Origin of the sequence: Streptomyces griseocarneus (assembly GCF_014655595.1) — a bacterium.
In the GTDB taxonomy this organism is placed as follows: domain Bacteria; phylum Actinomycetota; class Actinomycetes; order Streptomycetales; family Streptomycetaceae; genus Streptomyces; species Streptomyces griseocarneus.
This window is the reverse complement of record NZ_BNBL01000017.1, coordinates 57672-112450: the sequence shown is the minus strand read 5'-3', so window position 1 is coordinate 112450 and position 54779 is coordinate 57672. Positions and strand designations below refer to the sequence as shown.

Below are 54779 nucleotides of genomic sequence, written 5' to 3'. Positions count from 1 at the left end.
CCACCGCCCCCGTGAGCGCCGCGCCGGCACTCGCCCACCGCGTCGCCGAGCGCCTGCCGCACCGCGACGGGAACGCCTGGACGGTCGCCCCGTACGCGGCCTGGTGGACGACCCGCCCCGCCGCCCGCCTCACCCAGGCCGGGCGGCCCGGCGCGCTCATCCTCGCCGAACATCCGTGGCGCACTAAAATCGCGTGGCAGCTCGACAACCGCGAGCCGTATGAGCCGGACCTCATCCTCGACCGGATGGCGCCGGAGCCCGTGGTGCGCGAGACCCTGCGGCTCGTCCTGCCGCGTCTGGATGACGCCGCCGCCCTCGCGTATGCCAACCGGCCCGCTGAGGCCCGGCACGCCCGGCTGCGGCACCTGAACTTGATCGGCGGCGCGGTGCGCGCCCACGGCGCGGCGACGGTCAACCGCATCGGCAGCCACCCGAACAGTGACCTTGTGGAGTGGAGCAGCCAGGGCGTGCGGTACGCGGTGACCCTCATCGGCGCGAACCCGGCGTGCGACCTGTCCGTCACCGGGCCAGTCGCCATCGTCGAGCAGGTGCTGCCGCTGTTCCTGCCGGAGCCCGCCGCCGAGACGCCCCGGTTCCCGCTGCGCGATGTGCGCACCCGCCTGGGCCGCCGTGTGGCCGCGCACCTGGTGCAGTACACGCCCGTCGACCAGCTCGACGACGGCGAAGTCACCTTCGGCGCAGCGACGGGGCCATTCGGCTATGTCTGTCCGCCCGCTGACCCGGTCGCCCGCATCCGCGACACCACGCCCGTGGTCGCCGAGCTGCACGGCGTCGGCATCGACCACCTGGTTCACCTCGCCGCGCGCCTCGCCCGCTGACCCAGCAAGGTCCGCTGCCTACACCCCGTCTGCTGCCGGGCGTGACTGACCTCACGCCTGGCAGCGGCGTTCCCGGCGGACAGAAGACGCCGCTGGCCGGCAGCCTTCCGACTCCTCGTGGCCTGGTTCGGTCCGGGCCGCTCCCTCTGGGAAGGAGTCCTCTTGACCCTCCGCGCCCCTGAGCGCGCCGCCCGTCTTCGCATCCCGCCCAACCCCCGTATCGGCTCGCTGTGCAGCGGATACGGGGGCCTGGACCTCGCGGTACAGGACCTGCTCGGAGGAGAGGTCCTGTGGCACTGCCAGTACGACCCCGACGATCCCGAGCAGCACGCTGCTCGCATCCTCGCCCACCACTGGCCGCACATCCCGAACTACGGCGACATCACCTGCGTCGACTGGAGCACCGTCCCGCCCGTCGACATCCTCACAGCCGGATTCCCCTGCACGGACGTCAGCCTCGCCGGACAGCTCGCAGGTATCGCACCCGGCACCCGCTCCGGCATCTGGGCCCACGTCGCCCGCGCCATCCGCACCCTCCACCCGAAATTGGTAGTGATCGAAAATGTCCGAGGTCTCCTCTCCGCACCGGCCACTCGCAGCATGGGACGAGGAGATGGGCCAGTGGATGTCCAGCAGCGAACCGGGCCTCTTCGAGGTCTCGGTGCCGTACTCGGAGATTTGGCCAGCTTCGGGTTCGATGCGGAGTGGAAAGTGCACCGCGCGTCGGACGCCGGAGCCCCACACCGTCGCGAGCGCGTGTTCGTCCTCGCCTGGCCGTCGTCATAGGGCGGTTGGGCCGGGGGTGACCTACCGGCGTGCGGCGACGGTACGCACCGCCGGTCGACTTCCGGTCCGGCAACACGCGGCCCCGGTTGAGCTTGCCGGCGAGTGCCCCTCAGCCTCGCTGCTCAAAACCCCTACGGCGCAGCTGGCGGTGAATGGAGGGTCGCAGCATCCCGACAAGAGGCGTGAGGGCGGTCACGGGCCGACCCTCGCGGACGAGGTTGAGCACCTGGTGCCGGGCGCTGCTCACTACGGCGAGACCCTGGCGGGCTGTCCGAAGGCGGCTGGAGGCGGCCAGCTTGCCATGCCGCTCACCGCGTTCCCGGGCGGCATCCGCACGCCGGTCCCCGGTGAAGCTGTGTGGGGGCCGTACGCCGCGACCATCGCCCGATGGGAAAGACGTCTTGGTCGGGCTGCTCCTCCGGCGGTCGACGGTCGCGGCCGCCTGGCTGCCTCGTTCGTGGAATGGATGATGGGGTTGGTTCCGGGATGGGTTACCGCAGTGCCCGGCCTTCCTCGTGCGGCGCAGTTCGCGGCTTTGGGTAACGGGGTGGTCCCCGCGCAGGCGGCAGGTGCTCTGAGCCTGCTGCTTGACCGTGCCCGCGGAGACGGCAGCGCGTAGAGCCTCGATTCGGCCGCGTCCTGGCTCCGCGCGGGTCGGGATGCGGCCTTGCGGGGTCTGACAGGCGAAGGCCATATGCGGCAGTGCACGTCACAATCAAGGCGTTGACCTGGCTAAATAGATTCACTATGACGCGTGCTGTAGTATTTGCCGTGTTGGTGGAGAGCAACCGCCAGCAAGGCCCGAAGCGAAAGAGACCGCCCCCGTGAGCGAGCTGACCGCAGCCCAACAGAGCGTCGTCACCACCGCCCTCTCCTACAAGGCCACCGGCGCCCCGATCCCCGCACACGTCATGGCCGAGCTCGACGAGATCGCCGCGCCATGGCCCGGCCGCTGGCTCCTTCCCTGGGAAGAGGGCGAGCCGGAGCGCGTGGTCGAGCTGTGTGCCGGTCCGGGCGGTTGGGGGGAAGGTCTGAAGACGGTCCTCGGCGTCACCCGCTTCGATGTCGTCGGCGTCGACATGGACGAGGACGCGTGCGCGACCGCCCGCGCAGCCGGCCACGCCCGCATCTGCGCCGACATCACCAAGCTCGACCCCGAGCACCCGGCACTGCGCTGCACGCACGGCGTCATCATCAGCCCTCCATGCCCCAGCTTCTCCACATCGGGTAAGCGCGCCGGACTGCTGGGAACCAACCTCGACATCCTGTGCGAGACCATCTCCTACGTTGGCGAAGCCGCCGGGTTCATCCGCCTCGACGAGGTGTGCTGCGACGAGCTGTATCCCGACCTCGAAGACGACTGCCCGCTGTGCGCCGACCTCGGGTACCACGAGGGCTACGCCCCGCGCTCCGGTGCCACCTGGGACGAAGTCCGCGCCACGCTAGACGGCCTCACCGACCCCCGTATCGGCCTGATGGCCGAGGTAGCGATCTGGCCGCTCGGCCTCCAGGCGGCAGGCGCACCGATCGTGTGGATGGCCATGGAGCAGTCCAGCAACCTGCCTGAGCGGGTCCTGGAAGAACTCTCGATCGAGTTCGGCTGTGCCGACTGGTTCCGTACCTCTTGGGCCGTCCTGGAGGCCGCAGACCTCGGTGTCGCCTCCCGCCGGAAGCGGACGTTCATGATCGCCACCCGGCACAAGTGGGTAGACATCGCCCCGCCCGTCCAGGCCCTGCCGGTCACGACGATGGCCGAAGCGCTCGGCTGGGACGAAGGCGAGCGGATCAATACCCGAGGCAACCGGCCCGTCGACCCGTCCACCGGCCGCGCCAAGGGCGGCAACTGTTTTTCCGCCGACAAGCCGTCCTGGTGCCTCACCGGCAAGACCCGCACCTGGGTCCGCGAACGGGACGGGCTGCGCCTGACACCCGCCGAGGCCGGGACCCTCGTCTCCTTCCGCGTCACCTACCCATGGCAGGGCTCCCGCTCCAGCCAGTTCCAGCAGGCCGGAGACGTCGTCTGCCCCGCCGTCGCCGCGTACGTCCTCGCCGTACTCCACGGCATCGACTGGGAGCCACGGGTCCGCGACTACCTCACCGGCCTCTACCACTACGACGGCCTATGGGGCGATGAGTACGACCTAGCAGTCTGACCTCCGCCGCGCCGCCCGGCCTCCCCAGCGGAGGCTGGGCAGCAGTCCTCATCGTGCAGCAGGTATGGACGTCGAGATCATCCAGAGCGGCTGTCGTGGTCTTCTGCCAGTCGGGGCCAATCGCTGTTGCCCCGACGCAACCGCGTGGGTTCCGAGAGGCTGAGACCGGTCGGCGTCAGAACTGGCACGCGGGCGAAACGAGTTGGGTGCAGATCCTCTGAAGTAAAGATCCACATCCTGTGACGGTTGCTGGCAGGCGTGTCACGGGCCCGTGCGCTGGGAGTGGGCCCCTGCGCGCCGGAGACGCATGGGGCCCTGGACGGGTACGGTCCGGCATAGCTGATGAACCGGGCGTCTTCGGGGAGGGGCCATGAGGATCGCCAAGGCAGCGATCACCGGTTGTGCGGCGGCCCTGCTGGCGCTCGTCCGCACGTCGGCGGCCGGCGCCGACGTGCGCTTCACCACCGGCAAAGGCTCCATCCTTGCCACCTCGGTCGCCGTTCGGGCACGGATTGCGCGAGCTCTCACCGATGCGCGCGTTTACGTGGCGACGGGAACAACGTCACCGTCCCGGACTGCCGTTTGTCCATAGCATCGGTCGGCTGCACGGGGCGGAGAGCATCGAAAGGGCTCGGTTCCTGCTTGCTCTGGACTTCGCCAGCGAGGTGAGGGGCGTCGTCGTTTCGCAGCCGTTCAGGATGCACTTCCCCGGCGATGCCGCCGCAACTCCTGGGCGAGGAAGCGAAAGGCAGAGCCGGACACGTCGATACCGGAAGGGTCGACAAGCACGTTACGTCTCTGGTGGAGAGGGTTCTCTTGGTCAAAAACCTATCTACCAGGGGCTTCATCACGTCGTCACGCCAACTGCCACCTCTGCCCTCAAGTTGGAAAGGGCTCACTGTGAAGAAAGACGAGGACCTTCGCATGTCCGATACCCGACCCAAGGCAGATCCGCAGCCCGCTGAGCTCCTGCTTGAGATCAAGGTCCACACAAAGCGGGACGGCTCGCATGGGCTGGAGCTTCGCTCCCTACCTAGTGGGCTGCACTCTATTACCGCCACCCAGCTTCAGGAGTCTGGAGCGGAAAACGTCGACTCCGGAGGGGGTTACTACGCTCCTCAAGCGCTCCACCCTACCGGGGGTTACATCTCCGAGTGGGTCTCGGCGGTGGTTCCGGGCGGGCTGACGGGGCTGATCGCCGTCCTGACGGCCTTCCTCTACCGCAACCGGGGCAAGAGGTTCGTCATTCGCCACGAGGAGCGAGAGTTCGAGATAGAAGACGTCTCAGTCAAGCAGGCCCAGAGGCTTCTTACCGAGTTCTTCTCCGATCCCCAGCCTGGCACGGCGGGGCTCAACACCGTCCGCCACACCACAGAACCAAGCACCCCCCGGGACACCGGGGAGGCCGGTACTGCCCCCTGCTTAGGCGCGGAACCATCGCCGAACGGCAAACCGGACCTGACCAACCCCGGCCTAGCCGATGCCAAAGAGGGACAGGAGTGAGCAGCATGCACCCTCTCCACCGGTCAGCAGGCGGTGGATCGGCCCCACGCCAAGCCTCGTCCAACTGACAACTATCCCGCCCAGTCACAGCCATGGGCATCTTGGCCGACGGGGCCGCTGAATGTCAGTGCCCGCTGCGACAGTGGCCCCATGACCGCGACCCTCACGGACGGGCAGTCCCCGGACGGCCAGGACCTCGTCGCGCGCCTCCGTGGCCCGGTGCGCGACGCGCTCTCCGGGCGGGCCGACGCCCTCCGGCGCGCCCTGCCGCCCCGTCCGCACGACGCCCGCGGCCGGTACCAACGGCTGCGGGCTCTCGGCGAGGACTAGGCCCGCCGCGCCGCGCTCCTCGACCGCCTTGACGCACTGTGCGCCCACGTCGCCGGGCGGCCGGCACTCGGCTACGACCCCGGCGACCTGCTGCCTGCGGCGGCGCTCGAAGAAGCCGATGGCTTCACCAGCGAGAGCATCGCGCTCCTCATCACCCAGTACCGGGCGCAGCAGACTGCCGACGCTGCTTGAGCGACTTCGGGGCATGTGAGAGGTCTCGCGGCCCCGCCGTCGCCGCCATGACGCTCGCCCTCTTTCACGTTGTTGGGGCGAGTGAGAACTGTTGGGGCGGCGCGGCTGTGCTCACTTCGGCGGACTGGGCAGGATGCCCGCATGAACGACTTCACCTCCGCCGACACCGCCTCCTCTGCCATGACTTGGCCGAAGCGGGAAGCGTTACAACGCCGCCATAGCCCGGCACAGCAGCACGAGTTGAGCGACCCCGATGACTTCCTCACGGATGCGGAACTCGACGCGCTGTACGCGCAGCCGTGCCCGCTCTGCGCCAAGACGGGCCGGTGGGAGAGGAGCGGCCGCACCGTGAGGTTCACGACGTGCGGACATGCCTTCCCCATGCCGAGTAAGCCAGCACCTCTACCGGTCGCATCAGCGCGTCGGCCGGGTGACTGCCTGGAGTCATACGACTGCAGAACTGGCACGCTCACGTTATCCGACGGCACGCTGCCCATGACCTTGAAGTCCATGTGGACACAGACCATCGAGCAGGGCGAGGAGCACTGGCAGATCACGACGACCGTCGGCACGATGAGCGTCGAGAGGGCCGAGGTGGAAGGGGTCGTGCCCTTCGCCTTGGTCAAAGCAGTCGTCGCCGTCGCCGGCGAGGAACCGGCCCCGCCCTGTCATCACCATCAAGTGGCGGGCCAGCGATCGACACGACGCCACATTAGGGCCCGATCCAAGGAAAACCGCAGGTCCTAGGCCCGTCCGGCTGAGTTGTCGTACGACTACCTCGTGTGAGGTTGCGTCCGGCCCATCGTTTCGCACACGCGGCAGATCTTCACCCGCGCCGACGGTTACTCTTAGTGTGGAATCAGGTACTTTCGGCAAGGAGTGCCGGCTGGTCGTCCTCGACAGCGGCGTCGCCATTCTCTGCGGACTTTAGGAGATCGACGGCGAAGGCTCTGACCTCTTCGCTCAGGCCGTCATCCGGCCACGCTTGACGGCCGTCGAGGGTCTGCACCCACATGATCCGACCTTCGTCCTGGCCGCTGATGCGCTTGGACATGTGCGCCTCCTCGCGTACTCCCTTTACTGTCGCACAGTTGCACGGCTCACAGAAGCCCTCGGGCCTTCTTAAATTCCGCCCGACACTCCCTCACCCATTGTGCCAAGGTGGATACGATACGTATCGCGGCTGGTATGAGGAGTAGTGCGAGGATCAGGCACTCCGCCCAGAAGAGAACTGTGAATGCGCATTCCATATTCCCGGACGTGTTGATGCAGAACAGTGTAAGGACGGCTGCGAAGCAAATTACCGGAATGCACCACGACACGCCACGTAGGCCGACGAGCATCCTGTCCTCGAGTGCGTGGGCGCCTGAAGATGAGCGAGCCAAGACCGTTATGGAGGCAGCCCCCACGGCGAGAAATATCGATGTGAGTAGCACGACCAGGTTGATTGCCGAACTCGCCCCGGTCTTGGCGATGACGAGGTCCCCGCTCTTCATGTACCCGACTACCAGAAGTACCAGTACCGTAACTGCAGTTACCAGGGTGGCGAGCATCCAGCCAACGGCTCTTGATCGAAGCTTCAGGTCGAGTCTGTAGTCTGTGTCAGATGTGAAGCCATGCGCTGCTGCATGGAAGCAGTGGCGGCCGAGGTACCCCTCATGGTATTTGAGTAGTTCTGGCGGCCGGGGTGTCAACCCTCGTGAGCGCGGGTGGATTTCCACTCCACCCGGCACCCATACCTCGCAGTGGTAGCTGCGGGGGTCTCCTGCCGGCGGGGTTGTCATAAACTTCCATGTCTCCCAGCCGAAGAGACGAAAAACTCCGCGCCACGGCCGCTTCCTGTCTGCATCCCAGTTGTTGGCCAGGTCCGTCGTGATCTTTACCATGCACTCGGTTCCTGGTTTCTTGGGAATCAGGGCGCAGAGAATATGGCAGCCCGACAGGACCTTGACGGAGAGTCGGAAGAAATCAGCTGAACCTCGTTCGCTGAACAGGCGATTGGCCTGTTCGAGGCTGAGTCCCCATGGCTGTGACCGCATTTCCTCATAGACACGCTCGCCGTCGCGATATTCGGACGTGGTGATCTCCCGGAACGCAGAGGCCAAACCGTCGGGGTGGTCAGCAAGCCAAGGAGTACGCGGGATTTTATCGCCGATGAGAGCTTCGGTGGCAGCAATCAGGAAATGGCGCTCCAGCATCGAACACTCGCGGCTGCGCAGCCGCGGAAGCGAGTGCCCTTCGTCATCACACATGCGGAACCGGTAGGAGAGGCTCGCTTTGTCTAGCAGCATGAGGGGAACCATGCTTTGCCGCTGTGTTCCTGACATGTTCTTGAGGACAGGTGCCTCGTCGGGAACAGTGATGTGGAAAGCTATGGTCGACCGCACCGTCCGAGCATCGACGAACTCGAATGTGTCCACCCTCCGGTGCATCCAATCCGATCGCGAAAGCCATAGGCGTCCCAGCCTCATCCCGACACTCGGCTGGTCGAACTCGTCCCGGCTGGTCAGTAGGAGGGGTGTCATCGTCTCTGCGCCTCCTGTGCAGCGGCGCGCTGACTGGGCCCCCATCGGAAGGCCTGGGCACACGCGGTGCCGTTCAGCGGCCTGATTCCATCGTGGACATGTACTCGGCGCTGCCGCAAGCCGGGACTGAACGCCTCCGGACCGTGATGGACTCCGTCTTCATGCTCGAGACAGAGCTGAGCCCGCCCCTGCAGTTCGACACACTCGTCGAGGCCGCCTAACTAATAGCGGCGTCCGAACAACTTGCACCTTGGGCGCCCTCCTGACGCCCTCGCGTAGGTCGCCGCGACGGTAGCCCTGACGGCCGGAATGCTGCCCTGCACTACCCGCCCGGCACGTTCCTGTGGCCGTGCCCGGTGATGAACGGAGCACCACATGCAGCCCGCCGTCCTCTTGGCCATCGATGCCTGGGAGCAGCACTGGCACCAGACGCAGGCCGCGGCCGTCGCCGCACTGAAGGCCGCCTTCCCCCGGCTCGGCGACCGTCCGCGGTACGTCGGCTGCAACGACATCCGCCTGGAGTACGAGGAGGCCGGGCTCGGCGGCGGGAGGGTCTGCCTCGACGACGAGGGGCGCGCCAACGTCGAGTTCGGCCAGGTCCCCAACGAGGTGATCGCGCGCGCTGTTGACGAGATCCGGCTCCCGTACCTCGACTACGCCGACGGGCCGCTGCGCGAGGCGCCGCCCGGCACATACGTCTACGAGTGCGAGGGGTCGACCGCGCAATTCGAGTTCGTGCTCGGCACGCGCGGGCACGGCCAGGTGATCATCTCGTTCGCCACCATCCCGGATGCCGTGGCGATCCTCGACACCCTGCAGCGCGCTCTCGACGAACACGACACCGGCGCGACGCGACACTGACCAGGCCGTTTCGTACGGTCCGCCCCCATGAACCTTCACCGCTTCCGATGGGCGCCCGACGTCTCCGTGCTCTCCAAGATCCTGACCGACAGTGACGGCATCAAGATCCGCACCTGGAGCACGAGCAGGCTCCCGGCCAGGTTGTACGTCTCCGTCATCCGGCAGACCCGAGAGGCGTACTACGGGCCCGTCGGCAAACGACCGCCGGGCCTGTGGAAGCGCGTCCTGCACGCCCTGGTGCTGAGCAACGGGTTGAGCTACCTGCATTTCTGCCCGGACCTGCCGCCCATCGTGCTCGGGATCGAGCTGTCCGTGCCGCGGTTCACCCTCCTGCTTGGGTGCGAGACGCGCCGGCACAACCAGGCGCTCGCCGAGCACTTCGCCCAGCGCTGCCCGGCATGTGTCGCCGCCGGGTGGGGCCCGCCGGAGAACGCGACGTAAGGCGCAGCCGCCGTCCACTCTCCCGTCGCTCGCCCCGCTGCTTCCCTCTGGGACCGCGCCCGCGGTCCGGCGGCCGGGCAGGACGGAGGCCCGATCGTGGCCCGACGACGCACCGGCCCCACGGACACAGTCCGCGACCTCGTCTTCCAGCGCGATGGCGGGTGCTGCGTCCGCTGCGGCTCCCTGCATCGGCTGACGATCCACCACCGGGTCAACAGGGGCATGGGTGGCGCGCGCGAGCCGTGGATCAACCAGGCGCACAACCTGCTGCTGGCCTGCGAGGTGTGCAACGGCTGGTTCGAGGACAACCCGAAGCCCTCGTACGAGGCCGGGTGGAAGGTCAGGCGCCCGCAGCTCCCCGACAAGGTAGAGGTCCGCTATGGGGACGGGCGGGTTTTCCGGCTCACCCCGGACGGCGTGCGCACCGCGGTCGTGGGAGCGGCCCGATGAAGCGCGGGGCAGCAGGGTTCATCGACTTCGGCCGGTGGACAGCCGGCACCTGGGCCACGAAGACGCCCGGCATCTGGTTCGCGGTCGGCTATACCTACAACCGCGACGAGCGGCCGTATGGCGCCTGCGGGCCCGCCTTTACGGTCGGTCGCCGCACCTGGGCCGTGTTCCCCCTGTACTCCCGCGCCGAGTACAAGGAGCGGAAGGGCGACCCTTGGGCGAAGGAGAGCGAGGAGTTCCAGCTGCTGCCGCGGCCTCATCGCCGTCTGCGGCGGCTGCTGTGGTGGCGGTGAGGCGGCTGGCCGGGCTCGGCGTTCTGCGGCGCAGCGCCGTCCCGCGCACGGCAGTCGGCCGGATCGCCCTCACTGACGCTCCACACTCCCGCGATCCAGGTATGCACGTCGACGTCGAGGGGCCGGTGATCCTGCTCGGCCGGTTGGGGTTTGCCCTGCTCAGAAGGGGTGCGTGGCGTACACCATGACAAGCTTATGCCCTCCGCTGTACTATTTGTGGGTTCGTTCGGCATGGGGTTGCCCCAGCCTTCGCCGGCACCAGCCCGGTGCCCTACCCGACGGAGGCCAGTCATGCCCGCTGCGCACCACAAGCTCACGGTTCCCGATCACAAGACGCTGCGCGACGAGGCCACGAGCCAGGTCAAGGAGGAGCTGGGCAAGATCGCCCGTCCCGACGACCGGTTCAAGAGGGCCTGCGAGATCGTGCAGCAGGCCGACCTCGAGATCGCCGCCCACACCGAGGAGCGCAACCAGGCTGCTCTGTCGCTGTGGTTCTACGACGGCGTCCGCGGCCTGGACAAGGTTCTCGGCATCCTCCCCAACGCGTACTCCGAGATGCGCCGCTTCGCCCTGCATGGCGACAAGAAGGCGACGATCAACCCCGGGGGCGACCTCAACGCCCGCATGACCGCCGAGGAGCGCATCGCGGCCGCGCAGAAGGCCGGCGTGCCGCGCCTCGACCCCGACGAGGCCAGCGAGCGGCTGCCGGCCCTCGCTGCGACGGTGTCGGTCGCCGCGGCCCGCAGGAAGGCCGCGATGCCGTTCCTGCAGGACGCCGCGCTCGCACTCACCGAGGACCCGTACGACTGGTCCACGGACCGCATCGCCAAGCTCGGCAACACCACCCCGAAGTACGTGCGGGACGTGAAGAACAAGGCGGCAAAGCGCCGCGGCCACTGAGCCGCCGCCCCTCTGGCCCGGCCCCGAAGCACCACCGGGGCCGGGTTTTCAGTCCTCGGTGATTGACCGGGGCCTGAAAATCCGGCGCCGGAGAACCCGGCTTCCGGTGGTCCGGGTCCCGGTGGACCGGGTTCCGGCAGATCAGGCGCCTTTAGTAAGAACATCAAGCAAGACCATCAAGTAGTTACGGTGCCTTCGCTTCGCTCAGGCACCGTCGGCATCCGGCGGTCAGCAACCGGCCCCTTCGACGAGACGGGTTCCGCGCCGTACTCCAAGCGGACGGCGCCACTGTCACAGATTCGGCAGAAGCGACGTTCCCCCTGGTATGACGACCATGCCCGACCCCGTCCCTCTGGCCCGCCACTACTACGAGACCCGCCGCGAGGTCTTGGCCGCTGGCGGCGCGCAGCTCACGCCCTGGTACCAGCTTGCTCCCGAGGAGCGGGCCGTCGCCGTCACAGAAGCCGTGATCATCCAGGAAGCGGTGCGCCGCGCGAACGAGGAGCAGGCGGTGCTCATGGCCGTCCTGGCCGGGCGCCTACCCGCCGCCGACGAAGTGACGACTCCTGGGTAACCGCCGGTCGCAGCCACCCGGAAAGCCTGATTCATCCTCTAGGGCTCGTCCGAGTTACGCACTAGGGTCCCATCATGATGGTGACGATCAAGGCAGAGTGGCAGCACGACGGCCGGGGCGTGCAGTGCGAGCTGGTCCTGAAGGACCCGCAGCGGGGCACGGTCACGCTCCCGGCCACCCTGATCATCGACGAGGATGACGTCGAGACCCCGCAGATGCTCGTGAAGGGCCCTTTGAAGATCACCGCCGAGGCTCCCGGTTTAGCTGGAATCACGCTGTCCAGCGAACCTGCGTAGGACCAGCCCCGACGGCGCGCCGTCGAATCGCAGCAGAGGGTCGTTGAGCCGGGTGTAACAGGATCGACCCTCCCGACGTACTACTGAGTGCTGAGGCCCGCGCGGCTCCCCTCACCCCCGGCTGCGCGGGCCTCGAGCCGGACCCCGGCGCGCGATTCAGTCTCGTCACACATCGCGCCGGAACGGCGGGCTGGCCGGGCGTCAGGGCATGGGCGCCCGGCCAGCCCGCGACACAAACCCGGCACGGGCGGCACCTTCCAGGCCATGTCCCGCCCGCAGCCTGAGCAGCCGACACGCACCCGCGTGGTCCCCCCGGCATCGAAGCTGCAGCACGCCCGCCCCGGCGTCGTCTCCCGCGACGCGGCCAACGTCGCCGACATCCTGCTGCGACTGCCGCCCACGGAACGCCGCAACGCCTTCAAGAGCCGTCTGACCGCCCGCGAGCGGCCCCACGTCATGCGGGAAGTCGAGCGCGCCACCGGCTCCTTCTACGGCCTGTGGCGGGATACGCCCTCCGGCTTCGTCGAAGACGTTCTCGGCGAATCGCTGTGGAGTAAGCAGCGCCAAGTCCTCGACGCCATCGTCGACCACAAGAGAGTCGCGGTCCCCGCTGGCTTCGGCGTCGGCAAGACCCACCTCGCCGCCCGCGCCGCCGTCTGGTTCACCAACGTCTACCCCGTCGGTACCGCGCTGTGCATCACCACCGCGACCCGCTTCCGGCAGGTGCAACGGCAGCTGTGGCCGCACATCCGCAAGGTCGTCCCCCGTGCCGGCCTGCCCGGTGCCTGCGACACCGTTCAGTACAAGATGCCCGACCCGTACGGCAACGACTTCGTGGCCGCGTACGGCTTCTCCGCTCCGGCAAATGACGAGGCGGCGATGCAGGGGATCCATATGCCTCACCTGCTGCTCATCGTCGACGAGGCGGGCGGTATCGCCCCGATGATTGGCCACGGCACCAACAACTTGCTGACTGGCGGGCACGCGGCGATGCTCGCCATCGGCAACCCCGCGATGGACGATCCGGCCTCGTGGTTCGAGGAGTTGTGCATTGAGGGCGACGACCCGAGCGAGCCGACCACCGTCACCATCCCGATCTCCTCGCTCGACTCCCCGGCGATCACCGGCGAGCTCGCCCCTTACTGCACCGACTGCCCCGAAGGCGGCGATCGGCACTCCCTCTCCGACCACATGCCCGACCAGGACTGGGTGGACCGCACCGTCCGGTCGTACGGCGAAGACCACCCGTACGTCATCGCCAAGGTCTACGCCCGCTTCCCCAAGGGCGGCGGCGGCATCGTCATCCCACCAAGCTGGGTCGAAGCCGCCATATCGTACGAGGACCCCACCGGAGACGGCTGGCACCGGCTGTGCGACCTCGGCCTGGAAGGCGAGACCGCACAGCACACCGTCCGCGAAGGCGCCTGGGTCCGCCTCGGCGTCGACGTAGCCGCCGACGGTGGCGACGAATTCACCGTGTACCGCGCCGTCGGTGACGCGTTGGAGTTCCGGCACGCCTCCGCTGGCGCCGCGAACGACAACCAAGTGTCCGTCGCCGAGGTGGTCCTCGAGGAGATCCATGCCGCGCAGCGCCTTGCCGACGCCCTGAACTCACCCCACCCCGTACGCGTCAAAGTCGACCAGAACGGCATCGGCCACGGAGTGGTCAGTATGTTGGAGCGATGGGCGGAGACCGGCCGACATGGCGCGCAGATCGTCGGCGTCATGGTGTCGGAGTCCCCGAGCCAGGACGACCCCGGAGCCGTCATGCGACCATGGCGTAAACGGGACGAGATGTGGTTGGCGACCAGGAGCCTCCTCCAGCCGGACCCGTCCTCCGGCCGCGGACGGTTGCGTCTCCACGTCGACAAGAAGGCCGCCGCGCAGCTCTCCACCCCGAAGCTGCTGTCAACGACCAGCGGGTACACCCAGATCGAGTCGAAGAAGGCCATGAAGTCGCGCGGCATGAAGTCGCCGGACCGAGCCGAAGCCGTTCTCTTGTCCCTGTACGAGCCGGAGCCCCTTCACAGGCCGCGCCGCCGCGGCCTCCTTAACTGAGCGGCGCGCTGGAAGCGCATAGGAAATTCTATTGGTGCTGCCTGAAGGGTGGCAGTGCCTGTTGGGCCGCCTGCAGCGTCGCCCACATACGCAACCGCACCCTCCAGGCCCGACCGCCGGCATCACACGTCACGCCTAGCGCGTGATCACTCCCGCAACCAAGTGAAGGTGAGTCGCTTGCCGAGATTTTCCGTGACGTCCAGGGTGCGTGCCGTAACCCATGCCCCGAGCCCCAGGAAGCCGCTCTTCCAGAAGTCAAGTTGGAGCGTGCCGCCGAGTTCGTCCAACGTCCGGTTGATGGTGCTGATGCGGAATTTCGAGTTGACGCCTAGCTCACCTACGGAGACCCAGGTGCCGCCGATATGGGTCTTCACAGGCATGGTCTTCCAGTACGAGCACTCGTCACCGAGCACGAGGCGGAGCGTAAGCTGATCCCTTGGCCCCAACGTCTCGACGCTCAGCCTCACTCGATTGCTGGTGTCGTCGATGATGTTGCCGTCAACGAGCCCAGCGGCGCCAGCCCGCACAAATTGCAGTCCAGGCCATTCACCTATCTCCTTGATGCCTTCTGTGCCATCCGTTCGCGCATGGTCAGACATGCGATCTCCGATTCGACGGTCTCACGCTTCGCTCACGTGTCCGTTTTTTGGATTGATGAACCTCTTCGCCAGATTGAAGTTAGACGATGCCGACCGGCTCGGCAATACGAAAAGATGTTCACCAGCAGGAAACAGTTGTGGCTGGTGAGCGACTTCCGGAAAGCCCTTAAAAAGCGTAACGATTTGAGCCAGGTAACATATCAAGTGGTTGTAGAGGTTTCTCTATCAGCAAGTTACCTACGAGGCATGCCGTTTGCGGCCTTCAGAGGCGCAACAGATATGTGCCGACGTTCCAGCGCCTGTTGATGAATCCTGACGGCTGCGTAACAGTAATCCGATAGGCGGGGATGGGCGAGTTGTGCATGCGAGGCAAAGGTGCTGGCAGCGGCAAGGACAACGATAAGCGCTTCACGCGCGTACAGGGGGCGCGGAACTGACTCGGCGGTCGGCAAGCACAGATAGCTGTGACGGATACCGGAGGCGTTAGATCAACGGATCCAACCACTAAGGCGAGGGTATAGCCGCGGCCGGAGATGCGAACTCCATGCCGAGCCCCCCGAATCACTCACACTGCGTTCAACAACCCGGAAGAACTATCACTTCTGATCAAATAGGACGTGGCCTCCTTGAACAGGAGGGCTTCGGCGACTCGAGCCGGTTGTGGTACTCAATCCTGTGTAGTAAGCGGAAGTTCCTGGTCCACCCGTAGGGCGAGGTGGTCCAGAAACGTGGCATGGAGAAAGCGGTAACTGTTCCCGACACGGTTCAGCAGGGCGCGCTCATCCCCGAAGGCGAGGAAGTAGCGCAAGCTGCGTACACCGATGAACAACGCCAACGCCCAACGTATGAGTGCCGGGACTATGACAGCGCGAAGCTCTAGCCATCCGCTGTACAGCAGCCACGTGCCAGGCAGGATCCACAAGGCATGCCACGGACTGAATAGGGACACCAGGGGAGGTGCCGCCAAGGTAGGTAACATCAGTAGCGTCCGGATGAAACCCCAGCGGATCACTATTGCGCGCTCGTCACGGCCGCGGGAACCGATTGGCCACGGCTGAGTATCGTATTTGAGTCGCATTCCGGACCAGGCCCCTCCAGCCAGGGCGGCACCGATCGCGACGCCCCATGCAAGTGGGTTCCCATTGGACCAGAGCAGGCAACTGGCGGAGCCGATAACTAGGCCGAATGCGGTGAATGCGGTAGCGCGAGCGCACGTCCATGCTCTGTCGTGGATGAACAGCGGCCGCTGCTTAATGGCCCGGTCGATCAATGGAGCTACTTTTATTCCATACATCGACACGGTGATGAAAGGGATAGGAAGGCTGATGAACTGCATGGCAGTGGGCAGGGGGTCATTCGGCATGAACTCGTCCGTACACAGTCGTTTAAGGATGACCGCGAATCGCGTGAGTGCTCGCCAGGATTTGTCCGCCCCGTAACCCGGCGAACTCTGACCACGTAGGCCCCGGTCCCGTGTCAGCATCCGGACTGTGTACACGTCGAAGATGCGGGCCCGTCGATCACGTTCGTTGCCAAGAGTGAGGGCGGGATCTGTGGAGCTGTCCCGGTAGGCGAGGACAGCCACCGAAAGCATGAGGGGTGAAGTCAGCAGGTGCGTGAGGATGCGATCAGATACCGCTGCCTCGTACAGGTTCTCCATACCTGAGGTCTCTCTCAGCGCACGGTGCACTTGCTCAGGGTTCAACGGTTCAATGACTACGGCGCCGCCTAGGCCGAGACGCTGGCGAAGGTCGGCGTAGTCGGCGCTGCGGCAGGAGACAACGACGCCGATCAGCGGGTATCCGGATCCAGTTGCTGTAGTAAAGGAGTTGATGGCCTTAACGCACTGGCCTCTTTTTGGTGAGGGGACCTCGTCCAAGCCATCCAGGATCAGGGTGATGTCACCGTGCTCCAGGAACTGACGTGCGACGGCGCGGTCGATGCGATATAGGCTCTCGAGTTCTCGAAGTACCCATGCTTCTAGGGAGGTACCAGGCCAACGGGATAGCAAAAGCGGTACGGGAACCGGCGTGCCGGGATCGGAGGCTGCTGTGAGTAGATCCCGAGTGAGTTCTAGCATTTGCGTTGTTTTGCCAGCGCCTGGCGCGCCGAGCACGAGAAGCCGCTGATCGTATTCCTCTCGGTACAGCTGGACCAGCGGTGTGCCAAGTGGGAAGCGCCGGTTTCCCTCCGCTGAGCGCAGCCTGATAGGGGTCCAGGGATCGGTCACGGAGTCAGGTCGGTCGGAAAGATCGAGTTCTACGCGTACGGTGTACTCCAGTGACCGGTCGAGAACGGGCAACCATTGACGGCCGATTTCAGCGATCAGTCGAGCGCGCGTGGTGGCCACTCGTCGCTCTGTCGGTGTATCAAGGAATCGCTGTGGCCGCAGGCGAAGGGCGGCGAAGAGCGCTGCGGCCACAAGTAGGGACCCCGCTCCGGCGAACAGCGGCCAGCCCGTACCACCGACGGCCTCCTTGTACAGGTCGGGCAGGAGCCCGGAGGCCGTCTCAGTGATGAGCCATGTACACGCCCCCAGTGCGAGCGTCCCCCAAGCTCCTTGCCGCCACCAGCCGTTACCACCCACTCCGCCCCCGAAGCTCGCCGGTGGGGGCATTTTAGGGCTCTCCACAGCGCTGAGGTGCTTGCCCGTCGGAATTGGTAGTCGGTGGCCCTCACCTGCATCCTGGTCGGCCTGCCTCGATTGCCGGCGGATGCGTATGGGGCTGTCGAGGCGCCGCGGTCGCTCACGGAGTGCACGGGTCCAAGAACGCGGCTACCGCGGAAGCCGCATCGTCGTCCGCCGGCACCTCGCCGCCCTCCGGGAAGGCACCGCTGAGCCGATCCGGGCGGACTGCTCCAGCCCCCACAAGATCACCTCATGGTTCATGCGGCCCCGCGAAACCCTGACCGAAAGCCAGGAAGAACGACTTCTTCAAGTCCGGCTCGCCTGCCCGGACATCGCCCGGACTTGCGACCTCGCCCGAACCTTCACCGACCTCGTCCGCCACCAGCGCGGGTACCTTCTGCTGAAGTGGATCCGCCAGGCCGAACAGGACGCCCCGAAACCCATGAGCGGCTTCGCCGGCTTCCTCCGCCGCGACCTCAACGCCGTCACCGCCGGGCTCACCCTGCCCTGGAGCTCAGGTGTCGTCGAAGGCCACGTGAACCGGGTGAAAGCGCTCAAGAGAGCAATGTATGGCCGGGCCTCCTTCGAGCTCCTCCGAACCCGGATCCTCACCTGACCATGGCCTTCACGGAACCGGTCACTATCAAGCAAGCTGTGAGCTATGGACGGAACTGCTGGTGGGACGGTTCTCGCCTTGATCGGTGTCCTTCTCGGAACGGTTGGCACGCTCGTTGGCCAGCACCTGGCGAGGCGTGTCGAGGCACAGCGTGACCAGCAGCATCGCGCTGCGGCCAAGTACGCAGAGCGCAAGGAAGCCATCCTCGGATTCCTGGCTGCCGCTCAGCGGGTTGAGTTAGTCCTGGACCGCAGGAACCGCGGCCTGCCCACAGTTGATGGCCCCGAAGACGAAAAGCTGCACGCACTGTGGTTGGCGAAAAAGCCGGTCGAGCTGACCTGCTCACACGAGGCAGCACAAGCAGCACATGACTACGCCAAAGCACTGCACGAGCAGATGCGCGGTGCTGTCGCAAACGGGCGCACCGCGAAGCGTGAACGCCTCCATTCCTTCATGGAGATAGCGCGAGGCGAGCTCGGCAGCGACCACCCTCCACTCCAACGATGATCCACCGCGACGCCTTGCTTGACTCACGGAATCGCGGTCAGAACCAGATTCACCGAGCCCCATCAACAGCAACTTCTGCGGGTGCGATTTGGTGGACCAGCAGGGCCTGGATGAAGGCGAGCATCGGTTTTCCACGGAGCCGCCGTCCCCCCGGGATGGCGCCGCTCGTCGAGTGACCTTGACGAGCGGCCCTTCCGACAGGTCAGGACGAGAGGCACGCGGAGAGCAGGAGTTCCGACTGGGGCGAGAGCGTAACGACGCGAACCTGGTCGCCGTCACGGTAGGTCAGGCTCCCCGGAACGTCGTCGACCGCCGGGTGATAGTCCCCGCGCGACAACACGGAGAGCACCCTGCTGGACAGACCCTCGCGAAGCGCAAGTGAGGGCCCGAGGGGCACAGCAAGGTCGAGCTCATCGTCCGCGAGCGCGGCGTTCACCAGCTCGCGGGCCTGCTCCACCGTCATGACCTCCGGCTGTTCCGTCATGACGCCAGTATGGGGGCGGCTCGACCCGTCGGACAGCGGTATCTAGCAAGGCCAAGCTACCCTCCGTACCCATGACGGATCCGTTCCTCACAGCCCTCGAGCACGCCACTCGAACCGTCGTCGCGCGCGCCCGCGGCGAAGCCCCGGCTGCGGCCCCCACCACGGCTATGCCGACCAGCGACATGATCAGCCACACCTACTGCTGTGACCCGGACCGAGCGCTGTGCGGACTCGACCTGAGCGGTATGCCGCCGGCCGGGGAAGGCGATCAGGGGTGCGTCGTCTGCGTGGACCTCGACGAGTGCAAGGCAGCCTGCCCACTGTGCGCCACGGACCAGAGCGCGGCCTGAACCCGCCCGTGGCCCGGCACACGCCTGGAGAACGCAGAAGGGCCGCCGGGAGACGAGGTCCGTCGCGTGCTCACCGCGAGAGCGTGACGGAGCCGGAGCGTGGTTCAGCGCCATGCTCAGCGCGCCGACGGCCCGCCTCGTAGCCGCGATCCCACGCGTCCTTCAGCTCTTGGCGAGGGGCGGCGGCGAGCCATGGGACCAGAACCTCCGCGAGGTACCGGTAAGACTCAGCCCGGTCGGAACGCTCCAGCTCCTCAACGCTGGCGCCCTGCTCCAGGGTGCGGCTGATGTAGTCGGCAAGGGCTTCCACCCGTTGATCGACGCTGCCCTGTTCCTCGGGCGGTGGCACCGACAACAGGACCTGCGAGAGGGCTGGGTGCCGATCGGAGGGGCCGACCCCATCGAGGTGGCAGTGCAGCTCGAGGTTGATCCAGCCCTCCAGCGGCAGCAGCTCCCCCATGAAGCGGGTCCGCCCTGACTGCGGCCCGATCTCCCCGCTCAGGCGGCGCACGACGTCTCGGCGAGGATCATCTCTGCCTTGGCCTGGCAGGCTCGGCAGGCGCCCTTGTTGTCGCCGCATATCGCAGCTGCGAGGGCGTCCGTGGGGCCCGTGCGAGCGATGTTCAGCAGGGCCGGAGCCTGGCTCTCACATGACGGGCATGATCGGATCTTGCCCTCCCGGCGGCCGCACGCGATCAGCGCTACCTCCCCCAGCAGCTTCGCGGACGGCTCGGTGGTGGCGCTCACGTGCGGCCTCCCTTCGGCGATTCGGGCTTGAAGTGGGCGATCGGCTTCAAATCGGCTGCTCCGGTCTGCTGGTAGACACGCGTCTCCTGGCAGGACGAACAGCGGTAGGCGACGAACCAGCGTAGCGGGTCGTCCTTCGCCAACGGGTTGCCCTGACGGCCGCCCGCCATCACGCACGGCCCGGGGTCCCCGCACCAGTCGCATGCATGAGACAGCTTCGGTGCTTCGCCCCACTCGGACCACCGGATCGGCCGCCCGCCGTGCTCGGCCGGCAGGCTTCGCTCGGCGTACGCAGGGAGATCCGGCATTGTCATCAGGCGACGTGCTCTCCGACCCGAGTCCGGTTCCGGCACGACCGGGACCGTGCTGGCAGGCACCAGCCGGGCCAGTTCCGGCTCAGGTTCTCCTCGCAGTACTCGCAGGCACGGCGTGCACAGCCGTCCCTCGTCGACCGGTCCGGTCCAGGGCCGTACGCCCGGCGCGGACTCGGCGTCCGGGCGGCACTCCACGGGCACGGTGAACATCGCGGCGGGGGGGCACCTGGGCGCCCTCGACGGCCACGTGCAGCGCCATTCGGCCTGCCGCCCGCACGATGGCGCGTCCGGTCCACAGTGGGGAGGGGTTTTCCACGGCCAGCGCGGTCATGTTTCGTCCTCCTTCCACAGCGGCGGCGCCATGACGAACACGTGTCGCCGCTGGCACCTCGCCCCGGCGATGAGCGCGCGATGCTCCATGCGCCAGAATCGCGACACCCGGCCGTCGCCGCAGGCCGGGCACGGTACCTCGCTACGGACCTTCACGGAGGTGTTGGGCAGCGGGGGAGGGAAGATCGGAAACCCGGCGGCGAGCGCCATCGCTTCGGCCGCCGTGGGCTGGAGGCGTATGTACACCGGTTTCCAGTGCACGGCTGAGGTGTCCAAACCGTCGACAAAGGTAGTGCTCATGGGAGGGGCATCTCCTATGTCGAGGGCTACTTCGGGCTTGGTACGGGGGCGTCAGGGCGGACAACCAGCCGAGTCAACGGCCGGTCCTCACGCACGGCGTTCCAGGCGGACACCAGGTAGGACAGGTGGCGCTCCCACGCGATCCGGCCTTCCTTGGCGCGTTCGGACGTGACCCGGGAACGAAGCGCGAGTATCGGATGCCCACTGGACAGTTCGACACCGTCACCCAAACGCTGGAAGAACCAGGTGCACTCATCAGGGTCGATGGCGTTAAAGAGGAAATGGGCAGTGCCCAATGCCGACTGGGGAATGTGCGGGAACGCCGCGCGAGTGCGCATGGCGATTTCGGCGGAGCGCCGGATCTCGGGGTGCTTCTCTAGGAGGTCCCGGGACTCCGTGGTGGTGGGGCTGATACGGCGGGTGAACTTACGGTCGCCCTGCTGCCACGTCCAGACCTTGCGGAGAATGGCAGCGACCGTGATGGCATTGGTTTCGTCCGTAAGAGACAGGGCGTCTGCCGTGGTGCGCCGCAGACCGGAGTCCATCGTCGTCTGCGCCTCTGGGGGCAGTCCTCCGACGATGAAGGTGGTGACCGACTCGTCCGCCTTAACGATGGCGTGCAGGCGGTGCTGGCCGTCGAGGACATTGCCCTGCACATCGAGCTTGATGGCTCCCCGTTGAGCGGCCACGTGCCCGCCTGGATGTCGCGCACGTAGTCCTCGACCACCGCAGTCCGCAGGTTGCGGTTCTTGGTGTTGCGGCGAAGAAGCCGGGCGGCCAGTTGAGGGGGCAGGACGATGATGTGGGCGCTCGGGCCGCCGGAATTCGACAGCAAGCGGTCCAGCTCCCGAAGCGTCTGAGGGGCGGGGTAGCTGGGAGCCTTGACGGCAGTGGCAGCGCTCATCGGAGGGGCATCTCCTGTATAGGAATTTGGACGGCACGGGGACTCCCAAGCAGAGCCCCGCGTCTACTAGGTACGCGCTGGTCGCGAATTTGTTACACCCCTCGCATCACCCCGGGTCAGGTACTTACCGACTTCAGCACCAGGACCAGCTCAGCCTCCGAGTGCTCAGGCCACCGGGGCCCCTCCACCGATGGCCCGGGCCCTCGGGAGCGCTTCCCGCGGCGCCGGAGACTAGCCCTCCTATCTCATCGTGCGTTCGACGACGGCTGCGCGCAGCCGCTCGGCGCAGGCCGACAGGTGGCGGATCAGGTCTCTCTCCCAGAACCGGAGCACCGTCCACCCGGCCGCGGTGAGCTTGCGGTCTTGGCGACCGTCGTTGGCCATGTTCCCGAGGACCCGCGGGTCTTTGCGATCCTCCGGGTGGAGGCCGTGCCAGTAGTCGCCGTCGGCCTGCAGCACCAGGTGCAGCGCGGGGATCGCGGCGTCCACGGTCCACCGGTCCAGCAGGCGCAGTTGTCGCTCCCATCCGATGTCCGGCGCGAGCTCGGCCATCAGCTCGTCGATGAGTCCGTACAGGATGCGCTCGGGCCGGGTCGGGGCCCTATTGGTGAGCATCTCGTGGCGGGCGCGGGCAAGAATCGCCGACCGCCTCGGATCGGTGCCCATCATCTTCGACCAGCAGGAACGCGAGCACGCGCGGCGGCTGTCCTTGAGGGACGCCGGGACGCTGAACTCGACACCGCACTGGGGACACGTCTTGGGGACCTGGTTCAGCTTGCCTTGGTCTCGACAGGGGTTCGAACAGTACAAGCCCGCTCCTTTGTCGGAGACTGACTGCTTCACCGAGAATTCGGACCCGCAAACCTGGCAGGCGCGGGTGACGCGTCGCGAGGTACAGGGCTGCGAGCAGAAGCTGCCCCAGCCCTGAGCGATGACGCTCAGGACTGCCCGGAACCTCTTCCCGCACCCTTGGCAGGTGCGCTCTTCCGTGCCGTCGGACCGGTGCATGCACGCCTTGCTGCAGTACCAGCCTCTTCCCTTCTCGACGCGGGACGGCTTGATCTCGAACTCGGTGCGGCACTCGATGCACGTGCGGGTCACGCGGGTGCGCTGGGCGAGCCCGGAGCAGGTCTTCGAGCAGAACTGCCCACGCAAGGTGCCGGCGGGGTTGTTGGTGTTCTTGGGGTAGAACTCGGTCCCGCACTGCCCGCACGTACGCGCCTGGCGGGCGGTCGCGGCATGGTGGCAGGGCCGCGAGCAGTACGAACGGCCGGCCTTGTGCTCCTTGCCGGTCACGCGGAAGGCGTTGCCGCAGTGCAGGCAGTTGTGGGTCGTCCACGCGGTCTGTTCGGCCTGCTCACTGCGAAAGCAGACGCGGGAGCAGTACTTCCTGTTGGCGAGGGAGGGCGGCATAGTGAAGTTCTGGCCGCAGCGGGCGCAGGTGAGCGTCACGGGCATGCGCGGAGTGTGGCAGCGGTCACTGACAATCAGACCACCGTCGAACGTGCGAACGGGGTCCGGTCTCCGCCGACTGCGACCGGATCATTCGCCCTTCACCGTCACGTCTTCTGTGTCGGCACCTTCACCCGGGTTGTCGGCCGCCGTGTCGTACTGGGAGGCTCGCAGGCTGTACAGATTCCGGTAGTGGCCGTCCGTGTCAGGCAGGGGCTCCTGGCGGGTGCCAGCCTCCAGCAGCCGGCCCTCGTGGAGGGCATAGGTTTCGTCCGCAGAGGTGGTCGCGGCGAGCCGGGGCGTGAACTTCTGGGCGATCTACACCATCACGGGGTGAGCGGGCTTCCCGACGTGTCAGTCCCGAAAGCCGGCCGACTGGGTTTCGACGCTCGTGCTGCCGCGCTTCGCCAGGACGGTGGCGGCCAGGGGCGCCCGGCAGTGGTTGCCCTTGGGGGCCGTCAGTAATCGCCGCGGGCTCATGGCGCCACCTTTTCGACCTCGATCGCCAGCACGCCGAGGGCCTCCTTCTCCGGCGTGAAGATCTCGCGGATTGCTTTGAGCTGCTCCTCGCGGGTGGCCTTCGGGTTGATGGCCTCAACCGCCTCGTGATCAAACATCTCATCGAAGGACCTATACCGGCCAACGCGCTTGACTTGGGTGAGGGTCTCGTCCCCCCGGCAGGTGAACCTGATCCTGTCGCCTTCCTTGATCTTCTGCATCGACGTGTACGCGACGCGAACCTCGATCGTCTTCGTACCGTCGGCGATCAGGTCGTAGTACTGCCTATAGATCGCCATGTCGCGGACATGAGAGGTCTTGCCGATCTGTGGAGGGCGCGAGGCCATGAGTCGTCCTAACTCTTGCTCACTGATCGAGGGAAGTGCCCCGCAGCAGGAGACAGATCACCTCGCCGGCCACCGTGACGGGCGGCACCTTCTGTTGTCCGCTCACCTCGTGCTCAGTGCGGGTTCCCAGCCGAACCGGGACCGTACGGTGCCTGCGGCGATGCTGGCCAGCGCCGCTGCGTGGTAGGGGACGGTGTTGTTCGGGATCTCGTCGAAGCCGAACCAGCCAATGCCGCCGCACTTCGCGGGCTCGGCGTTGTACGGCTCGCCTTCCCAGGAGCGGGCGCGGTAGAAGACCCCGAGTCGGGGTTCCTCGCCAGGCGCGCGGTGGTCGATGAAGTGCGCGAACTCCAGCTGGCCGTCCGGGACACGGACGCCGATCTCTTCCATGCCCTCGCGGGCGGTCCCGTCGTCCGTGGGTTCCTGTGCTTCGAGGTGGCCGCTGGGGACTTGCCAGAGGCCGGAGGCGTAGCCGCCCTTGCGCAGGCTGAGGAGGACCTTGTCGTCGCGGATGAGGAGCAGGTGGACGTCGCAGATACGGCGATGGCGCTGTGCGGTCACGGTGGCAGGCGGTCTCTCGTGGGGCGGAATGAGGCCACCGATTATGGCCCTGCGGTACGGCCGCAGGGGCCTATTTGGGTCAATTGGTGCCGGACGGTTAGCAGGGCTCGGTCCGCAGGAACGCTTCGGCCTGATCAAGTTGCTGGCGGACCAGCCGCATCACGCCGCGCGGCAGCCTGGTGAACAGAGCGAACCGCACGGCCCGGGTGCGTTTGTCCCATTCCCACGTTCCGGTGATCCGGCCGGCAACGGTGATGGCGGCGCGGACCTCACCGATCGGGTTGAAGGCCCGGGTCGTGTGGTCCGGGTCGTGGTAGCGGGTGCGGGTGGTGAAGTAGCCCTTGAAGGTGGGGTCCTCGAAGGCGAGGAGTTTCACGTGATCGGCGGGTAGCGGTTCGGCCGTCCGGACCTGATCGAGGTCCTCGTGGTGGATGAGAAGGTCCTCGGGCAGCCCCTCGACGCGCACCCAGGCGACTTCGGAGCGGAGGGCAACGAGGGCCGGGGTGATCTCGGCGCGGGTGAGTCCGGACCACCACAGCAGGTCGCCTTCGGCGGCGGGACCGTAGGCTCGCAGATAGCGGCGGACCAGGGCGACGGCCGCCGCGCGGGGGTCGCGCCCGTCCAGGCAGAGACTGGGGTGCGCGTGATCGATAACCGCGAAGTGACGCTGCTCGCGGTGGAGGGAGGAGGCGAGGTTGAGGCAGGCGATACGCCCGGATTCCCAGGCCCACTTGATGCCCAGCCGGACGGCCTCCGTGCTGGCCGTATGGCGCTCCTTGGCCAGGCGAGCTTGCAGGTCCCGGTAGGACAGGGGTCCGACCTTCAGCGCGGTGACGGCGTGGTCAGCCCAGCGCTCGAGGTCGCGGTCATCGAGGCCGTGGCGGCGGCCGGTGGCACTGGTCGCGCCGAGCCGCAGCCGCAAGGTGGCAGCGTGGGCGTCGGCGGCCTGGTCGAGCGGCCAGAGGTGGAGCGTGCGGCGCATGCACCGGATCTTCACCAGAGCGCCCGTCGGCGCGAGCGAGTCCCGCAGCTGCGGGGCGGCGAAGCCTGGAAGCCGGGTGTGGGCGGTGACGTAGGGGGTGAGGAGCCGGGCTGCGTGCAGCCCGGCCTGCACAGCCGCGAGGCTGCTGATGCTCTGTGGTCCGGCCGCGACGCCCCAGCCGTGCCGTGTGGCCACTGCCGCCCGTTCGACGGCCGCCGGCAACGTCGCGGTCAGACTCATCGTGTGCTCCTCACGCTCGGGGCGGCTGGAGGCCAGCGGGACAACAGCGGCACCCGAGCGTAGTGGTAGCGGTCAGGCGGCGGGAGCCGACGGGGTCAACTGGTGCCGGTCGGGCCATAGCTCCTCGACCAGAGCTGAAAGCGCCTCATACCCGGCCTGGACCTCGTCGAACTGCTCCTCGGTTCCCCACCAGTGCTTGTCGTTGTGGTGGATGTGGTACTGGCCCCAGTCCCCGCTCCAGCCCGCCTGGTGGCTCGTTCCGTGCAGGTCGAACTCTTCGGGGTGGTCGTAGACGTAGGTGCCCGGCAGGGGCACGAAGCGGAACAGCGAGGCGCGCTCGACATCCGGTCCGAGCTCGGCCAGCAGTTCCATGGTCTCCTCGGTGGTCTGCCGGTCCTCGCCCGGGAAGCCGTGGATGAGGAACAGCTTCACGTTGATCCCGGCCGCGCGGGTCCACCGCACCGCGCGGCGGATGTGATCGGCGGTGATGTTTTTCTTCATAGCCTTGAGGACCTTCGGGCTGCCGGATTCCATGCCGTACTTCACCTCCAGACAGCCGGCCCTGGCCATGTCTACGAGCAAGGCTTCGTCCACGGTGTCCACCCGGGAGAGCGCCGACCACTTCAGCGACAGATCGCTGATGCTGGTACAGATATCGCGCACCTTGTTCTTGTTGACGATGAAGTTGTCGTCCACGATCGCGAAGCCCTCGATGCCGTACCGCTCGATCATGCCCACGAGCTCACGGCGGGCGCTGGCGCCGGATCGGTACTGGATGCGGGTCTGGGCCGCCGCGCAGAACCGGCATGGGAACGGGCATCCCCTGCTGAACATGACGTGCGCCATGGACAGGTCCGTGTTCGACAGCCGGTCGGCCATCACCAGGTCCTCAGCGGGCAGCAGGTGTCGGGCCGGCAAGGGCAGCGTGTCGATGCTCTTGAGGAGCGGCCGGGACGGAGTACGCACGGTCTGGCCGCCGTGCCGGTAGCAGACGCCGCCGACGTCGCCGAAGCGGCGGGTACGGGCCTGGGCGATGAGCTGGAGGAAGGTCTCCTCGCCCTCGCCGACGCCTACGACATCAGGCTCGATGTCGAGCAGCGTCTGCTCGGGGTAGAAGTTTGGGTGGACCCCACCGGCTAAGACCAGAGGGTCGCCGTCGTATTGGCTGTCGCGGCGGCAGTCCCTGATGATGCCGTACGTGGCTGAGGAGGGGATGGTGAAGGCCACGACGTCCAGTCCGCTGAAGTCGCGTACGTGGTCGCCGTTGCTGACCTTGATCACCTTCACCTCGTGGCCAGCCTGTTCGGCGACGGCCGCGAGGTAGAGCACTCCGAAGGGCGGGAACTCCTTCCTGTTCTCCTTGAACCGTGCCAGGTCGAGCACTTCCGGATACACGAGAGCAACGCGCATCGAGCATCTCCTTCCGTGTTCGGCGGACTCGCGCGAGCCCGCGGCAGGACGCAGAACACCTGGTCGGCGCAGGTGATCGTGGCCACCTGCGCTGCCTGGGTGTCACGGCGTGCTGTGCACCACGTACTCAGTGCGGGCCGTCGTCCGGGCGCGCTGCACGGCGTCGAGGAGCTTCACGCGGTACGAGTCGGCCTCGGTCGCCCACGCCCGGGATGGTGCGCCCCGTCTAGAGCAGGTGCACTCGCATGGTGACTACTCCAGCGCTTGGAGGTCCTCAAGGTAGGCGCAGGTCCCATTGGCCACAGCCTGGATCACGGCCATGAAGAGTGCCTCATTCGTCGGGTCCATGAGCTTCACTCCGTCGTCGGGGGTGAACCAGTCCCAGCCCAGCAGTTCCCCGTCCGGCACCCGGATGCCGGCGTGCTGGTCGGGGTCCGTGTGGAGGGCGAAGACGAACAGCTCGTATGGGTCGGCGATGTACTTGTTGCCCCAGTGGCGGTCCGCGGTGAGGTGCTGGACGGCCAGCAGCCGACCGGGCCGGCCGTCGAGCCCGGTCTCTTCGCGGGCTTCGCGTACCGCGCACTGCCGGGGTGTCTCGCCCGGCTCAGCTTTGCCGCCGGGGATCACCCAACGTCCGGTCTTGGCGTGGTGGACGAGCAGGACGCGCCCGTCGTCGTGCTGGATGAGCACGCCGGCGCCCATGAGGAAGTGGTCACCAGAGGGCATCGGACCGCATCTCCAGGTACGCCGTCGCACCGGATTGCTGCGCGCGGTGGACGGCCGCGAGACGTTCCCACCATCGCGTGTCCATCGCCTTCGCCCATTCGTCCACCGACCGGACCGCGAACTCGTCGTGCTCGTCCGGATCAAGAACGATGCGGTCCAGCTCGTCTGCCGTGAGCTGCCCACCGTCGAATGCCAGCCCGAGCTTCGCCACCGGCCAGTGCCCCACGGACTGCCAGAACACCGCGAGGACCTTCGGCTGGCCGGTGAAGATGATGCCGGTCTCCTCCCTGCACTCCCGCACGGCGGTCTCGAACGGGGCCTCGTTCTCGTTGTCGGTGTTGCCGCCCGGCCACTGCCAGACCTGCGTGTGCTGCTTGACGCACGAGCGCAGCTGCAACACCCGGCCCTCGGTGTCGGTGAAGAACATGCAGCTGAAGGCCGCGTGCATCGGCAACCTCTTCACGTATTCCTCGGGCGGAACCCACTGGTTCGCCATGATCATTCCCTCCCTAGTTGACGACTGCGTGAAGCAGCTCGGCGGCCTCGGTGACCGTACGGATGGTGTGCTGGGGGCGGGGGCCCGTACGGGGCAGCGAACGGCCATCCGAGACCCACACGGTCGTCAGCCCTGTGATGCGGGCGCCCGCCACGTCGTGCTCGAGGCTGTCCCCGACCATCACCACGCGCGGCCCGGCGACGGCGTCGAGCTGGGTGAGAGCGTGACGGAAGATCCGCGCATCCGGCTTCCACACACCTACCGCTTCGGAGATGACGACCGTGTCCACCAGGTCATACAGCCCGGCCTGGTGGAGCTTGTTCGTCTGGGTGCCCACCATGCCGTTGGTGACTACCCCCAGTCGCCAGCCTGCTTCCCGCAGGCCGACGAGCATCGCGCACACCTGTGGGTCCGGCTCGACCAGCTCAGGCATCCGCCGCCGGTATTGGGCATGCAGTTCTTCCACCGGTGGCCGCACACCGAATGTGGTCTTCGCCAGCTCGAAGAATTCCGCCCGGCGCGACGAGTACTCGGGGTCGGCTTTCAGCAGCCATTCCAGTGGCACGCCGTGTTCGGCGGAGAACTCCGCCGCCCATTTCGCGAAAATCTTCTGGCGCGGGATCAGGGTGTCGTCGAGGTCGAACAAGGCGACCAGTTCACGCATCTGCGGGCTCCTCTTCCCTCGGGGCAGGCACCTTCGCAGTCGCGTACTGGGCTGCTTCGATTTCGAGCAGTTCGCTGTGCGAGGGTGCGGTGGTGTAGGTGAAGGGTTCGCTGACGTCCGTGCTGTGGTGGCTGGCGGCGGCCAGGGCGACGGTCAAGCGTTCGCGTGGTGCCAGGTTCGTGGATGTTGTGGCGTGGAGGGCTCCGAGGGCGAATTCGTTGCCGCAGCCCACGGCCGCGTATCCGTCGGCGGGCTCGGCCACCTGGTAGTCGCCGTAGACGATGAACAGGCGGCCGTAGATGCCGACGAGGAACGTCCCGCCCTGCTCCTGCTCGGATTCCTTACGCGCCCAGCCGGCCTCCTTCAGGCACGTGCGGAGTTTGTTGACGAACTTCGTGGTCATGAAGCGGTCGAGGTCGCCTTTGGGCTTGGGCGCTTTGAAGGCGTGGTGGAGCAGCTGGCCCATGCGGAAACTTCCGCAAAACCCCATGGCGTAGGGACCGTTGCGGAACACCTTGGGGTCCTTACGGATGGTGAGCCTGCTTCCGCCGACACCGGCGGAGTCTCCGCCGAGGTGCACCTGGTCTTCGTGGACCAGGCCGACGATCACGGTCATGGCTTCCCCCTACGCTCGTGCCTCGTGGATGATGTGACGGTGCAGGTGCACCGGGTTCCAGCGCGCTGTCATCGGGTGACCGGCCCGTAGGCCGCGGCCGGCGAGCCTGTGACGAGCGCCCAGTAGCGGTCATGGTGTGACCAGTGCCACCACTCGCTCGGGTAGTTCACGAACCCCGCGCTGGACATGGCGGTCGCGAGAACCTGGCGGCGCGCTCGATACAGGGAGCTGACGTTCGCGGCGCTCATGTAGCAGGCGCCCTCGCTCTCCTCCGGCGTGGCGTTCATTCGCGTCCCCAGGTCCAGCTCCGCCCCGCTGGAGTCGGCGAGGGTGACGTCGACGGCTGCGCCGGCGGGATGCGGGGCGACCTCGGGCGGCGAGACGTAGCGGCTGGCCGCCGAGTGAACCTGCTCGGCCGTCCATCGCGGGTTCTCCGCACGCAGCTGCTCGGCGTACTCGGCGAAGTACTCCTCCTGAAGCCGCGGCGGCCGATAGCCCTCGACCAGCAGCAGCCGCAGCCCATCAGGAAGCGCGGCCTGCGCGGACAGGAGCCGCTCGAGGACGTTCTTACGGACATGCGCGAAGTGCCCGGCCGCGTCCTGCCGGCTTTCGTCGATCAGCAGTCCGCTGCCGCGCGCGTCGACCAGTCGCTCGCCGCACTCGCGCACGGGTATGGCCGCGACCTTCGGGTCGCACATCAGGATGATCTCGGGCATCGGGTCAGTCACACGATCTCCTTACGGGGGTGGGGAACGGGCGCGGTGTTGTACTGGGCGGCCTGGAGTTCGTACAGCTCCCGGTAGTGCCCGCCGGTGATGGCCGTCAGCTCAGCGTGCGAGCCGGACTCGAGGAGGCGTCCCTCGTGGAGGACGTAGATCACGTCCGCGGTGGCGGTGGCGGCGAGCCGGTGGGTGATGAGCAGCACGGTGGTGACGCCGTTGTCGGTGAAGGAGCGCAGCGACTCGAACATGTCGATCTCGGCCTTCGGGTCGAGGGCGGCTGTCGGCTCGTCGACGATCAGCAGGTCGCGTTCGCGGTAGACGGCGCGCGAGACGCCGATGCGCTGCCATTGGCCTCCTGAGAGCCGTACGCCGCGTTCGAAGTCCTTGGCTGCGATGGAGTCCCGCCCGTGGGGCAGTTCTTCGACCACGGTGCGGATGTCGGCCCGTTCGGCTGCGGCTTCGATCTTCTCCTGGTCCAGTGGCCGGGCGGCGTCGCCGATGTGGATGTTGGCCCGGACGGTCATCGGCCAGCAGTCGACGTCCTGCGGGAGCAGGGCGACCCGGTCGAAGACGGCTTCGCGGTTGGCTTCGCGGATGTCGACGCCGTTGTAGGAGACCGTCCCTGTGGTGGGCAGGTAGAGGCCGGCGATGAGGCTGGCGAGGGTGGTCTTGCCCGACCCGTTCTCACCGACCAGGGCCACCACCTTGCCCTTCGGGAGGGTGAGCGACACGCCTTGGAGCGCGTCACGGTCGGCTCCGGGGTAGCGGAACGTGACGTCCTGGAGGATGACATCGACGCCCTCGCCCTCGACGCCGGCGCCGTGATCGGGGATGGCGTGCTGGGCGCCGAGCTGGATGGCGTTGTTCATGTCCGTCAGGTACAGCGACTCCTCGCACATGTGATTGAGCTGGGTGACAATCTGGTGGAGGTAGCCGGTGGCGTTACGGATCGCCAGCACAGCGGTCCCGGCTGCGGCCAGGGGCATCCCGCCGGCGACCAGCAGCCACCACAGCAGCCCGTAGGCGACGATGCGGGCCGTTCCGGACAACGCGGCCGTGACGATCTCTGTCTTCGCTTCGGCGCGTGCCAGGCGGGCCTTCTCCGCTGCTGCGGTGCGGCCCATGTCCTCCTGCGCGTGGATCAGGAGCCGACCGGCGCCGTGGACGCGGAGTTCCGGGGTCGCGCTAGCCCGGGTGATCGGCCAGAGCAGGACGTCGGTTGCCCGGCGGTGGTCGATCCAGGCGTGCTGAGAGGCATAGGCGCGGCGCATGACGACGACCGCACCCCACCAGCGCGGTGCCGCAATGAGCAGAAGTGCGGCGAGCAGCAGGGGGTGCAGTGCAGCCAAGACGACGGCGGCGGCACCCAGGCTCATCAGACCGCTGACGATCCATACCGAGCTGGAGAGCATGCGCCGTACGGAGTCGGTGCCGTACTGGCCGAGGGCGAGCTGGCGGTGGATGTCCTTGTCTTCCATCGCGGACATCTCGACCCGCGTCATCATGCCGTAGTACGCCGTCCGGCACGACAGTTCGATCTTCGGATACAGGCGCCCCTCGATCTGGACGATCAGACACCCCAGGAGCACCGACCCGGCTGAGGAAGCACCGCCGAGGAGGAGTGCGGGCAGAGCCTCGCGCAGCTTGTCCGGGGTGGGCCCGTTGTCGAAAAGATGCACCAATACTTCGTTCGTCGCCAGGAGCAGGAATGCGGACATGGCGCCGGAGGCCAGCTGCGCGGCCACCAGAACCACCAGGGCGCGGGGGTCTTCACGCCACGCAATCCGGCCGATCATCGCGAGCATGCTGGGGAACTGCCGAGCCATGGCCCAAAAGCTCATGCGCAGCAACGGGTCGGAGTACTTCGCCCATGCCTTGTCGTGCCGCAGCGCGCCGGAGAACAGCAGCTTCTCGCTCTCCGACAACGGCGCCCGCTTCTTGTTCGTCACCGGCGCTGTCCCCCTCGGTTCGGAGTGCGTTTGTCCAGTCCCGTCCTCAGCATCGACTCGACCACAGCGACGTCCATCGCCGTCGTCAGCTGCTCGACCGACCACGACACTGGCCCGTAGCCGACCACCGGTTCCAGCATCGGCGGCCGACCCGGCATTCGGGCCGGTTTGTCTCCCTGTCCACCTTCCATGAAGCGTCTCCCCTCCCCTTTGGGTAAAAGCCCCTGGTCAAAGACACCTGGCGCCTAACGAAGGCACTCAGTAGCGGGTCACGATCCGAGCGAGACCGCCCCATAGATCTGCGGACGCCGTCGGCCATTCATTGATGCGACTCCTCCCTCGCACGGATGATCAGCCTGGAGGCCAACTCGTAAACAATGCCTACAAACTGTCGCAAAGGGCCCCCTTGAGGGGCAGGCGCTCCGCTAGCCTTGCCGCCCATCCTTGAAGGACCGGGAAGAAGAGGATCATGTCTGTTCTTATCGCCGGGGGAGCCGGTTACATCGGAAGCACCGTGGCGTCGGCCTGCCTGGATCAGGGGATGGCCCCGGTGATCCTCGACAGTCTTGTCCGAGGCCGCAGGGAGTTCACCGACGGTCGGATCTTCTACGAGGGCGATATCTCCGACGGGGCGCTGGTCGACCGGATCTTCTCCGAGCACCCGGACATCTCCGCGGTGGTGCACTGCGCGGCGTTGATCGTGGTCCCGGAGTCCGTCGAGGACCCAATCGGCTACTACGAGGCGAACGTCGCCAAGAGCCTGCGCTTCGTCGGCCATCTCCGCCGGAACGGCTGTGACCGCCTTATCTTCAGTTCCTCGGCCTCCATCTACCAGGCCGATGACGGCTCCCCGGTGAACGAAGACTCCCCGCTCGCACCGCAGAGCCCCTACGCGCGCACCAAAGCCGTGTGCGAGGGGATGTTCGCGGACATCGCCGCGGCCCGCCAGATGCGTGTGCTGTCGCTGCGCTACTTCAACCCCGTCGGGGCCGACCCCAAGATGAGGACCGGGCTTCAGCTCAAGCGGCCCAGCCACGCCCTGGGCATGATGATCCAGGCGCACCGGGAGGGCACAGCCTTCCCCGTCACCGGGACCAACTACCCGACGCGCGATGGGACGGGGATCCGGGACTACGTGCACGTCTGGGACCTGGCTGCGGCTCATGTGGTGGCGATCGGCCGCTTCGACTCCCTGCTCTCGGAGTCGGAGCCGTCGATGGCAATCAACCTGGGCACGGGCTCGGGTACCACCGTGCGGGAACTGTGCGCAGCCTTCAACCAGGTCGTCGATACGCCGCTCGCCACGGTCGATACGGAGTCGCGGCCCGGTGACGTCGCCGGCGGCTACACCAAGAGTGACCGGGCCCAGAGGCTTCTGGGGTGGACGCCGCAGCTTTCCCTGGAGGAGGGAATCCGGTCGTCCTTGGACTGGATCCCGGTGCGCGACGTGATGCTGAAGGACTGACCGCTTATCCGTCATCGCCCCAGGTCTCCTTCCGGCCCGGGAAGCAGGCGGCCTTCCAAGTCGAGGAGGTACCGCATGGCAGGAGCCAGCCATGCAGCACTCCACCGGTGGTCAGCAGGCGCATCCCGGTAGGCAAGATGCGGGATGCCGGCCTCTTCGAGTAGCTGGTGGCCGGCGGTCCAGTCGGCCTCCAGGGTGCCGACTCCCCCCAGGGCGATCCGGCAGGCGCTGCGCAGGACGTATGCGTACTTGCGTAGGTTGCGGCGCACGTCGTACTCGTCCAGGCGCGCGTCGCTGCCGGCGACGTTCACGAGTTGCGGGTGCGGGGGCCGGTCGCTGAGGAGCGACGCGTCCCAGACGCTGGCGACGGCGAAGAGGCCGGGGTGCCGGGCCATCAGGTTGAGGGCTGCGAAGCCGCCCTTGCTGAACCCCAGCAGGTGTACCGGCGGCCGGGCCCGCCCGCCGAGGGCCGCGAGGACGGTCGGCACGACCACGCGGACGAGGTGGTCCTCCTGCTGGCAGTCGGCCCGGGTGGCGTGGTTGACGAGCCAGGGTGACTCGCTGAAGGTCGGCGCAGCGAAGGCGGTTCCGTCGCGAAGGTCTGCGGGAAGCCGTGCGATCTCGTCGAGGCTGTGGCCGTACTTGCGCCCGTCGTCCTTCTCGACCGGCAAGGCGAGCACGATCCTGCGCACGGGCTGCTCGGGCCAGATCACGGTGACCTGGGTGCCGGGCCTCTGGAACGGGCTCTCCAGGGAAATCCGAGTGCCCGGGAGGGCGGAGGCGGTGCGTTCAGGCCCGGAGGACGGCGACGGCATCGTGGTAGGTCTCCCAGTTGTCGCAGTTGAACCGGAGCTCGGCCTGCAGGAGGGGCACGGCCCGGAGTTCGTTGCCTGCGCAGATCCAGCGCCGCACCGCGTCGATGAGGTAGAGCTCGCCGTTGGGGCGCGGCGGGCATGCGCGCAGGGCCTCGAAGACGAAAGTCCCCAGGACCCAGCGGGCAGCGCAGGCGTGCACCCACCGGGCGCCGGTGTGGTCCAGGGGCTCTCTGCCGAAGGTGACGTCGCACGGACCGGGGTCCGTCCTGGGTGGGGCCGCCGGGCCCAGGATTGTCTCGTGCGGGGGGACGCTGCCCGCGGGGAACAGCCGGGTCAGGACTGAGCAGTTCGCCGTGCCGCCGTGTACGAGCCGCTGGAGGGGTGTCTCCCCTTCGGTGCCGCCGCGGATCAGGTTGTCGCCGAATGCGAGGACGAACGGCTGTTCCTGGGTCCATGTCTCGGCGTCGAGGACGGGCGCGCCGGGGCCGGTGCCGTCGTCCTGGATCCGGTAGGAGAAGTTCATGCCGTACGCCGCGCCGCTGCCGAAGTAGGCCGGGATCTGGCCCTTGCGTGAGGAGATGACGAAGAGGACGTCGGTGATGTCCGCCGCGCGCAGTTCGTGGACGAGGTGTTCCAGGATCGGCGTCCGTGCGACGGGCAGCATCTCCTTGGGGATGATGCGGGTGATCGGGGCCATCTTGGTCCCGGCCCCACCGGCGGCCACGACCGCCCTGGTGATCGTGCGTGTCATGGGTTCTCCCTCCCACCAGGCGCCCGACCGGACGGCTTGGCCAGCCAGTGGAGCCAGGTGCCGTAGACGTCGCAGTGGGCCACGACGTCGGAGCGGCTCATGCCACCGTTGTGGCTGGCCATGATCATGCGGGGGGTGTTGTGGCCGAAGTGGCCGATGGAGATTTCGTGGAGCGGGCGGTGCTGGCTCAGGCCGGCGAGGGTGTCGACGAGGCGTTCCCGGCCGCCGGGCGAGCCGAAGATCTGGTAGATCGACCATGAGAAGACGAAGACCAGGTGCCGGTCGGGCGGGGTCTCGGTGACGACGTCGGCGAGGTGGTCCTCGGCCCGGCCGGCCAGGATCGTCGGCGGGGTGCGGGCGGCCAGCGTCAGAGCCCTGTTCAGTGTGTGCATCCGCGTGGTTTGCTCGGGCCAGGTGAGGCTGACCAGCCACTCGGTGGCCTCGTGGTCGGTGATGTCCACTGGGTGGAGCTCGATCCCGACCGGCCGGACGAACCGCGCGACGTCCAGGGACAACGGCGGCGTCCCACCCTTGATCTCGCAGAACAGCTCCGTGTCCGGGTCGCTGGCGGGCAGGCTGAGCCGGTGGCCGCCGTAGTCGTAGGTGTAGCGGTCCCAGAGCAGGTTCAGGCCGGCGCTGGCGCCCACGTCCACGATCCTGATCGGGTGGCTGTCGTCGAGCTGCTGCTGGAGCGCGGCGAAGGCGGGGAGCAGGACGGCGCACCTGCCCACCTCGTTGGTCTGGACGGAGCGGGTTGAGATGGTCTGCCGGATCCGTTCGGCGTGGCGTCGGCAAAAGTCGGTGAGCAGGGCACCAGCGCGGGCCTCGGGCAGTTCCTCGAGGCCGGTGAAGTAGGTGGCCAGCGGGTGCTGGGAGCCGCGGCGGATGATGTGGTGGATGGCCCCGAGCAGCATGTTGGGTGCGGGCTGTCCCGGCTGCGTGTCGGCCGCGAGGTCGAGGAGTTCGGGGGTACGGGCGACCGTGCGGGACAGGGTCTCGTACAGCGGGGACTTGCCCGCCGCCTGCTGGATGGCGAACCGTTCGAAGACGTCCGCGAGCTTGGCGTGCTCGGTCACGGGGTCTCCTCAGATGATCGTGTAGCCGGAGTCGGCGAGTTGCTGAACGGCGCCGAGGCTCTGGCCACGGCGGCGCCACCACTTCTCGGCCTCGGCGCTCATGGCGGCCTGGGTCTTGGCAATCACGGCCGCGACCTGATCACGAGGGACGATCACGGTGCCGTCCTCGTCGCCGACCACGACATCCCCGGGGGCGATGCGGACGCCGTCGATGTCCACGGGGACGTTGACCGCGCCCTCCTCCCGGCCAGCCGGGTAGTCGTAGTTGAGCGGGGTGGTGCCGCGGGCGACTGTCGGGAACGCGATGTGGCGCAGCTCGGCGACGTCGCGGATCATGCCGTCGACCAGGACGCCGGTGATGCCCCGGCTCTGCATGTGCGAGGCGGTCACGCCCCCGAAGCAGGACCGTTCCTTGCTGCCGCCGGCCGCGACCACGACGATGTCGCCGGGCTGCGCGAGGTCGATCGCTGCGCGGCGCACGGTCACGTCTGGGCCGAGGGCCGTGACGGCGCTGCCGCACAGGACCAGGCCGGGGGTCTGGAGCTTCAGGCAGTACGAGAGGGTGCCGGTCTTGCCGAGGGCGTCGACGATCGCCGCGACCGGAAGACGGGACAGGGCACTGATCTGGCTGCGCGTCGGGCGGCTGATCTCGGTGTGGATCTCGCGAACGGACACGTTACGGCCTTCCTTCCAGGGCAATTGCGGGGGTGGGGGCGGACAGTTCTCGACGTGGCGCGAGGTCCTGCGCCATGAGGTCAAGCGGCGACGGCCCGGCCCCTGCGGCCGACGCGGGGCCATCTGCCAGCGCGGCTCGGGTAGTCCGGCACACCATGTGGGCGATCGACTGCACCAGGCAGGGCAGGCCGAAGTCGTCCACGGGCGGCAACCTCTGGCTGCGCTGGCCGGCCACGAGCGGGTCAGGACCGTCCCGGTGCAGGAGAAAGACGTGCGCGCCCGCCTGCAAGGCGGCGTCGACGGCCTGCCGGTTCGTCCTGCCGTTCGAGTCGTAGGCAAGGAGGAAGACGACGTCCCCGACGGAGGCGGAGTGCAGTTGGTAGCGGACTCCGTGCGCCGGGTCGGGGTGGTCGTTGTAGATCGCGCTCATGTCGGCGAGCGACGGGTCGGACATGACGACCGGCGGCCGGATCCCCTCGACACCGAGAGGGGCGTCCCAGTGCAGGTTGTGAGCGAAGTGTTCCCCGGCCAGAGCGAGGGGGCCGCCGTCTGGGCACAGCACGTAGATCGCGCTCCGGCGGCGGATGGCGTCCGTGACGGCCCGTGTGGCTGCCCCAATCCACTGGCCCAGGCGCCGGGTGTCCAGAGAAGCGAGGGCGTGCAGGTACTCCTCCAGGCGGTGCGACAGCGGTAAATGCTCTGGCTCCGTGCTCGCCGCGGCGGTCAGCGTCAGCGCGGTCAGCATGGCGTCCTCGCTGACCTGCTGGTCGGTGGCTCCCGTGGGCCAGACCATGCCGTCCACCGGTCCCAGCTGATCCCCGCGCCCGCCCACGGTCGCCAGCACCGGCACTCCGTGCCTGCGGCAGAGTCCGACCGCCTCGACGATGTTCTCCGACCGGCCGCTCACGCTGGCGACGAGGACCAGGCCCACGCTGTCGATCTCGTCGGCCAGCACCCCGCTGAACACCGTCCGGTAGCCCTCCCGCTGAGCCGTGTACGCCAGGGCGGCCAGGCTCACCATCGCCTCGTTCACGTCCAGCCCGGCGTGGCCGGCACGAAGCTGCGCGAGAACGGAGCGCACGATGGCCGAGCTGCCGCCGTTGCCGAATCCGCGGACAGAACTGCCCTCGGCGACCGTCTTCCTCATCAGTGCTGCCGCGGCGGCGCCTTCGCTCTCCAGCATCCTGGCGACCACGGCGCTCACCTGCGTCACGTACGCGTGGGCGAAGGCCCCGTACACAGAAGACGACACGGCAGATCACACCCTTCCATCATGTCGATCAAGGTCAAGCAGTACGCACCCACGGGGCGACCACCTGCGGAAACTCGTCAGTGAACGTGCGGCAGTGGTCCATGGGCCATCCGAGAGCCGCACGGAGGTCCATGCAGTCGAGACGGCAGTCGGCAGGCCGATCGCCGGATGCCGCGCCGGCCTTGACGTGGTCGGGGGCGATGCCGAAGTGCTGGGCGATCATCAGCCCCATCCGGTACTTCGTGAACCCGTGCTCGGCGCTCCAGTGGACGACGGAGGCGAGGTACTGGCCCTTGGACTGGGCCGCGAGCCAGCGGCAGACCTCCGCCGCCTCGTCCACATGGGTCGGGTAGCGCACGCAGATGTCGTCCAGCTCGACCGGCTCACCGGAGCCGACCTGGCAGGCGATCTGGGTCAGGTTCGTCTCGGCCGCGTACTCGGCGGGCCCGTACAGCACGGGAAGCCGCAGGATCACGGCCTCGGGGCAGGCCCTGCGCACTGCATCCTCGGCGAGGAGTTTCCACTGGCCGTAGGCGTTCACCGGGTTCCGCCGGGCATCGACCCGGTAGGGAGGATAGGCCCCGTCGAAAACGTAGTCGCTGGAGATGTGGAGCAAGCGCGCGCCGTGATGGCGGGTAGCCTCCGCGATCAGCCGGGCCGCCTCGACATTCAGCTCGTGGGCCCGCGCCGGCGCGTTCGTCCAAGCCTCGGGCCGCCGCTCGCCGACGCAATTGACGACGACGTCCGGCTCGAAGCGGCTCAGTGCGTTCAGGACGTCGTCGGTCGATGTCGCGTCGACCGTGACCAGCCCCTGGCCCTTCCTGCGGAAGCTAGTGCCCGTCACCTTCCAGTGCTCGAAGGCCCGCATCATCGAACGCCCGAGGAGCCCGGATGCACCGAAGATCACTGCTCGCACAATTCACCCCCAAGGAGTCCTGGTGGTTGGCTTCTCGTCGGATGGTCCCTGCCGTAGGTTCAGCCGCCTGGTCACGTCGCGAAAGCGGATCTGGTCGAGGTCTCAACTCTGTTGAGGAACCCGCAAGTTCGTTGCATGCGCCCTGCCGCGGGCTGCGTGGCGCGGCTACCGTTGACGCGCCGTTCCCGCGAGGAGGCACCGTGAGCGTCCATGCCATGACCGCTCCGCCCGGCCTCGATCTCGGCGCGCTCATGCGCAGCCGCCGGGGCGCCCGACGGCCGAAGATGACCCAGGAGGCTCTGGCGGGCGTCCTGGGCTACTCGAAATCGTGGGTCTGCCGTGTCGAAGGCGGACAGATCGTCCCCCAGATTGAAACGCTGTTGCACATCGCGGCCGTGCTCGACATCCCACCCGATGACCTGATCACCGCCGCTCACCCGCCGGGGCGAGACCCGGCACGGGATCCTCAAAGCCACGGATCCGGCGTCACGACGGCAGCTACGGTGAGCGCAGGGGACCACGAGAAGGAGGACGCGGTGCGGCGCAGGGGATTTCTCACCGGGGCTGCCGGACTGGGAGCCGTCATGGTCACCGGCAGCCCTGCCACTCCGGCAGGCCGAGCCCCAGCCGACCCCGCGGCCGCCTTGGAGGAGGGACTGTTCCGCCCGCCCACCGTCGGCCCCGTCTCGCTCAGCCAGCTCGACCGGGCACTCCACCGCGCCCGCGCAGACTTCCGCCATACCCGCTACCAGGATCTCGGCGCTGAACTGCCACTGCTGCTCGCCGCGGCCGACGCGACCCGTGACCACCTCACCGGCCACGCCAAGGAACGAGCCTGCGCGCTGACCGCGTACGCCTACAGCCTCGCCGGCGAGTTGGCCAGCAAAATGCACTCCGAGGCCGTCTGGGTCGCCGCCGACCGGGCCCTCGCCGCCGGCCGCGCCTCCGGCCAAGCCGCTCCACTCGGCGAGGCCGCTCGCATGCTGTCGGTCGCCATGCGCCGAGCCGGCCGCCACCACCAGGCAGCGGACCTCCTCGTCCACACCGACCGCCAGCTGGCCGATGACTCCACCGAGCCGGCCCTGGCCATCCGCGCCGCGATGCTCCTGACGTGCGGATACACGGTGGCTCACTACGGCGACCGCACGGCCGCACTCGACATGGTTGACGAAGCCGAGTCCATCGGGCAGCGCCTGCGCTACGGGCCTGGCCTGGAGAAGGTCACCATCCAGGCCACCCGCGCGCAGTGCGCGAGCTTTCGCCTGAGTATCTACAACAAGCTCGGCGCCCCGGACGACGCCGTGCCGGTCGTGGCCCGGATCAACCCGAGCGCCTTCCCGACCGCCGAGCGCCGCGCACGACTTCACACAGACGTGGCCCGCATGTGGCATCAGCTCGGAGATGATGCCCGCACCCTTGCCGCTCTTCGCGCTGTCGAGCACGAAGCACCCGAGGAAGCCCGTCGCCCTTCGGTGAAGGCCCTCACCGCGGACCTGCTGTACTCCTCGACGAGCCTTCCTGGGCTCAAGGAGTTCGCGGCGCGTACGGGAGTCCACAGCTGATCACTCCTCGGGGAGCGGCTGGTCGGGGAGGGCGATGGGAGCCGGCCGGGCCTGTAAGGACGGTGCGTCGTGTCCGGCGAGGACGATGGCGGCGGGCGGGATGAGTGCCCCGATGAGCAGGGCCACCGTGGCGCGGAACGGATGCGTGATGTCGATCTTGCTGTCCTGGTCTTCACGGGCGTGTAATCCGGTCACCGCCCCGCCACCCCCGCGTTCCTGCTCCGGGGCTTCGCGTGGGCGGTCGCCAGGCCGAGCAACTGGTCGGCCGACCGCGCGGACTCCTCCGCCCACCGCCGCGCGCACACCGGGTACCGGGCTGCGTCGGGCGGGTCGTACTCCAGTCGGCGCCCGACCGATGCCACCAGTGCCGGGTGTCTGCCGGCCGCGATAGGCATCAGCACTCCGAGGTGTGCCGTCAGGTCCGCGATGGTGGTCTTGATGTCGTCCGCGTCGAGAACCGCGCGGTGCGCGGGCTTGAGGATCTTGTGCACCGTCGCTCGGACTGCCTCAACATCGAGCGGGGCGAGCGCGGTTGTGCGGTCGACGGGCACACGCCGGGCCCGGGTGGCGGTCGTCATCGCTCCTCACCGGCCGACGTCTCGTCGACCTCGCTCTCGTTGCGCGACTCGTTGGGGGCCACGAGCGAGTACCGCCGCTGGAGCTTCTGCTGAAGCGTCGGCCGCTCGCGCTCGGGCAGCGGGGGCAGGTTCGGCACGGCAGTGCCCGCAAAGTTCGGCATGATCAGCTCCGGCACAGGTAGTTCGAGGTGATGGCAGCCAGCTGCTGCTCGGCTCCCGGCTCGACGAGCGCGAGAGCGAGGAGATCGCGACAGACGCAGGCCATCTCCTGGGCGTACACGCAGCGCACGACTGCCGGCCCGGACATCGGCTCCCCACTCAGCCGGTCCCGCACGAACCCGGTCACAAGGCGGATCTGGGCGTCGTCCTGGCCGTGCCTCGCCCAGTTCTTGGACTCGATCTCGGGCAGGAGCAGCTGGATGTGGCCGCGCAGCTGCAGCAGCAGGTGGTCGACGGTGGCGGCCAGCGGCAGCCGGTCGAGGGTGGCGCGGATCGTGCTCATGATGTCGTCGACGTCGATCGGGTACTTGTCGGGCCTGGCCCAGACAGCGCGCCAGCCGGTGCCGTGCCGCTGGGGGCGGGTGATCTCGGGGGTTCTCATGACACGACCACCGGGCTGGCCGCGGTCGCGTTTCTGGACGCGGGGGCGAATCCGCTGAGGAGAGCGACGTGGGGCTCGCCCAGGGCGCGCCAGCACAGGCGGTTGCCGGTGAAGGCTTCGCGGGCGTGGAGCCAGCGTTCGTTGTCGAGCAGGTATGCCTGGCCGGCGTCGAGCGGGAGGCGGATCTGGTAGGTGGTGAGCGCGTTGCGCAGGTAGGGCAGGTAGGGCTGCACGGTGGGGCTGAACCGGGCGAGGCCGTCGAGCCGGAGCCGGATGGAGATCCGGTCATCGGGGTGCCCGGTGAACACCTGTGTGGGGTGACCGTCACCGCCGCCGAAGTAGGCCGTGCGAGGCCGGCTGAGTGCGATGACAGCTTCGCGGCGGCGGGCCGCGATGTCCGCGTACACGGCGCGGCCGTCAGTCAGCAGGCAGGCGCCCCCATGGTGGGCGGGGGTGCCGCAGACCAGCAGCATGAGCCGGGGCGGGGCCGGGGTACCGGAACGCTCGGTGTGCGGGGCCAGCTCGCCACTGCCGAAACCCCCGTATCCGGCAAGGTGCGTGTGGCGGCGGGTGTCGCGGATGGTGGTGAGCCCGTCGGGGTCGCTGTCGCGATGCGGGGTGATGTCCATGATCCGGCTGGCGAAGTCGCGGACGACGGTGCGGGAGGTGAAGCCTGTGAGGGTGATCAGCCCGGTATCGCGTAACTGTTCGTGGGCCTGCTCCTCGGCCTGCGGCGACTGGATGTCGATGTAGTGGGCCGTGAAGGGCTGGGCCTCGCGCATCGGCGCGCTCCTCTCGTCAGGAATGGTGCGGCCAGGGTCCGGGGCACGGGGCGGCGGGGTACAGCGACAGATTGTCGACTCGGACAATTCGGCCAATCGGATGGCGAGTTGGAGGCCGCATGCTATGTTCCGCACGCCCCTTGGACCGGCGATGAACCGCGAAGGACAGCGATGATCTACACGCCCCCGACCTGGCCCGTCTCCGTCAAAGCCGTCGCCCTCGACATCCACCAGCGCGTCCTGCTGCTGAAGAACGAGAGACAGGAGTGGGAGCTGCCAGGGGGCCGCCTCGAGCACGACGACGACAGTCCGGAGACGACGGTCGAGCGGGAGCTGCTGGAGGAGACCGGCTGGGAGGTGAAGACCGGACCGCTCATCGACGGTGGCGTGTGGATCTACGAACCGATCCCCAGCCGGCGCGTCCTCATCATCACCTACGGCTGCACTGTGCTCACCCCGGACCGGACGCCAGTCGTCAGCCACGAGCACAAGGAGATCGCCCTGTTCACGGCCGACGAGGTGCCGGACCTGCACATGCCCGACGGGTACAAGCGCGCGATTGCCGCCTGGTACGGACAGCGACACCGCTGACCGGCCGGCAACACGATGCTTCCGGCGTCCCGTCCTGCCGCCCGCCATGTGGTGTGGCACTGGGCGACCCCGCAGGCCGAGGCCGTCCTCGCCACCCGCGACCTCGGCGTCATCCTGCGGTTTCACCGGGCCGTGCACCGGATCAACCAGACCGAACTCGGCGAGATCCTGGGCTACGACAAGACGTACGTCTCGGCCCTGGAGCTGGGCAAACGCTCGTTGGACGATGTCGGGTCCCGACGCCGCGTCGCGGAATGCCTCGGCCTCCCGCCGCACGTCCTCGGGGTGACGGACGTCGCGGACACCGACCACCGGGCGATGTTGCAGTTCGGCGAGTCCACCGTCCGGCTCGCCGAGATCGCCCGCCAGTCCGGCCACGCCTCCGAAGCCGTCGCCGAACTGTGGCCCCTCGTCGCGCGCCTCGAAGCCCGGGTCGAGGACGGCCACAGTGAACGCGACGTCGTACGGCTCCTCGCCCACGCCCGCGTCGGCCTCGGCGTCGCCCTCGGTAACGTGCTCCCCGAAGAGCGCCTGGCCACCGCAGCCCGATGGACCGCCCGCAGTCTCGAAGCGGCCCGCCACCTTGGCCACGACCCCGGACTGCTCTCCGGCATCCTGCGCATGCACGGCAACGAGCTGCGCAAGGCCCGTCTGACCGGAGCAGCTGTCGAGCGCCTGCGCCATGCCGCCGCCATCGCGCCCACGCTCGACGACCGGGCCGCCGTCCTGCCGCTCCTGGCCCGCGCAGCGGGTGCCCTCGGTGACCAGGAGCTGTTCGACACGGTGATGCGCGAGACCGGCCGGCTTCTCGACACCGCGGCGCACACCTCGCTGTTCAACCCGTACGCCCTGCACGAGATCCGCCTGCGCGGCCTCCTCGCGACGGGCCGCGCGCCGGCGGCAATAAGGCTCGCGGAGGACCGGCCGGCACGCTCGTCGACCGTAGCGCCGCAGTGGAGGGTGATCGAGCTGATCACCGTCGCCCAAGTCCGTCTGCTCGGCGGCGACGGCACGGGGGCGGCCGAGGCCCTGGACGTGGCGGTGGGTGAAGCGGTGGTGCAGCGGCTGCCGCACCAGTTGCAGCGCATCATGCGCGCCACCGGCCAGCGGCTGCCGGACATCCGGGACGCGGCAGGCGAGGCGCTGGACCGGATGCGACAGGAGATGGCCGCGTAGCAGCGGGGCTGCAGGCGCGGTCATCGGGTCTGCCCGGGGCCGAGGTCGGGGACGGGCACCACGCGGGCGAGGTCCCAGTAGACCTCGAAGTCGTCAGCAGGCCAGTCCGCCGTGTCCCCGTGAGCCTGCCGGTAGCGGGCGCCAATGGGGGACTCGGCGGGGCTCTCGTACTTCTGGGCGGGTCCAGACATGGCGGTACCAGGAAACACGGGCATGGGGAGGCTCCTGGACGAGCGGTGAAGGTAGTCGCTGGCAGCGGCGGCCCGCCGCTTCATCCTCGGGGGACGACGAGCCGCCGCGCACTGATCACCGGATGAGCGCGAACCGTGATGCGCATCACCTTGGCTCAGGCAGGATGCCCCTTCGGTGACGGGGTTTGCAACCTCGCCAACCCTAATTGGCACATGCCGTACCCACGTTCTATCGACGTGCACAACCCAGCGAGTGCACAATGCAACCTGGAGGGCCCAATAGGACACCCCAGCAAGGCAGTTCACCACCCGTGGAGGACGAAAAGTCCATACCGAACCAACCAGCCCGGCCGACCCTCAGAAGGCGGCGCCTCGGCGAAGCGCTCCGAAAGTTCCGCAACCAGACCGGCATGAGCCTGGAACAGGCAGCCGAGACCATCGGATGGGACCGCACCAGGCTCTCCAAGGTCGAGCTCGCCAAGGGGCACATCAGCGCCGCCGGGGCAGCCAAGCTCCTCAGCACCTACGGCGTGGACGCACCCGACGTCCTCGCGGCCATCGAGGCACTGGCCAGAGACGCGGGTAAACGGGGCTGGTGGAAGAACTACGGAGACGTCGTTGACGAGCTCACCAAGGACTACCTCTCGCTCGAGACGGACGCCGAGAGCACGCGCATCTGCTCCCCCAACCTGATCCCTGGCCTGTTCCAGACCGGAGCCTACGCGCGCGAGATCATTGCCGCCGGATCGTTCTGGCGACCGATCGATGAAGTCAACGCCTTTGCCGAGGTCCGCAAGGCTCGACAGGCCGTACTGACCGCGAAACGCGATGGCGGCCGACCGCCCTTGAGCTTCTGGGCGGTCATCCACGAAGCCGTACTGCACCAGCGTTTCCCGTCCCAGCCGACCCTGATGCGAGAACAGCTCCGTCACCTGCTCGATATGTCGGACCTGCCGAACATCACCATCCAGGTCATGCCAATGGCCATGGTGCCAAACCCGGCAATGATGGGTCTTTTCGAAGTTGTTCGCTTCCCCGCTCCGTGGCCGACCGTCGTCCTCGTCGAGAACCTGGTCGGCGGGCAATTCGTCGAGGGTACCGAGCACGTGGACATCTACGAGCAGGCATTCGAGCGCGTCGTTGCCACCGCACTTCCCGTGGCGGACTCACGGGAAATCATTAAGAGAATCATGGAGAAGGACTAGGCAATGAATCGCAACGAAGCCCTGCATACAGCAGACCTGACAGGCGCCGTCTGGCGCAAGTCACACGAAAGCAACGGCAACCAGGCATGCGTCGAGGTCACAGAGGTCCACAACCTCGGCACGCTCCTCGGTATGGCTGTCCGCGACTCCAAGGCCCCCCACCGCGCACAGCTGCGCTGCCCCACCGAAAGCTGGAATGCCTTCTGCGCCTTCGTCGCCACCGACAAGCTGTAGATGCGCAGTTGAGTGCCAACATCATGTGAACGCGCCCCTCCCCAGGGCATATGGGGAGGGGCGTGCCCTTGTCCGGACCTCGGCAGTGTAGGCATCCGGCCTCCCGCAAGGGCAGTACGTCGCTACGATCCCGCGCATGCCGATCGTCCGCCGCGCGATACCCGACGACGCTCCTGAACTCGTCCGGCTCCGCCGCGTCATGCTCGACGCCAACCACGACGAGCCCACCCCGGACGGAGACTGGCTGAAGCAGTGTGAGAACGCGCTGATCTCCATGCTGGAGACTCCCCGCTTCGCCATGTTCGTCCTCGACGCCCCCGACACACCCGGCAGGCTCGCCTCGTGTGCGGGCGCCGGCCTCTCCCCACGGCTTCCTGGCCATGCCTCGCTCGCCCTGTGGCACGGGGAGATCCACCAGGTCGCCACCGACCCCATGTACCGCCGTCGCGGCTACGCCCGCCGTGTCACCCGGGCCGCCCGCGACTGGCTCGCCGCCCAGGGCTGTTCCTCGGCCGCTCTCACCGCCACCGAGTCCGGCATCGGCTTATACGAGGAGCTGGGGTTCCGGCCGATCCCCTACCAGCGCATGGTCTGGCGACCAGCACGATGAGCCCGCCTGACCGTCGAGCCCTGTCACCCCGACCGGTACATCCTCCGAGAACACCGGACGACGGCGCACGCAGTGCGACTACCGTACGGGCGATGACGACCCAGCAGCCCGCCGACGGCTTCTATCTCCGCAACGCTGCCTCCGCCCTCGTCGTCCGCGACGGCCAGGTGCTGATGGTCCGCGGCACCTGGCCCGACCCGAACTCCGAGAACTACTGGCTCCCCGGCGGCGGACAGCAGCCCGGCGAGACCCTCGCCGCCTGCGCCGAGCGCGAAGTCCTCGAAGAAACCGGCGTCCGCGTCACAGCCGGCCAGATGCTCCTGCTGCGCGAGCACATCGCCGGAAACCACCCGGACAGCAACATCCCGGCGGAGACCGGCCATCACCGCGTCGAGGCCATCTTCTGGTGCGAGATCCTGCACGAACCCGACACCCTCGGTGGCACCCAGCACGACGCCCCCCAGACCGGCATCGAATGGGTCCCGCTCGAAAAGGTCGCCAGCCTGTCGATGATCCCCCCGTTCCTCCAGGCCCTGCTCCCCGGGCTCGCCGCCCAGGCCGCCGCTGGCACTGCGCACGCGTTCTACGCCGGAGACGTCGAGTGACGCCCCAGCTGTCCGGCCAGCCCCAGCCGGCGCCATTCGGAACCGAGGACACCCGGCTCATCATCCTCCGTGGGAACTCCGGCTCGGGGAAAACCTCGGTCGCCACCGAGCTGCGCGAGCGCTACGGCCGGGGCATCGCCCTGGTCGGCCAGGACAACCTCCGCCGCGTGATCTTGCGCGAGCGAGACACCCCCGACGGCGCGAACATCGGCCTCATCAACGTGACGGCGCGCTACGCCCTCGACCACGGCTTCCACGTCGTCCTCGAAGGCATCCTGTACGCCGCCCACTACGGCCCGATGATTGAAGCGCTGGTCCGCGACCACCGGGGCCACACCCACCTGTATTACTTCGACATCCCGTTCGAAGAGACCCTGCGCCGTCACTCATCCAAGCCGCAGGCCAGCGAATATGGCGAGAAGGAGATGCGGGACTGGTACCGGCCCGGAGACCTGCTGCCGGGCGGCCTTGAGACCGTGGTCCCCTCGTCCAGCTCGCTGACCGAGACGGCGAACCGGGTGATGCTTGAGTCCGGGCTAACCGCGGACAGCACCCGCCGGGAAGCCGCCGCGCTCCTCGACGAGTACGACTCCGGCACCTGGAACCCCGCCAACGTCGAGCGGGCCTTCGCCGAGGACCTGGCGCGCGGTGGCCTCTCGGGGCCCCAGCTGCGGGCCAGCCTGCGTGAGGCGCCTGCCGGCCGCCTGACCGACCTGATCACCCGGGCTACCCCTGTGTTCGAACAGACCCGGACGGACAACACGGCCGAGAAGCTGCGCCTGGCCTTGCGACCGCTCCTCGACGAACTCGCCCCGCCGCCGTGACCGCCCGGTCGGCCGCCTACCACGTGCCGGTCGGTCAACGGCGGCGGACGCTGAAGCGGTGGCTGCTCCGTTCTCCGTCCACCGGATCGACGCGCGCGGCGGGCGTCGCGTAACCGCTCGCCAAGGCGGCGTCGAACAACCGCTCGGTCGCGCCTTCCGCGATGCCGACCTGGTGGAGTTCATGCGGAGGGTCGGCGTGCAAGATCCCGAGCTGTTGCTGGACGACCCCGAGGCGGTGGAATGGCTCACCGACCCGGCACACCAGTGGACGCTGTCCGCATTGGGGTAAGAGCGGACTCGGCCAGCGGCCGGTGTAACAGATCACGGTCGCTTGACGTTCCGCGCTGTGAAAGGGGTCGGCTCTTGTGTCAACCCCGCCAGCGAAACGGCGCGGAGGAATGGGTGACGACTGCTACTGCTCCCCTCTCACGGGCAGCGGGCCGGGCTTTCTGGCAGGAACCGCTGTTCCCGTCAAAGCCCGCCCCGGCTTCACAGGCTCCGGTGCTGAAGGCGGCGACGAAGGCAGCGCCGCCCGCCCCTCCAATCCCACCGGCCGAACCGCCCCAGGACCTCTCTCACACCTGGGTCGTCGCCGCTGAGATCCAGGTGGAACCGCGCATCGCGAGCATCGCCGACTTCCGAGGCTCCTTCAAAGCGACCGCCGGCCAGCGCGTCGACGCCCTGGAGGTGTACTGCAAGGGCTGTCGTCGCCCGTACGACGAGGTCAAGGGTGAGGACTGCGCAGAAAAGGTGGACAACAGGCACCTGATCGGCGGGGACCAGTCGACGCGCAAGAAGCGCAAGGTCCCGCCGCCCCCGATGGGCACCAAGATCATCCCTGGTGAGAAAATCCAGCGGCGCGGCATCAGCGCCTACATGGCCGGAGTCAGCCGGCCCCGCTGACTGCGCACGTCCTCTCCCAGCCGACCCTGGACACCTCCAAAACCAGCGCGCGACACTAACGCCACGCTGACCCCATCGTGCGCGCCGTGAGTACACCGCCTGAGACACCCTCGCCGCGAAGCCTCGCCCGCGAAGCCGCCGGACTGCTCCTCGTCGCTGCCGGCGTCCTCGTCGTGCTCGTTGCCCTGGGCGCCATGCACCCGGTACTGAGCAGCAGCGTGGCGGCCGCGGGCACCTTCGCGGCCCTCCGCTTCCTGGCACCGCCGAGGACCAAGGTCTCCCGCGCCGTCACCTGCACTATCAGCACCATCGTGGTCGCGGCCGCCGTCGGTTGCGCCTTCGCGTACTTTCCACTGCTGGGCTGGGTCGAAGTCGGCACGGCCCTCGCCGCGGCAGGCGTGTGGCTGGCCAGTGAGGGGGCCTGATGCCCCAGCGCCAGTTCCTGCCCGGCCTCCGCCGCCTCCTCGTCCCGCGCTCGCATCTGCCGCAGGAAGAGAAGTCAGCCGGGCCGATCGGCAACTCGTACGTCTCCATGACCTACGCGGGCACCACGACCGTGTGGGGCACCGAGAACCGCGCCGCGGGCTGGGACCTCGACCGCGTCATCCAGGAGGGATACGAGCGGAGTATCTGGACCTTCAAGTCCGTCGAGGCGATCTCCAAACACCCCAGTGCGCTCACCGTCGAGATTGGACGTGGTGGTGACGAGCGGCAGTTCGCGGAAACGCTCACCGACCACCCGCTCCTGCACGTCCTGAACGTCCAGGCTAACCCGCTGGAGCGGGCCACCGTCTTCAAGAAGCGGCTCTCTGCGCAGCTCCTGTTGTCGAAGAAGGGTGCGTTCGTCGAGATCACCCGCAGCCGCGGAGGCACAATCACCCGCCTCGACCTATTGCCGCCCAACCGGGTCGAACCGGTACCCGACCCCCACCACGGCGACTACATCTCCCACTACGAGTTCACGACGTACGACGGGCGGGTCCGGGAGCTGGACCCCAGCCGCGTCATCTGGCTGAGAGACCCGCATCCAACCGATCCCTTCTGCGGCGTCACGCCGCTGGAGGCGGCGGGCCTGTCCGTCGACCTGGACGTGAAGGCCCGAACGTACAACATCACCTTCATCGACAACGACGCGCGCCCGTCAGGGATCGTTGGCATCGACGTTGATGGTCTGGATCAGCGCGAGATCGACCGAATTCAGCAGCGGCTCGCCCCGGGCGCCCAGCACGCCGGCGAAACCGTCGTCGTCGGCAGCGGACCGGGCGGTCTCAACTACGTGGACACCAGCACCCGGCCGCGCGACATGAACTACGAGACGCTGGCCAAGACCGCGAAGGACGAGATCCTGAGCGCGTTCGGCGTCCCGGAGAGCATCGTCGGCAATGCGAGCGAACGCACGTACGCGAACGCTGACCGGGAAGAGTGGAACTTCTGGCAGCACACCGAGCTCCCCCATCTCGCACTGCTTGCGTCCGCCTTCGACCTGGACCTCGACGACGGATGGTCGCTCCGCTTCAACACGTCCACCGTTGAAGCGCTCGAGTACCCCCGCCGCCAGCGGAGGGAAGAGGCGAGGCAGGAGTGGAACGCCGGGCTGATCACGGTCGACGAGTACCGCCAGATCGCCGGTCGCCGCCCCTTCAACGTCCCCCACACCCGAGCACTGTGGATCAGCCCGCAGAAGGCACCCGTCCCAGCCAACGAGCAGGATGCAGCCGCGCTCGGCGTCGCCCAGGACCCGGCTGCGGGAGGCATGCCCGACCTACCCGGAGCCGGCGACCCGCCACCCGCCATAGCTCCCTCCGGCCCTGCGGGCAGCTCAGCGGCCGACGCGGTCGCCGAGGCGCGCGGCCAGGCCCCGCGGGCAACCGCCGCCACAGATGTCGCAGCCGCCCGTGGCCCCGCCAGCGATCCGGCGGCCGAGGGCACCGCCGCAGCCGCCCTCGACCAAGCCCGCAGCAACGTTCCTCTCACCTTGCCCGGTGACGCCGCAGACGACGTCGCGGTCGCGCGCACCACGCTCGAGCAACCAACAGTTCACGGGGATGCCGCAACCGACGTCGACGCCGCGCGCAGCCGCATCGAGCACAAGGAGCTGCCCCGAGACGATGACGGATTCGAAGTCACCGACAGCAACTTCGACACGGCCTCCGCCGCCATCACGGCGGCACTCACCGCATTGCTTGCCCGGCAAGAGGGCGTCATCACCGCTCGTCTGCACGCACCCAAGTTCCGTAGGCACACCCGGTACTGGGAGCCGGACGGCGACACCGACCTACGCCAGGGTGACAGTCCGATCGACGGGGCGCGCATTGTCGGCGCGGCACGGTGGGAGGAGGAGACGGTCAGCACTCTGGCCCCAATCCTCCAGCAGACCGCAGTGACCATCGCGGCGACCCTCAGCAGGAGCATGACGGGCGAGGCCACCGTGCCGCCGAGCGCGGCCGCCGCTGGGCTCGCCGCCTCGACCATGGCCGGGCGCGCCCTCACCACGCTGCTCTCTGACTTGGCCGACGCCCTCGACACAGCACAAAGCGAGCCCGTCGCCCTCCGCGACCTCACCGACACGGTGGCCGCGTTCTATCGCGCGCGCTCCGCAAAGTTCATTGCCCTGCTCGCCGAGTCCTGCGCCGTCGCGACCGTCAACGGTGCGGCCGATGCCACCGCCGAGGGCGTGGGTCCTTCCGTGCTGCGCACCTGGGTCACCCGCGGAGACACCCGAGTCCGGCCCGCCCACATGGAGCTGAACGGCACCACCCTGCCCGTCGGTATCCCTTACACCGTCCACGGCTCCACCCTGCGTTACCCCGGGGACCCGTTCGCGCCCGCTGGTCTCACTCTCAACTGCCGCTGCCGCCTCCGATACCGCACTGGCCCCAGCTCCCGGGAGACCTCCTGACCTAGCCAGCCATCTGGTCTCCCTGAGCCGCCGTCCATCAGCACGCGACGCTAACCGAGTGCGATGTGCATGGTCCGCGCCATGGTGAATCGCACTTCCCCGGCAGACCTGAGTCGCACCCTTGAGGCCAAGTCCGTACGTCGGCCGTGGAACGCTGCCCTGCACCCCAGGGACTCGAAGGGCAGGTTCATCGAGACCGGCGGTGTCGCGAGGTTGTGGTCAGGCAAGCTCGCCCGCGTCGTTCGTGCCCTCCCGCATGACCGCGTGCTCGTCCAGGACCGCGCGGCCGACGGGACCTACACCGGGCGACGCCACAGCACCAGCGCCCGCTGGATCACGATGGTTGCGCGCCCCGACGGCAGCGCCCCCACCTCGAACCAGAAGAAGGTCGAGGCAGAGGATGCTCGCCGCGATCAGGATGAGCGGCGTGGCCTGGGTCTCTCCCGCGACGACCACGGAGACCCGGACACCCCCGATGAACCGCACGACGCCGACGACGAGGGCAACCCCATCGGAGGCGATGACGGCGACAGCCCCGCAGGCGACGATCAGGACGAGCCCGAGGACGGGCACCACGACGTCGACACCGCCGCGCTGCCCAACCGCAAGGCCCGCGCCGGAGCCCGGTTCGAGGACACCGCCGCCGTACGCCGCCACTTCCTCGACCTGGCCCAGCAGCCCGGCGCCAACGCGTCGGCGCTGCGCCGCTTGGCTGGTGACGAGGACCTACAGGTCACCCCGTCTGGCGGCCTAGTCACCACCCGCGACGACGCCACCGGCCGCTGGTACCTCACCTCCACCGGCACCGGCGGCTACCTCGACGTCGGCGACTTCGCCACCCGCGAGGAAGCCGAAGCGGCGGCCGATTACCTCAACGAGCACGTACGCAACGGGCACATCATGCCGGGCGAGTTCAACGAGCCGATCGACTTCTCCGACCCCAAGATCACCGACTGGCTCCTGACGTGGCGCTCCACGAAGGGTGAGGACGCAGAGCAGGCCATCCGCCGGGCCGTACGGGACTTCCACGCCTCCCGCGAGAACGACAACGCCCCGAAGGCCCCGGTTGCCAGCCAGCAGCGTGCCCAGGCTCGTGGACGGTTCACCACGCTCCAGCAGGTCCGCGCCAACTGGTCCCAGCGGGCTGATGCCCTGCGCGCCTCCGGCAGCGAGCAGGACCGGCGCGCGGCCCAGGACCTCGATGCCCTGGTGAAGGAGCAGCGCCTCAAGCTCGTGGGCGGCGGACAGTTCGTCGCTCGCCGGATTGAAGGCGACTGGTACCTGCACGCCACTGGTACGGGGCAGCAGATGCCATGGTGGTTCGACCGGCAGGGCGACGCCAAGGGCTTCGCCGAGCACATCGTCGGCGCGCTCAAGGACAAGGACGGGGCGCCGCTCGACTTCTCCGACCCCAAGTTCGCCGAGTACCGGCAGACCTGGCGCTCCGCGAGGGGCCGCGACTACCAGCAGGAGTGGACGGCTGCCCGCGCCCTGTGGGACCAGGACCACCCGCCGAAGCACAGCATCGCCACCGACCGGCTCGCCGAGACGCTGCGCCGCCGCCCCTTCGGTGACGACGACGGCCAGGCGCCGAAGGCGGACGCGCCCGCGCAGTCGACAACAATGCCCGAGGTCACCGACAAGCCCGAGATCCCGGAGCACGTGCGGGCGGGCTCCCAGGAGAGCGAGCAGGAGCGGAGCACGTCGGCCGAGGAGCCGGCGTCGGTTTTCGAGCCTGCCGCAGCCCAGCAGCGGGAGGAGGGCTCGGAGCCCGAGACCGACGGTCGGCCGGTAGGCGTACCCAAGGAGGCCGAGCCGGTCGAAGGCGTGCCCGGGTACTGGGCGACTTCCTGGAACCCCGGGCCGGTCACCGTGTACGGCCCGGACGGGGCCCGTATCGCCTCCGTCGTCGGCAGTTACAGCGACCGTCACGCCACGGTCGATGGCGTCTACGTGCCCATCGGCAGCAACGCGGACATCGCCGACCAGATCATCGCCCGCCACCACGTCGCCACCACCAACCCGGACCAGGCCGACCACGTGCACCTGGCGTGGACCACCCACAAGGGCAAGCGGGTCCTGGCCGTGCGCGGCACCATCAAGAACGACGCTCGTGATGACCGGGCAGTCGGTGCAGCCGGAAAGCTGGCCTGGTCCCCGGTCCAGAAGGCCCGCATCACGGGCACCCAGTGGAAGCCGGAGACCCGCGACCGCAAGGCCGCCGACATCCTCGCCGCTTTCGTCCGGCAGGGCCGCAACGTCCGCGTCACCGACGAGGACCGCTACAACGCCGGCGCTCCGGATACCGCGCAGCTGGACGAGGACGCTAAGAAGCTCCGGGCGATGCCCGAGGCGGACCTGCGCCAGCACCGCGACAACCTCAAGATCCACGCCGAGGTCGCGACCACCCCGGCCCGCAAGCAG

General features: G+C 68.0%; 65 protein-coding genes and 1 pseudogene (2 of these 66 cut by a window edge). 33 read left to right on the top strand and 33 right to left on the bottom strand.

Annotated elements, in window-relative coordinates; translation table 11 throughout:
- The 7 genes from IE295_RS30525 to IE295_RS30495 form a co-directional block, all read left to right on the top strand.
- Nucleotides 1-839, top strand: the 3' portion of a protein-coding gene (locus IE295_RS30525; protein ID WP_190067026.1) for a hypothetical protein. 10 nt of this gene lie to the left of the window's left edge; 839 of the gene's 849 nt are visible here — the last part of the coding sequence; its start codon lies beyond the left edge, outside the window; the stop codon is at nucleotides 837-839.
- 162 nt (nucleotides 840-1001) lie between these two features.
- Entirely contained in the window at nucleotides 1002-1625 is a 624-nt protein-coding gene (locus IE295_RS30520; RefSeq protein WP_224323484.1) for a DNA cytosine methyltransferase, read from the top strand.
- A gap of 824 nt (nucleotides 1626-2449) precedes the next feature.
- Complete coding sequence (locus IE295_RS30515; RefSeq protein ID WP_190067025.1) at nucleotides 2450-3778, top strand: DNA cytosine methyltransferase; 1329 nt, start codon at nucleotides 2450-2452, stop codon at nucleotides 3776-3778.
- Between the two features lie 370 nt (nucleotides 3779-4148).
- Entirely contained in the window at nucleotides 4149-4370 is a 222-nt protein-coding gene (locus IE295_RS30510; RefSeq protein ID WP_190067024.1) for a hypothetical protein, read from the top strand.
- Between the two features lie 122 nt (nucleotides 4371-4492).
- Complete coding sequence (locus tag IE295_RS30505; RefSeq protein ID WP_190067023.1) at nucleotides 4493-5281, top strand: hypothetical protein; 789 nt, start codon at nucleotides 4493-4495, stop codon at nucleotides 5279-5281.
- A gap of 150 nt (nucleotides 5282-5431) precedes the next feature.
- Entirely contained in the window at nucleotides 5432-5611 is a 180-nt protein-coding gene (locus IE295_RS33965) for a hypothetical protein (RefSeq protein ID WP_224323483.1), read from the top strand.
- Between the two features lie 333 nt (nucleotides 5612-5944).
- Complete coding sequence (locus IE295_RS30495; protein WP_190067022.1) at nucleotides 5945-6550, top strand: hypothetical protein; 606 nt, start codon at nucleotides 5945-5947, stop codon at nucleotides 6548-6550.
- Between the two features lie 112 nt (nucleotides 6551-6662).
- On the opposite strand, the gene IE295_RS30490 is transcribed toward IE295_RS30495, so the two are convergent.
- Nucleotides 6663-6857 carry a hypothetical protein gene (locus IE295_RS30490; protein ID WP_190067021.1) on the bottom strand — a complete coding sequence of 65 codons (195 nt, stop codon included), beginning with the start codon at nucleotides 6855-6857 and terminating at the stop codon, nucleotides 6663-6665.
- A gap of 46 nt (nucleotides 6858-6903) precedes the next feature.
- Nucleotides 6904-8223 carry a hypothetical protein gene (locus IE295_RS30485; protein WP_190067020.1) on the bottom strand — a complete coding sequence of 440 codons (1320 nt, stop codon included), beginning with the start codon at nucleotides 8221-8223 and terminating at the stop codon, nucleotides 6904-6906.
- 197 nt (nucleotides 8224-8420) lie between these two features.
- Between IE295_RS30485 and IE295_RS34220 the strand changes: the two genes are divergently transcribed.
- From IE295_RS34220 to IE295_RS30445, 9 genes are all read left to right on the top strand, one after another.
- On the top strand, nucleotides 8421-8549 hold the full coding sequence (locus tag IE295_RS34220) for a hypothetical protein (protein ID WP_263453992.1): 129 nt from the start codon (nucleotides 8421-8423) through the stop codon (nucleotides 8547-8549).
- Nucleotides 8550-8703: 154 nt separating this feature from the next.
- Complete coding sequence (locus IE295_RS30480; RefSeq protein ID WP_190067019.1) at nucleotides 8704-9189, top strand: hypothetical protein; 486 nt, start codon at nucleotides 8704-8706, stop codon at nucleotides 9187-9189.
- Nucleotides 9190-9216: 27 nt separating this feature from the next.
- The gene (locus tag IE295_RS30475; RefSeq protein WP_190067018.1) at nucleotides 9217-9630 is read left to right on the top strand and encodes a hypothetical protein; all 414 of its coding nucleotides are present in this window, start codon (nucleotides 9217-9219) and stop codon (nucleotides 9628-9630) included.
- Nucleotides 9631-9726: 96 nt separating this feature from the next.
- Nucleotides 9727-10080 carry an HNH endonuclease gene (locus IE295_RS30470; RefSeq protein ID WP_190067017.1) on the top strand — a complete coding sequence of 118 codons (354 nt, stop codon included), beginning with the start codon at nucleotides 9727-9729 and terminating at the stop codon, nucleotides 10078-10080.
- A complete protein-coding gene (locus IE295_RS30465) occupies nucleotides 10077-10373 on the top strand; it encodes a hypothetical protein (RefSeq protein ID WP_190067016.1) in 297 nt (98 codons plus the stop codon). Before IE295_RS30470 ends, IE295_RS30465 begins: the two co-directional genes overlap by 4 nt.
- Before the next feature lie 291 nt (nucleotides 10374-10664).
- Complete coding sequence (locus IE295_RS30460) at nucleotides 10665-11273, top strand: hypothetical protein (RefSeq protein ID WP_190067015.1); 609 nt, start codon at nucleotides 10665-10667, stop codon at nucleotides 11271-11273.
- 334 nt (nucleotides 11274-11607) lie between these two features.
- Nucleotides 11608-11847 carry a hypothetical protein gene (locus IE295_RS30455; RefSeq protein ID WP_190067014.1) on the top strand — a complete coding sequence of 80 codons (240 nt, stop codon included), beginning with the start codon at nucleotides 11608-11610 and terminating at the stop codon, nucleotides 11845-11847.
- Nucleotides 11848-11921: 74 nt separating this feature from the next.
- Nucleotides 11922-12143, top strand: coding sequence for a hypothetical protein (locus tag IE295_RS30450; protein WP_190067013.1), 222 nt, complete (start codon nucleotides 11922-11924; stop codon nucleotides 12141-12143).
- 303 nt (nucleotides 12144-12446) lie between these two features.
- Nucleotides 12447-14201 carry a hypothetical protein gene (locus IE295_RS30445; RefSeq protein ID WP_372479558.1) on the top strand — a complete coding sequence of 585 codons (1755 nt, stop codon included), beginning with the start codon at nucleotides 12447-12449 and terminating at the stop codon, nucleotides 14199-14201.
- Between the two features lie 146 nt (nucleotides 14202-14347).
- Here IE295_RS30445 and IE295_RS30440 read toward each other — a convergent pair whose 3' ends face one another.
- Entirely contained in the window at nucleotides 14348-14800 is a 453-nt protein-coding gene (locus IE295_RS30440; protein ID WP_190067011.1) for a hypothetical protein, read from the bottom strand.
- A gap of 667 nt (nucleotides 14801-15467) precedes the next feature.
- A complete protein-coding gene (locus IE295_RS30435) occupies nucleotides 15468-17150 on the bottom strand; it encodes an NACHT domain-containing protein (protein ID WP_190067010.1) in 1683 nt (560 codons plus the stop codon).
- A 166-nt stretch (nucleotides 17151-17316) separates the two neighbouring features.
- On the opposite strand from IE295_RS30435, the gene IE295_RS30430 reads away from it, so the two are divergent.
- Together IE295_RS30430 and IE295_RS30425 are read left to right on the top strand one after the other, a co-directional pair.
- Nucleotides 17317-18045 (top strand): transposase, encoded by a 729-nt coding sequence (locus tag IE295_RS30430; RefSeq protein WP_308013166.1) that lies wholly within the window; start codon nucleotides 17317-17319, stop codon nucleotides 18043-18045.
- 45 nt (nucleotides 18046-18090) lie between these two features.
- Entirely contained in the window at nucleotides 18091-18552 is a 462-nt protein-coding gene (locus tag IE295_RS30425) for a hypothetical protein (protein WP_190067008.1), read from the top strand.
- 202 nt (nucleotides 18553-18754) lie between these two features.
- Here IE295_RS30425 and IE295_RS30420 read toward each other — a convergent pair whose 3' ends face one another.
- Nucleotides 18755-19036 (bottom strand): hypothetical protein, encoded by a 282-nt coding sequence (locus IE295_RS30420; RefSeq protein WP_190067007.1) that lies wholly within the window; start codon nucleotides 19034-19036, stop codon nucleotides 18755-18757.
- Nucleotides 19037-19107: 71 nt separating this feature from the next.
- Between IE295_RS30420 and IE295_RS30415 the strand changes: the two genes are divergently transcribed.
- Nucleotides 19108-19386 (top strand): hypothetical protein, encoded by a 279-nt coding sequence (locus IE295_RS30415; RefSeq protein WP_190067006.1) that lies wholly within the window; start codon nucleotides 19108-19110, stop codon nucleotides 19384-19386.
- Between the two features lie 70 nt (nucleotides 19387-19456).
- On the opposite strand, the gene IE295_RS30410 is transcribed toward IE295_RS30415, so the two are convergent.
- The 16 genes from IE295_RS30410 to IE295_RS30340 all read right to left on the bottom strand — a co-directional run bounded on the left by IE295_RS30410 (nucleotide 19457) and on the right by IE295_RS30340 (nucleotide 32644).
- Nucleotides 19457-19846: a hypothetical protein gene (locus IE295_RS30410; RefSeq protein ID WP_190067005.1), complete on the bottom strand. Its 390-nt coding sequence runs from the start codon at nucleotides 19844-19846 to the stop codon at nucleotides 19457-19459.
- 38 nt (nucleotides 19847-19884) lie between these two features.
- Nucleotides 19885-20133: a hypothetical protein gene (locus IE295_RS30405; protein ID WP_190067004.1), complete on the bottom strand. Its 249-nt coding sequence runs from the start codon at nucleotides 20131-20133 to the stop codon at nucleotides 19885-19887.
- Nucleotides 20134-20774: 641 nt separating this feature from the next.
- Entirely contained in the window at nucleotides 20775-21077 is a 303-nt protein-coding gene (locus tag IE295_RS30400) for a hypothetical protein (RefSeq protein WP_190067003.1), read from the bottom strand.
- Nucleotides 21078-21103: 26 nt separating this feature from the next.
- A complete protein-coding gene (locus IE295_RS30395) occupies nucleotides 21104-21766 on the bottom strand; it encodes a hypothetical protein (protein WP_190067002.1) in 663 nt (220 codons plus the stop codon).
- A gap of 455 nt (nucleotides 21767-22221) precedes the next feature.
- The gene (locus tag IE295_RS30390; RefSeq protein WP_190067001.1) at nucleotides 22222-23439 is read right to left on the bottom strand and encodes an endonuclease domain-containing protein; all 1218 of its coding nucleotides are present in this window, start codon (nucleotides 23437-23439) and stop codon (nucleotides 22222-22224) included.
- A gap of 348 nt (nucleotides 23440-23787) precedes the next feature.
- Nucleotides 23788-23913 (bottom strand): hypothetical protein, encoded by a 126-nt coding sequence (locus tag IE295_RS34215; protein WP_263453991.1) that lies wholly within the window; start codon nucleotides 23911-23913, stop codon nucleotides 23788-23790.
- Nucleotides 23910-24278 carry an ASCH domain-containing protein gene (locus tag IE295_RS30385; protein ID WP_190067000.1) on the bottom strand — a complete coding sequence of 123 codons (369 nt, stop codon included), beginning with the start codon at nucleotides 24276-24278 and terminating at the stop codon, nucleotides 23910-23912. The genes IE295_RS34215 and IE295_RS30385 overlap by 4 nt, the downstream gene beginning before the upstream one ends.
- Nucleotides 24279-24380: 102 nt before the next feature.
- On the bottom strand, nucleotides 24381-24839 hold the full coding sequence (locus tag IE295_RS30380) for an NUDIX domain-containing protein (protein ID WP_190066999.1): 459 nt from the start codon (nucleotides 24837-24839) through the stop codon (nucleotides 24381-24383).
- A gap of 97 nt (nucleotides 24840-24936) precedes the next feature.
- Nucleotides 24937-26061, bottom strand: coding sequence for a DNA glycosylase AlkZ-like family protein (locus IE295_RS30375; protein WP_190066998.1), 1125 nt, complete (start codon nucleotides 26059-26061; stop codon nucleotides 24937-24939).
- A gap of 72 nt (nucleotides 26062-26133) precedes the next feature.
- Nucleotides 26134-27471 carry a B12-binding domain-containing radical SAM protein gene (locus tag IE295_RS30370; RefSeq protein WP_190066997.1) on the bottom strand — a complete coding sequence of 446 codons (1338 nt, stop codon included), beginning with the start codon at nucleotides 27469-27471 and terminating at the stop codon, nucleotides 26134-26136.
- Between the two features lie 252 nt (nucleotides 27472-27723).
- Nucleotides 27724-28197, bottom strand: coding sequence for an NUDIX domain-containing protein (locus IE295_RS30365; protein ID WP_190066996.1), 474 nt, complete (start codon nucleotides 28195-28197; stop codon nucleotides 27724-27726).
- Entirely contained in the window at nucleotides 28184-28693 is a 510-nt protein-coding gene (locus IE295_RS30360) for an NUDIX domain-containing protein (RefSeq protein WP_190066995.1), read from the bottom strand. Before IE295_RS30360 ends, IE295_RS30365 begins: the two co-directional genes overlap by 14 nt.
- Before the next feature lie 13 nt (nucleotides 28694-28706).
- On the bottom strand, nucleotides 28707-29357 hold the full coding sequence (locus IE295_RS30355; protein WP_190066994.1) for an HAD family hydrolase: 651 nt from the start codon (nucleotides 29355-29357) through the stop codon (nucleotides 28707-28709).
- The gene (locus tag IE295_RS30350; RefSeq protein ID WP_224323482.1) at nucleotides 29350-29973 is read right to left on the bottom strand and encodes a hypothetical protein; all 624 of its coding nucleotides are present in this window, start codon (nucleotides 29971-29973) and stop codon (nucleotides 29350-29352) included. The genes IE295_RS30355 and IE295_RS30350 overlap by 8 nt, the downstream gene beginning before the upstream one ends.
- A gap of 68 nt (nucleotides 29974-30041) precedes the next feature.
- Nucleotides 30042-30689, bottom strand: a complete 648-nt coding sequence (locus IE295_RS30345; protein ID WP_190067049.1) for a M15 family metallopeptidase — start codon at nucleotides 30687-30689, stop codon at nucleotides 30042-30044.
- An 8-nt stretch (nucleotides 30690-30697) separates the two neighbouring features.
- A complete protein-coding gene (locus tag IE295_RS30340; protein ID WP_224323481.1) occupies nucleotides 30698-32644 on the bottom strand; it encodes an ABC transporter ATP-binding protein in 1947 nt (648 codons plus the stop codon).
- A gap of 469 nt (nucleotides 32645-33113) precedes the next feature.
- On the opposite strand from IE295_RS30340, the gene galE reads away from it, so the two are divergent.
- Entirely contained in the window at nucleotides 33114-34109 is a 996-nt protein-coding gene (gene galE / locus IE295_RS30335; RefSeq protein WP_190066993.1) for a UDP-glucose 4-epimerase GalE, read from the top strand.
- Nucleotides 34110-34120: 11 nt separating this feature from the next.
- On the opposite strand, the gene IE295_RS30330 is transcribed toward galE, so the two are convergent.
- The 6 genes from IE295_RS30330 to IE295_RS30305 form a co-directional block, all read right to left on the bottom strand.
- Nucleotides 34121-34822, bottom strand: a complete 702-nt coding sequence (locus IE295_RS30330; RefSeq protein ID WP_190066992.1) for a hypothetical protein — start codon at nucleotides 34820-34822, stop codon at nucleotides 34121-34123.
- 76 nt (nucleotides 34823-34898) lie between these two features.
- Nucleotides 34899-35675: a sugar phosphate nucleotidyltransferase gene (locus IE295_RS30325; RefSeq protein WP_190066991.1), complete on the bottom strand. Its 777-nt coding sequence runs from the start codon at nucleotides 35673-35675 to the stop codon at nucleotides 34899-34901.
- Nucleotides 35672-36751 (bottom strand): DUF2332 domain-containing protein, encoded by a 1080-nt coding sequence (locus IE295_RS30320; RefSeq protein ID WP_190066990.1) that lies wholly within the window; start codon nucleotides 36749-36751, stop codon nucleotides 35672-35674. The genes IE295_RS30325 and IE295_RS30320 overlap by 4 nt, the downstream gene beginning before the upstream one ends.
- Nucleotides 36752-36760: 9 nt before the next feature.
- Complete coding sequence (locus IE295_RS30315; protein WP_190066989.1) at nucleotides 36761-37426, bottom strand: RraA family protein; 666 nt, start codon at nucleotides 37424-37426, stop codon at nucleotides 36761-36763.
- 1 nt (nucleotide 37427) lies between these two features.
- Entirely contained in the window at nucleotides 37428-38678 is a 1251-nt protein-coding gene (locus tag IE295_RS30310; protein ID WP_190066988.1) for an SIS domain-containing protein, read from the bottom strand.
- Nucleotides 38679-38712: 34 nt separating this feature from the next.
- Nucleotides 38713-39585, bottom strand: coding sequence for a dTDP-4-dehydrorhamnose reductase family protein (locus IE295_RS30305; protein WP_190066987.1), 873 nt, complete (start codon nucleotides 39583-39585; stop codon nucleotides 38713-38715).
- A 209-nt stretch (nucleotides 39586-39794) separates the two neighbouring features.
- Here IE295_RS30305 and IE295_RS30300 point away from each other — a divergent pair, with 209 nt between their 5' ends.
- Entirely contained in the window at nucleotides 39795-41156 is a 1362-nt protein-coding gene (locus IE295_RS30300; RefSeq protein ID WP_190066986.1) for a helix-turn-helix domain-containing protein, read from the top strand.
- Here IE295_RS30300 and IE295_RS30295 read toward each other — a convergent pair whose 3' ends face one another.
- The 5 genes from IE295_RS30295 to IE295_RS30275 are packed head-to-tail and all read right to left on the bottom strand — an operon-like array spanning nucleotide 41157 to nucleotide 43117.
- Nucleotides 41157-41351, bottom strand: a complete 195-nt coding sequence (locus tag IE295_RS30295) for a hypothetical protein (RefSeq protein WP_190066985.1) — start codon at nucleotides 41349-41351, stop codon at nucleotides 41157-41159. It lies immediately after the preceding gene.
- On the bottom strand, nucleotides 41348-41734 hold the full coding sequence (locus tag IE295_RS30290; protein WP_190066984.1) for a hypothetical protein: 387 nt from the start codon (nucleotides 41732-41734) through the stop codon (nucleotides 41348-41350). The genes IE295_RS30295 and IE295_RS30290 overlap by 4 nt, the downstream gene beginning before the upstream one ends.
- Nucleotides 41731-41895 carry a hypothetical protein gene (locus IE295_RS30285; protein WP_190066983.1) on the bottom strand — a complete coding sequence of 55 codons (165 nt, stop codon included), beginning with the start codon at nucleotides 41893-41895 and terminating at the stop codon, nucleotides 41731-41733. The genes IE295_RS30290 and IE295_RS30285 overlap by 4 nt, the downstream gene beginning before the upstream one ends.
- A gap of 2 nt (nucleotides 41896-41897) precedes the next feature.
- Nucleotides 41898-42335: a DUF6415 family natural product biosynthesis protein gene (locus IE295_RS30280; RefSeq protein ID WP_190066982.1), complete on the bottom strand. Its 438-nt coding sequence runs from the start codon at nucleotides 42333-42335 to the stop codon at nucleotides 41898-41900.
- Nucleotides 42332-43117 (bottom strand): TauD/TfdA family dioxygenase, encoded by a 786-nt coding sequence (locus IE295_RS30275; RefSeq protein ID WP_190066981.1) that lies wholly within the window; start codon nucleotides 43115-43117, stop codon nucleotides 42332-42334. Before IE295_RS30275 ends, IE295_RS30280 begins: the two co-directional genes overlap by 4 nt.
- A 171-nt stretch (nucleotides 43118-43288) precedes the next feature.
- On the opposite strand from IE295_RS30275, the gene IE295_RS30270 reads away from it, so the two are divergent.
- Nucleotides 43289-43708, top strand: coding sequence for an NUDIX hydrolase (locus tag IE295_RS30270; RefSeq protein ID WP_190066980.1), 420 nt, complete (start codon nucleotides 43289-43291; stop codon nucleotides 43706-43708).
- 15 nt (nucleotides 43709-43723) lie between these two features.
- Complete coding sequence (locus IE295_RS30265; RefSeq protein WP_190066979.1) at nucleotides 43724-44884, top strand: helix-turn-helix domain-containing protein; 1161 nt, start codon at nucleotides 43724-43726, stop codon at nucleotides 44882-44884.
- 20 nt (nucleotides 44885-44904) lie between these two features.
- Here the strand turns inward: IE295_RS30265 and IE295_RS30260 are convergent, their stop codons facing one another.
- Nucleotides 44905-45075, bottom strand: a complete 171-nt coding sequence (locus IE295_RS30260) for a hypothetical protein (RefSeq protein WP_190066978.1) — start codon at nucleotides 45073-45075, stop codon at nucleotides 44905-44907.
- A gap of 311 nt (nucleotides 45076-45386) precedes the next feature.
- Here IE295_RS30260 and IE295_RS30255 point away from each other — a divergent pair, with 311 nt between their 5' ends.
- The 10 genes and pseudogenes from IE295_RS30255 to IE295_RS30210 all read left to right on the top strand — a co-directional run.
- Entirely contained in the window at nucleotides 45387-46280 is an 894-nt protein-coding gene (locus tag IE295_RS30255; protein ID WP_224323480.1) for a helix-turn-helix domain-containing protein, read from the top strand.
- Nucleotides 46281-46283: 3 nt separating this feature from the next.
- On the top strand, nucleotides 46284-46514 hold the full coding sequence (locus IE295_RS30250) for a DUF397 domain-containing protein (RefSeq protein ID WP_190066976.1): 231 nt from the start codon (nucleotides 46284-46286) through the stop codon (nucleotides 46512-46514).
- Between the two features lie 136 nt (nucleotides 46515-46650).
- Nucleotides 46651-47124, top strand: coding sequence for a GNAT family N-acetyltransferase (locus tag IE295_RS30245; protein ID WP_190066975.1), 474 nt, complete (start codon nucleotides 46651-46653; stop codon nucleotides 47122-47124).
- Nucleotides 47125-47216: 92 nt separating this feature from the next.
- Complete coding sequence (locus IE295_RS30240; protein WP_190066974.1) at nucleotides 47217-47729, top strand: NUDIX domain-containing protein; 513 nt, start codon at nucleotides 47217-47219, stop codon at nucleotides 47727-47729.
- An 8-nt stretch (nucleotides 47730-47737) separates the two neighbouring features.
- Nucleotides 47738-48268, top strand: a pseudogene (locus IE295_RS30235) (kinase); the annotation flags it as partial.
- A 343-nt stretch (nucleotides 48269-48611) separates the two neighbouring features.
- On the top strand, nucleotides 48612-48842 hold the full coding sequence (locus IE295_RS30230; protein WP_190066973.1) for a hypothetical protein: 231 nt from the start codon (nucleotides 48612-48614) through the stop codon (nucleotides 48840-48842).
- A 317-nt stretch (nucleotides 48843-49159) separates the two neighbouring features.
- Entirely contained in the window at nucleotides 49160-49456 is a 297-nt protein-coding gene (locus tag IE295_RS30225; protein ID WP_224323479.1) for a hypothetical protein, read from the top strand.
- 86 nt (nucleotides 49457-49542) lie between these two features.
- On the top strand, nucleotides 49543-49881 hold the full coding sequence (locus IE295_RS30220) for a hypothetical protein (protein ID WP_190066971.1): 339 nt from the start codon (nucleotides 49543-49545) through the stop codon (nucleotides 49879-49881).
- On the top strand, nucleotides 49881-52355 hold the full coding sequence (locus IE295_RS30215) for a phage portal protein (RefSeq protein ID WP_190066970.1): 2475 nt from the start codon (nucleotides 49881-49883) through the stop codon (nucleotides 52353-52355). The genes IE295_RS30220 and IE295_RS30215 overlap by 1 nt, the downstream gene beginning before the upstream one ends.
- Nucleotides 52356-52619: 264 nt before the next feature.
- Nucleotides 52620-54779, top strand: partial view of a helicase-like domain-containing protein gene (locus tag IE295_RS30210; RefSeq protein WP_190066969.1) — the beginning only. It continues 14070 nt past the right edge of the window; 2160 of the gene's 16230 nt are visible here — the first part of the coding sequence; its start codon is at nucleotides 52620-52622; its stop codon lies beyond the right edge, outside the window.

What these genes read in the sequence shown, in the direction of transcription:
- IE295_RS30510 (WP_190067024.1), top strand. Translation starts at nt 4,149, where the DNA reads ATGAGGATCGCCAAGGCAGCGATCACCGGTTGTGCGGCGGCCCTGCTG.
- IE295_RS30505 (WP_190067023.1), top strand. Translation starts at nt 4,493, where the DNA reads ATGCCGCCGCAACTCCTGGGCGAGGAAGCGAAAGGCAGAGCCGGACAC.
- IE295_RS33965 (WP_224323483.1), top strand. Translation starts at nt 5,432, where the DNA reads ATGACCGCGACCCTCACGGACGGGCAGTCCCCGGACGGCCAGGACCTC.
- IE295_RS30495 (WP_190067022.1), top strand. Translation starts at nt 5,945, where the DNA reads ATGAACGACTTCACCTCCGCCGACACCGCCTCCTCTGCCATGACTTGG.
- IE295_RS30490 (WP_190067021.1), bottom strand. Translation starts at nt 6,857, where the DNA reads ATGTCCAAGCGCATCAGCGGCCAGGACGAAGGTCGGATCATGTGGGTG.
- IE295_RS30480 (WP_190067019.1), top strand. Translation starts at nt 8,704, where the DNA reads ATGCAGCCCGCCGTCCTCTTGGCCATCGATGCCTGGGAGCAGCACTGG.
- IE295_RS30475 (WP_190067018.1), top strand. Translation starts at nt 9,217, where the DNA reads ATGAACCTTCACCGCTTCCGATGGGCGCCCGACGTCTCCGTGCTCTCC.
- IE295_RS30465 (WP_190067016.1), top strand. Translation starts at nt 10,077, where the DNA reads ATGAAGCGCGGGGCAGCAGGGTTCATCGACTTCGGCCGGTGGACAGCC.
- IE295_RS30460 (WP_190067015.1), top strand. Translation starts at nt 10,665, where the DNA reads ATGCCCGCTGCGCACCACAAGCTCACGGTTCCCGATCACAAGACGCTG.
- IE295_RS30455 (WP_190067014.1), top strand. Translation starts at nt 11,608, where the DNA reads ATGCCCGACCCCGTCCCTCTGGCCCGCCACTACTACGAGACCCGCCGC.
- IE295_RS30450 (WP_190067013.1), top strand. Translation starts at nt 11,922, where the DNA reads ATGATGGTGACGATCAAGGCAGAGTGGCAGCACGACGGCCGGGGCGTG.
- IE295_RS30440 (WP_190067011.1), bottom strand. Translation starts at nt 14,800, where the DNA reads ATGTCTGACCATGCGCGAACGGATGGCACAGAAGGCATCAAGGAGATA.
- IE295_RS30430 (WP_308013166.1), top strand. Translation starts at nt 17,317, where the DNA reads ATGAGCCATGTACACGCCCCCAGTGCGAGCGTCCCCCAAGCTCCTTGC.
- IE295_RS30425 (WP_190067008.1), top strand. Translation starts at nt 18,091, where the DNA reads ATGGACGGAACTGCTGGTGGGACGGTTCTCGCCTTGATCGGTGTCCTT.
- IE295_RS30420 (WP_190067007.1), bottom strand. Translation starts at nt 19,036, where the DNA reads ATGACGGAACAGCCGGAGGTCATGACGGTGGAGCAGGCCCGCGAGCTG.
- IE295_RS30415 (WP_190067006.1), top strand. Translation starts at nt 19,108, where the DNA reads ATGACGGATCCGTTCCTCACAGCCCTCGAGCACGCCACTCGAACCGTC.
- IE295_RS30410 (WP_190067005.1), bottom strand. Translation starts at nt 19,846, where the DNA reads ATGGGGGAGCTGCTGCCGCTGGAGGGCTGGATCAACCTCGAGCTGCAC.
- IE295_RS30400 (WP_190067003.1), bottom strand. Translation starts at nt 21,077, where the DNA reads ATGAGCACTACCTTTGTCGACGGTTTGGACACCTCAGCCGTGCACTGG.
- IE295_RS30390 (WP_190067001.1), bottom strand. Translation starts at nt 23,439, where the DNA reads ATGCCCGTGACGCTCACCTGCGCCCGCTGCGGCCAGAACTTCACTATG.
- IE295_RS34215 (WP_263453991.1), bottom strand. Translation starts at nt 23,913, where the DNA reads ATGAGCCCGCGGCGATTACTGACGGCCCCCAAGGGCAACCACTGCCGG.
- IE295_RS30385 (WP_190067000.1), bottom strand. Translation starts at nt 24,278, where the DNA reads ATGGCCTCGCGCCCTCCACAGATCGGCAAGACCTCTCATGTCCGCGAC.
- IE295_RS30375 (WP_190066998.1), bottom strand. Translation starts at nt 26,061, where the DNA reads ATGAGTCTGACCGCGACGTTGCCGGCGGCCGTCGAACGGGCGGCAGTG.
- IE295_RS30370 (WP_190066997.1), bottom strand. Translation starts at nt 27,471, where the DNA reads ATGCGCGTTGCTCTCGTGTATCCGGAAGTGCTCGACCTGGCACGGTTC.
- IE295_RS30365 (WP_190066996.1), bottom strand. Translation starts at nt 28,197, where the DNA reads ATGCCCTCTGGTGACCACTTCCTCATGGGCGCCGGCGTGCTCATCCAG.
- IE295_RS30360 (WP_190066995.1), bottom strand. Translation starts at nt 28,693, where the DNA reads ATGGCGAACCAGTGGGTTCCGCCCGAGGAATACGTGAAGAGGTTGCCG.
- IE295_RS30355 (WP_190066994.1), bottom strand. Translation starts at nt 29,357, where the DNA reads ATGCGTGAACTGGTCGCCTTGTTCGACCTCGACGACACCCTGATCCCG.
- IE295_RS30350 (WP_224323482.1), bottom strand. Translation starts at nt 29,973, where the DNA reads ATGACCGTGATCGTCGGCCTGGTCCACGAAGACCAGGTGCACCTCGGC.
- IE295_RS30345 (WP_190067049.1), bottom strand. Translation starts at nt 30,689, where the DNA reads ATGCCCGAGATCATCCTGATGTGCGACCCGAAGGTCGCGGCCATACCC.
- galE (WP_190066993.1), top strand. Translation starts at nt 33,114, where the DNA reads ATGTCTGTTCTTATCGCCGGGGGAGCCGGTTACATCGGAAGCACCGTG.
- IE295_RS30325 (WP_190066991.1), bottom strand. Translation starts at nt 35,675, where the DNA reads ATGACACGCACGATCACCAGGGCGGTCGTGGCCGCCGGTGGGGCCGGG.
- IE295_RS30290 (WP_190066984.1), bottom strand. Translation starts at nt 41,734, where the DNA reads ATGACGACCGCCACCCGGGCCCGGCGTGTGCCCGTCGACCGCACAACC.
- IE295_RS30285 (WP_190066983.1), bottom strand. Translation starts at nt 41,895, where the DNA reads ATGCCGAACTTTGCGGGCACTGCCGTGCCGAACCTGCCCCCGCTGCCC.
- IE295_RS30280 (WP_190066982.1), bottom strand. Translation starts at nt 42,335, where the DNA reads ATGAGAACCCCCGAGATCACCCGCCCCCAGCGGCACGGCACCGGCTGG.
- IE295_RS30275 (WP_190066981.1), bottom strand. Translation starts at nt 43,117, where the DNA reads ATGCGCGAGGCCCAGCCCTTCACGGCCCACTACATCGACATCCAGTCG.
- IE295_RS30270 (WP_190066980.1), top strand. Translation starts at nt 43,289, where the DNA reads ATGATCTACACGCCCCCGACCTGGCCCGTCTCCGTCAAAGCCGTCGCC.
- IE295_RS30265 (WP_190066979.1), top strand. Translation starts at nt 43,724, where the DNA reads ATGCTTCCGGCGTCCCGTCCTGCCGCCCGCCATGTGGTGTGGCACTGG.
- IE295_RS30260 (WP_190066978.1), bottom strand. Translation starts at nt 45,075, where the DNA reads ATGTCTGGACCCGCCCAGAAGTACGAGAGCCCCGCCGAGTCCCCCATT.
- IE295_RS30250 (WP_190066976.1), top strand. Translation starts at nt 46,284, where the DNA reads ATGAATCGCAACGAAGCCCTGCATACAGCAGACCTGACAGGCGCCGTC.
- IE295_RS30245 (WP_190066975.1), top strand. Translation starts at nt 46,651, where the DNA reads ATGCCGATCGTCCGCCGCGCGATACCCGACGACGCTCCTGAACTCGTC.
- IE295_RS30240 (WP_190066974.1), top strand. Translation starts at nt 47,217, where the DNA reads ATGACGACCCAGCAGCCCGCCGACGGCTTCTATCTCCGCAACGCTGCC.
- IE295_RS30215 (WP_190066970.1), top strand. Translation starts at nt 49,881, where the DNA reads ATGCCCCAGCGCCAGTTCCTGCCCGGCCTCCGCCGCCTCCTCGTCCCG.